We start from the raw sequence: 55,508 nt of genomic DNA, 5'->3' as shown, positions 1-55,508 counted from the left end.
GCCCTTGGCCGCCGGCCGCGGGGGCAGGTCCAGCGGCCGGCGCTGCACCTCGTGGTACGGGATGGTCGCGAGCAGGTGCGCGATCATGTTGATGCGCGCGGCCCGCTTGTCCTCACTCTCGACCACGTACCACGGCGCCTCGGGGATGTCGGTGTGCACGAACATGTCGTCCTTGGCGCGGGAGTAGTCCTCCCAGCGGCTGATCGACTCGAGGTCCATCGGTGAGAGCTTCCACCGGCGCATCGGGTCCTCGAGCCGCGACCGGAACCGGCGTTCCTGCTCCGCGTCGCTGACCGAGAACCAGTACTTGCGCAGCAGGATGCCGTCCTCGACCAGCATCCGCTCGAAGATCGGCGACTGGCTGAGGAAGCGCTGGTACTCCTCCTTCGTGCAGAAGCCCATGACCCGCTCGACCCCGGCGCGGTTGTACCAGCTCCGGTCGAACAGCACGATCTCGCCGGCGGCCGGCAGGTGCTCGACGTAGCGCTGGAAGTACCACTGCCCGCGCTGGCGCTCCGTGGGCGCCGGCAGGGCGGCGATGCGCGCGATGCGCGGGTTCAGGTACTGCGTGACCCGCTTGATCGTGCTGCCCTTGCCGGCCGCGTCGCGCCCCTCGAAGACCACGACGACGCGGGCGCCCTCGAGGCGGACCCACTCCTGCAGCTTCACCAGCTCCGCCTGGAGGCGGAACAGCTCCTTCTCGTAGATCTTCTTCGGCAGCCGTGCCACCTGATCTTCGGACCCCGCCTTGCCGCTCTTCTTCGCCACCGTGACCCCTCCCTGCATGAAACCTATGCCTCCTCGACCTCTGGCGCGGCGAACTGGCTGTTGTACAGATCGAAGTACGCGCCGCGCCGTTCCAGCAGTTCGGCGTGCGAGCCCTGCTCGACGATGGCGCCGTCGCGCATGACGAGGATCAGGTCGGCATCGCGGATCGTCGACAGACGGTGCGCGATGACGAAGCTGGTCCGGTCGCTGCGCAGCGCCGCCATGGCGTGCTGGACGAGCACCTCGGTGCGGGTGTCGACCGACGACGTCGCCTCGTCGAGGATGAGGATGGACGGGTCGGCGAGGAAGGCCCGCGCGATGGTGAGCAGCTGCTTCTCACCGGCGCTGATGTTGTCGCCCTCCTCGTCGATGACGGTGTCGTAGCCGTCGGGCAGCGAGTGCACGAAACGGTCGACGTAGGTCGCCTCGGCGGCCGAGCGGATCTGCTCCTCCGACGCCGTGGGGTCGCCGTAGGCGAGGTTCTCGCGGATCGTGCCGCCGAACAGCCAGGTGTCCTGCAGCACCATGCCGATGTTCGAGCGCAGCTCGTCGCGGCTCAGCTCGGCGATGTCGCGGCCGTCGATGGTGATGTGCCCACCCTGCAGCTCGTAGAACCGCATGATCAGGTTGACCAGCGTGGTCTTGCCCGCGCCGGTCGGCCCCACGATGGCCACCGTTCGGCCCGGCTCGGCCACCAGCGAGAGGTCCTCGATCAGCGGCTGGTCCGGGTCGTAGCTGAACGTGACGTGCTCGAACTCGACCCGCCCGCGCGGCTGGTCGTCCAGCGTCGCCGGGGTGGCCGGGTCGGGCACCTGTTCCGGCTCGTCGAGCAGCTCGAACACCCGCTCCGCCGACGCGACACCGGACTGCAGCAGGTTCGCCATCGACGCCAGCTGGGTGAGCGGCTGGGTGAACTGGCGGGTGTACTGGACGAACGCCTGCACCTCGCCGAGGCTCAGCGAGCCCGACGCCACCCGCAGGCCGCCGACCACGGCGACGGCGACGTAGTTGAGGTTCCCGAGGAAGAACATCGCCGGCATGATCAACCCGGACACGAACTGGGCGCCGAAGCTCGCCTGGTACAGCTCCTCGTTCTTGGCGCCGAAGGACTGTTCCACCTCGCGCTGCCGGCCGAACACCTTCACCAGCGCGTGCCCGGTGTAGGCCTCCTCGATCTGCCCGTTCAGCGCGCCGGTGTGCGCCCACTGCGCCACGAACTGCTTCTGCGACCGCTTCGCGATCAGCGCCGTCACGACCATCGACAGCGGGATCGTCACCAGCGCGATCAACGCCAGCAGCGGCGAGATCCACACCATCATGGCGAGCACGCCGATGACGGTGAGCAGCGAGTTCAGCAGCTGGCTCATGGTCTGCTGCAGGCTCTGCGACACATTGTCGATGTCGTTGGTGACGCGGCTCAGCACGTCGCCGCGGGAGTTGGCGTCGAAGTACCGCAGCGGCAGCCGGTGGATCTTGTCCTCGACGTCGGAGCGCAGCCGGAACACGGTGCGCTGCACGATCGTGTTGAGCAGGTACGCCTGCAGCCACATGAACAGCGACGCACCCACGTACAGCGCCAGCACGCCCAGCAGCACCGAACGCAGCGCACTGAAGTCGACGCCCTGACCTGGTACGACGTCCATGTGCGCGAGCATGTCGGCGAAGGTGTCCTGGTCGCCGGCACGCAGGTTCTCGACCGCCTGTTCCTTGGTGACGTCCGCCGGCAGCTGCCGGCCGATGACGCCCTCGAAGATCAGGTCGGTGCCGTGCCCGAGCAGCCGGGGGCCGATGGCGTTGAGCGCCACGCTGACCACGGCCAGCACGATCACCAGCGCCACGCCGGCGCGCTCCGGGGTCAGCCGGCCGAGCAGCCGCTTGGCCGACGGACCGAAGTTCAGCGCCTTCTGCGGTGGTCCGGCCATGGCCGCCATGCCGGGCGGGCCGCCACCGGGACGGCCGCCGCCGGGGCCTGCGGGCCGCGCGGGCGTGGCCGTCGTCGTGGGCCTGGACGCGCTCATGCGGCCTCCTCCGCGGTCAGCTGGGACTCGACGATCTCGGCGTAGGTCGGGCAGGTCTCGAGTAGCTCGTCGTGTGTGCCGAGCCCGACGACGGCGCCGTCGTCGAGCACCACGATCTGGTCGGCGTCGATGACGGTGGAGATCCGCTGCGCGACGATGACCACCGCGGCGTCCGTGGTGTGCGGTCGCAGCGCCGCCCGCAGCCGGGCGTCGGTGGCGAGGTCGAGCGCCGAGAACGAGTCGTCGAACAGGTAGATGCCGGGTTGACGGACCAGCGCCCGGGCGATCGCCAGCCGCTGGCGCTGCCCGCCGGACACGTTCGTGCCACCCTGCGCGATCGGCGTCTCCAGGCCCTCGGACATGTCGGCGACGAAGTCGGCGGCCTGCGCGATCCGCAACGCCTCCCACAGCTCGTCGTCAGTGGCGTCGGGGTTGCCGTAGCGCAGGTTGCTGGCGACCGTGCCGGAGAACAGGTACGCCTTCTGCGGCACCAGGCCGATCCGCTCGCGCAGCACCTCCGGGTCGAGCCGGCGGACGTCGACGCCACCGGCCAGCACCTGGCCGGCCGTCGCGTCGATGAGCCGCGGCACCAGGTTGACCAGCGTGGTCTTGCCGGAGCCCGTGCTGCCGACGACGGCGGTGGTGGTGCCCGGCTCGACGGTGAAGGAGATGTCGCGCAGCACCGGCGACTCGGCGCCCGGGTAGGCGAACTCGGCGTCGCGCAGCTCCAGCGAGATGCTCCGCGGCAGCGACGTCACCGGCTCGGCCGGCGGCACGACCGACGACTCGGTGTCGAGCACCTCGCCGATGCGCTCCGCGCACACGGTCGCACGCGGCACCATGACCAGCATGAACGTCGCCATCATGACCGACATCAGGATCTGGATGAGGTAGGTCAGGAACGCCGTCAGCGAGCCGATCTGCATCTGGCCGTCGTCCACCCGACCGGCGCCGAACCACAGCACCGCCACGCTGGACACGTTGAAGATCAGCATGACCCACGGGAACATCAGCGCCATCAGCCGGCCGACGTACAGAGAGGTCTCGGTGAGCGCGGTGTTGGCGACGGCGAACCGGCTCTGCTCCCAGCGCTCGCGGACGAACGCGCGGACCACCCGGATGCCGGTGATCTGCTCGCGCATGACCCGGTTGACGCTGTCGATGCGCTCCTGCATGCGCCGGAACCCGGGCACCATGCGGCGCACGATCAGCGCGATGCCGAGGACCAGCGCCGGGACGCAGATCAGCAGCAGCCAGGCCAGCCCCACGTCCTCGCGCAGCGCCATGATGACGCCGCCCGTGGCCATGATCGGCGCCGTGACCAGCAGCGTGCACGACATCAGCACCAGCATCTGGACCTGCTGGACGTCGTTGGTGTTGCGGGTGATCAGCGACGGCGCGCCGAACCGGCCGACCTCGCGCGCGGAGAACTCGCCGACGCGGTGGAAGATGGCGGCCCGCACGTCGCGGCCGAACGCCATGGCCGTCTTCGCGCCGAAGTACACCGCGCCGACCGTGCAGGTGATCTGCAGCAGCGTCGCCGCCAGCATCCAGCCGCCGGTGCGCATGATGTACGCGGTGTCGCCGCGGGCGATGCCGTTGTCGATGATGTCGGCGTTCAGGCTGGGCAGGTAGAGCGAGGCCAGCGTGCCGATGAACTGCAGCACGACGACTGCGGTCAACCATCGCCGGTACGGACGCAGGTACGTCCGCAGCAGAGTGATGAGCATGGAACGGCTCCGAACTGGAGGAACGGAAATCTGACGTGGTGCTTCGTGTGCCCGAGTCGGAGGGGTCAGGGCGACGGGTCGCCCGCTTCGAGACTGACGCCGTGCAGCAGCAGGTCGACGACCTCGGCCGGCGTCATCGGCTCGTGGTCGTTGATGAGCGGGTGGAAGCCGGCGAAAGACAGGATGCGCAGCCGCCGCGCCACCTCGGACGGCGGGAACCGCAGCCGGTCACGGTCGGGCTCGAGCAGGTCCTCGACGATGGCCGTGATGCCGGCGTGCCGCGGCGTCACCTGGCGGCCGTCGTCGCCCGGCGGCCGCCGGAAGCCGATGGCCGCCATCAGCTGGAAGACGCTGGTCAGCCGCTCGTGCAGGATCTCCGCGACAACCAGCAGCCGGTCGGCCAGCGGCAGGTCGGTACCGACGGCGGCCAGCCGCCGCTCGGTCTCGCCGGGGTCGACGGCCGCCTCGACGACCTGCCGCAACAGCGACTCCTTGTCGTCGAAGACCCGGAAGATGGTGCCCTCGGCGATGCCGGCCGCCTCGGCGATCTGCCGGGTGCTGACGTCGAAGCCGTGCTGACGCAGCAACGGCAGGGTGGCGTCGATGATCGCCGCACGTCGCTGATCGGGCGACATGGGCGTTGCGCGAGCCCGGCGCGTCTCTGTGGCCACGGCACGATGGTAAGTGAGTGAGGACTCACTCACAACCGCTTTTCGACGGGTTCGCTCAGCGCTGACAGACGGGCGTACGCTCGAGAGAGAAGGACCGCTGACGAGGAGGTCAGCATGGGTGCGCTATTCGCGATCCTCACCGTTGTGGTGATCCTCGGCCTCGTCTGGTACGGCGCGAGCGCCCGCGTCGTCCGTCAGTTCGAGCGTGGCGTCGTGTTCCGGTTCGGCAAGGTGCACGGGTCGCCGCGCGGGCCCGGATTCGCGTGGATCGCTCCGTTCGTCGACCAGATGCGCAAGGTCAACGTGCAGATCATCACGCTGCCGATCCCGGCGCAGGACGGCATCACCCGCGACAACGTCACGGTGCGCGTCGACGCCGTCGTCTACTTCCGGGTGCACGACCCCGTCGAGGCCGTCGTCGAGGTGCAGGACTACGAGTTCGCCGTGTCGCAGGTGGCGCAGACGTCACTGCGCTCGATCATCGGCAAGAGCGAGCTGGACGATCTGCTGTCCAACCGCGAGGCTCTGAACCAGGGCCTCGAGCTGATGATCGACAGCCCGGCCGTCGGCTGGGGCATCGAGATCGACCGGGTCGAGATCAAGGACGTCGCGCTGCCTGAGGCGATGAAGCGCTCGATGTCACGACAGGCCGAGGCGGAGCGGGAGCGGCGGTCGCGGGTCATCACCGCCGACGGTGAACTCCAGGCGTCGCACAAGCTCGCCTCGGCCGCCTCCACCATGGCGGAGACCCCGGCGGCGCTGCAGCTTCGACTGTTGCAGACCATCGTCGAGGTCGCCGCGGAGAAGAACTCGACGGTCGTGCTGCCGTTCCCGGTCGAGCTGCTGCGCTTCCTGGAGCATGCGACCGAACAGCCACCGGCCGCCGCCCGGCCGGCCACCCCGCCGGCCGCCCCGCCGGCCACCCCGCCGGCTGTCCCGCCCGCGGCGGGGGCGGCCCCACCCGCGGCTGAGGCCATCCCGCCAGCGGCGGAGCCCGTCCCGCCGGCGGCGGAGCCCGTCCCGCCGGCGGCGGAGGCCGTCCCGCCGGCGGCGGAGCGCGTCCCGCCGGCGGCGGAGGCGAACGGCGTCCGGCCGGTGCCGGAACAGCCGCCGCCCCCGACGTCGTGATGCTAAGGTCTGCGGCATGTACGCGACCGTGCTCGGCATGTGGTGGCCCGCCTCCTAGGCGGCCCATTCCCTTCGCGTACCCCACGCAAGCGACCGCCTCACCGAGGCGGTCGTTGTCGTGTCCGGCACCGTCCCGCCCCGGTCGAGGCTCGACCGGAAGGAACGTCCATGCTCGACGACCTGCTCGACGATCCCGCGCCCCCGCCGTTCGCGCTGCTCGCCCGCTCCGGCCGGCCCGGCGTCGAACTGCTGCTCGGTGACCTCGTCGACGTCGACCGGCTCGCGGAGATCCCGCTGCCCGACGACGCCAGCCCGGCGACGCTGGCGCTGATCCCGTACCGACAGCTGTCCGAGCGCGGCTTCGAGTGCCACGACGACGGCGCGCCGTTGCGCTGCCTGCGGGTGCGGTCGCGGGTCGCGTTGGACCGTTCGGAGGTCCTGGCCGCGGTGGGCGGCGACGTCGACGTCGCGCCCGGCGGGTTCGACGTCGCCGACGACGAGTACGCGGACATCGTCGGCCGGGTCATCCGCGACGAGATCGGCCGCGGCGCCGGCGCCAACTTCGTCATCCGGCGCGACTACCTGGCCCGGCTCACCGGATCGGTGCCCCAGGCGGCGCTGCGGCTGTTCGGCCGGCTGCTCACCGGCGAACCGGGCGCGTACTGGACGTTCGTCGTGCACGCCGGCGACGTGACGATGGTCGGCGCGACGCCCGAGCGGCACGTCAGCGTCGACGACGGCACCGTCGTGATGAACCCGATCAGCGGCACGTACCGGGTTCCGGCCGGCGGCACGACCACCGACGACCTGCTGCGGTTCCTCGCCGACCCGAAGGAGACCGAGGAACTGTTCATGGTGGTCGACGAGGAGCTGAAGATGATGAGCGCCGTGTGCGAGGACGGCGGACGCGTGCTCGGGCCCTACCTCAACGAGATGAGCCACCTCATCCACACCGAGTACCTGCTCGAGGGCACGACGCGGATGGACGTGCGCGACGTGCTGCGCGAGACGATGTTCGCCCCGACGGTGACGGGGTCGCCGCTGGAGAACGCGGCTCGGGTGATCACCCGCTATGAGGTGGGTGGGCGGGGGTACTACGCGGGCGTGGCAGCGCTGATCGAGGGCACCGGCGACCGGCTCAGCGTCGACGCGCCGATCCTCATCCGCACCGCCTACCTGGAGCCCGACGGGACGGTGCGGGTACCGGTCGGCGCGACCCTCGTGCGGCACTCGGTCGCCGGCCACGAAGTCGCCGAGACGCACGCGAAGGCGGCCGGGGTGCTGACGGCGCTCGGGGTGCGCGAGGCGGCCGTAGCGTCGTTCGCGGACGACCGCCCCGCGCTCACGGACGACCGTCCCGCGCTCGCGGACAACCGTCCCACGCTCACGGACGACCGCCCGTCCTTCGCGGACCATCCCGAGGTCGCTGCCGCGCTGACCGTGCGCAACCGCACGCTGGCGCCGTTCTGGCTGCGGCCGCAGGGCCAGGACGAGCGGCCCGCGCTGGCCGGGCGGTCGGTGCTGATCGTCGACGCCGAGGACCGGTGGACGGCGATGCTGGCGCATCTGCTGCGCCGGCTCGGGATGCGGGCGGAGGTCCGGCGTTGGTCCGAGGTCGGCCCGGCGACCGGCGACGCGTACGACCTGCTGCTGGCCGGCCCCGGCCCCGGCGACCCGCGCGACGTCGCCGACCCGCGCATCGCCCGGCTGCACGACGTCGTCCGGGCTCGGCTGGCCGCGCAGCGCCCCCTGCTCGCCGTCTGCCTGAGTCACCAGGTGCTGGCCGGGCTGGTCGGGCTGCCGCTCGGGCTACTGCCGCAGCCGTACCAGGGCACGCAGCGGCCGGTGCCGTTGTTCGGCCGCGAGACCCGGGTCGGGTTCTACAACACCTACGCGGCCCGGCTGGCCGACGGCGCCGTCCTGCCGCCCGGCGTCGAGGCCGCGGCGCAGCCGGAGACCGGTGAGGTGTTCGCGCTGCGCGGCGCCGGGTTCGCGTCGGTGCAGTTCCATCTGGAGTCGATCCTGTCCACCGAGGGGATCGACCTGCTGGCGGAGCTGGTGACGGGCGTGCTCAGCCCGGATGCGCGTCCAGCCGTCGCTGCACCTCGTCGGCGCTGAGGTCCTCGGCCGGTCGCGAGACGATCCACTGGATGCCGAACGGGTCGCGGAGCCGGCCCTGGCGCATACCGTACGGCTGGTCGTCGATCGGGAAGACGACGGTCGCCCCGGCCCGCTCCAGGGCGGCTCCGAGGGCGTCCGGGTCGGCGACCTCGAGCGTGAACAGGGCGCCGGCGGCCGGATCGTGCGCGTCGGCGTCCTTGATCGACAGCAGGCCGGCGCCGAGCCGGAACTCGGCGTAGACCACCTTGCCGCCGGGCCCGGCGTACCGGACGCCGGGCTCGGCGCCGAGCGCGCGGCGGTAGAAGTCGAGGGCACGGTCGGCCCCGTCGACGACGAGCTTCGGGGTCACGGTCATCGCGTTCATGCGACCATCGTGGCCCGATGCGGCGGCCGCGCGCTTGGAGAAATCGGTCAGCCCGGGCGCTTCAGGTATCGGTGCCCGGTAGGGCTGGTCCATCGCGTCGATCCGCCGGGGCGTCGCTCGGCGCTCCAGCGGCCGAGGTGCTTGATCAGGTGGTGGGTCTCGCAGAGCGCCTGGAGGTTCGCGCGACTGGTGGGGCCGCCGGCGGCGAACGGGACGATGTGGTCGATGTCGGCGGCTCGGGCCGATCGGTGGCAGCCGGGCATGCGGCACGTGCGGTCGCGGGCGGTGATGAACCGGGCCAGTGCCCTGCTCGGCCGGTACCTCGTCCTGCCGAGGTCGAGGAGCTGCCCCGTGGCGGGGTCGGCACGCAGCCACGTCCACACGCCCTCGGCAGCGAGCGCCCGGGCGACGTGAGCGGGGATGGGCCCGTAGCCCTCCAGCTCGCCCGGCTCGTCGCTCAGCCCCGTCAGCGTCGTGAACGGGACGGTGACGTGCACGCTGACGGACCGCCGCCGTGTGGACCGCGCAGCAGGACGGCCGACCCCACCCGCACCGGCACGCGGCGCGCGCTGGCGTGGGCCACCCGCACCGGCACGCGGTGCGGCGCCAGCGGACTCGCCGCCCGCGCCGGCACGCAGAGCGGACCCGCGCGGGCCACTCGCGTCGGCGCGCGGTGCGGCACCGGTGGACTCGCCGCCCGCGCCGGCCATGGGTGGCGCGGCCGCCGCGGTGGTGGTCGCGGTGGTGGTCGCGGCCGTGGTCGCCGCTGCGGTGGTCGCGGTCGTGGTCGCCGCTGCGGTGGTCGCGGTCGTGGTCGCCGCGGTGGTGGTCGCCGCGGTGGTTGCTCCTGCCGGCGGCCCGCCAGGCCAGCCACCGCCGCCCCGATCCAACTGGCCCGCCCCCGCGGTGCCGGTCGCGATGCCAGGAGAGGCGGCCGAGGTCGCGCGAGCCCGCGCCTGGCCCCTGGCGCGGTCCACGCCTGCGGCATGACCCGCACCGCCGACGCCCGCACCGCGGCCGTCGGGACGGTGGGCGTCGGCAGCGTGGGCGACCGGATGGTCGGCGTCGGCAGCGTGGGCGACCGGATGGTCGGTGTCGGCAGCGTGGGCGACCAAGGTGCGGCCCGCACCGCCACCCGCAGCACCACCGCCCGCAGCACCACCGCCCGCAGCACCACCGCCCGCAGCACCGCCGCCCGCAGCACCACCGCCCGCAGCACCGCCACCCGCAACATCGGCGCAGGCAGCCAGGGCGGCCCACGCGAGCTCCGCCAGCGCGTCGGCGCGCCGATGGTCGTGGGGCCGGACGGGCAACCCCGCCGCCGCGTCGGCGCGTTTGGCGTCGGCCGCGGCCGAGTTCAACGCCGTGTGCAGCGCCGTGGCGTCCTCGGCCGGCAGCAACGCCTCGAGGAACGCCATGCCGTCCGATGCCGGCGTGACCGCGACGTAGCGGCCGTCGCGGGCGACGCGGTTGCGTTCAGCGGTCTCGACCGGCGCCAGCTGATGCAGCCGCCGCTTGATCAGCTTGCGCAGCGCCACCGCATCGATGAACGGCGCCTCGGGAAGGACGTCGGCCTCGACCAGCTCACGCACCGCGGGGTCCTGGCCGCCCAGCTCGTCGGTGATGACGCGCGCCCGGCGCAGGTCGATCAACCCCGCCGACAACGCGGCGTGGGTGCTGGCGAAGTCGTCGACCAACTGGACGGAGTGGCCGACCAGGTTCTCGGCCTGCTTGACCGTGCGCTGGCACCGCCCCGCCACCTCGACCGCGGTGACGGTGACCGGATGGACCGACCGGCAGGTGGACTCGGCGGGTCGCAGCTCATGACGCGTGGTCAGCTCGGCGAGCACGTCGGCCTCGCCGGCGGCAACCCAGGCCGCCAGCCGCGCCCACCCGGCGGCCGCCTCGACGAGGTCGTACGCACCGGCCGAGCCGGCGTCGAACGCGGCCAGGACGGCGGCCAGCTCAGGACCCGTCGGCGTGCGCTCCGCATCGGCGGGCAGCACCCGGGCCGACCGCTCCAGGAACCCCGGCTCGACGGAGTCGGCGAGCAGATCGGCCGGCTCGAGCCGCACCCAGTCGAAGGTGTCCGGATGCCACACCACGAGCGGCCCCGCCGCCGGACGAGCGCCCGGCGGCGTAGCAGCTAGTAGCACTTTATCGAACATGCGAACAACCCTACCGGCTCCGCCGAGCAAGATCAATTCGAGACGGAGGGGGCAGGCGTCAGCCCAGCGGCACGTGGTTGTGCTCGGCGGCCGAGCGCGGGACGTAGCGGCCGGGAGTGAGGCCGGTGAGCGCGCGGAAGTCGTTGACGAGGTGGGCCTGGTCGAAGTAGCCGTGCCGGGCCGCGACCTCCGCCCAGTCGGGCGCGGGGCCGCCCGGCGTCGTCACGGCTCGAAGCACCCGCTGCAGCCGCCGGACCCGGCCGAACTGCTTCGGCGACAACCCGACGGCGGCGCGGAAGCGACGCTGCAGGGTCGACGCGGACGCGCCGATCCGCTCGGCCACCACGCCAACAGCGGCACCGCGGTCGAGGGCGGCGACGGCGTAGACGACGGCACCGTCGGGGCCCGGCAGGCCGGCCGCCCGCAACCGCGCGAGCAGCACGCGCTCCAGCGCGTCCAGCCGCTCCCCCGGCGTCGCCGCCACGAGCACCCGCTCGCGTACGGCGCCGCCGTCGGCGCCCCAGAGGTCGGCGAGCGGGGTGACCGGGTCGGTGAGCGCGGCCGCCGGGACGTCGCCGAAGGCCACGACGCCGCCCGGCCGGAACACGACGCCCGCGGTGGCGGCCTGGTCGGCGGTGTCGACGCCGATGGGACGGGCCAGCGGGGCGCACAGGCCGGCCCCGCCCACCCCGCCAGGACGGCTGAGGTCGTCGCCGTCGTACCAGTTCAGACGGTCGGCGGCGAGGTTGACGACCAGCTGCGCCGCGCCGGTGGGCAGGGTCCGGTCGCGGCCGGGCGGCAGCGGTTGGTCGAGGTACCAGAGGTGCTCGACGAACGGCGCCAGCTCGGCGCGGGGCCGCCGGAGGAGCACGTCAGTCGTGCCGGCCGGTGACCGCCAGCCGGGCGCCCAGCCCGATCATCGCGACGCCGCCGACGGCGCTGAAGTGACCCATCCGCCCCGGCGAGCGGGCGAACCAGTCGCGTGCGGTGCCGGCACCGAGCGCCCAGCAGCTGTCCATGAGGAACGCCATCACCGTGAACACGGCCCCGAACAGCAGCATCTGCACGGTCGGGTGCGCGCCGGCCGGATCGATGAACTGCGGGAGGACGGCCGCGAAGAACACGATGACCTTGGGGTTCGTCAGGCCGACGACGAACGCCTCGCGCGCGGCACGGCGGGCGCTGGTGAGACGGACCGCCCCTGCCGCCGCGTCGGCGAAGGACCGCCGGTGCCGGATCGCCTGCACGCCCAGATAGACGAGGTAGGCGGCGCCGACGAACTTGATGACGGTGAAGACGACGATGGATCGCTCGACGACCGCGCCCAGGCCGAACGCCACGGCGAGCACCTGCAGGAACGCGCCCACGGCGTTGCCCGAGGCCGACGCGATGCCGCCGCGCCGGCCGAGTACCAACGCCCGGCCGACGGTGAACAGCACGCTCGGGCCGGGGACCGCGATGAGAACGAACGAGCTGACGACGAAGGCCAGCAGGTGTGTCGTCGAGATCATCGCGATACCCCGTCCCGGAGGTGGGCGTGCGACCGCATCAGCGCGCGGCGGTGCCCTCGGTGTAGTCGTCGTCGCTGGACTTCACCCAGGACATCAGCTGGCGCAGCTCGCGGCCGGTGGCCTCGATCGGGTGCGCCTCGCCCTCGGCCCGCAGCCGCTTGAACTCCGGCGCGCCGGCGTCCTGGTCGGCGATGAAGCCGGCCGCCCACGACCCGTCCTGGATGGCCGTCAGCGCGTCCTTCATGCGCTCCTTCACCGAGGCGTCGATGACCTTGGGGCCGGTGGTGTAGTCGCCGTACTCGGCGGTGTCGGAGACACTCCAGCGCTGCTTGGCGATGCCGCCCTCGTACATGAGGTCGACGATCAGCTTGAGCTCGTGGAGCACCTCGAAGTACGCGACCTCCGGCTGGTAGCCGGCCTCGGTCATGACCTCGAAACCGCTCTGGACCAGGCGGGACACGCCGCCGCAGAGCACCGTCTGCTCACCGAACAGGTCGGTCTCGGTCTCCTCGGCGAACGTCGTCCTGATACCGCCGGCACGCAGGCCGCCGATGCCCTTGGCGTACGCGAGCGCGAGCGCCCACGCCGAGCCGCTGGCGTCCTGCTCGACGGCGACCAGCACCGGCACGCCGCGGCCGTCGGCGAACTCGCGCCGCACCAAATGACCCGGGCCCTTCGGCGCGACCATGGCGACGTCGACGTTGGCCGGCGGCTTGATGTAGCCGAACCGGATGTTGAAGCCATGGCCGAAGAACAGCGCGTCGCCGTCCTGCAGGTTCGGCTCGATGTCGTTGGTGTAGATGTGCCGCTGCACGTGGTCGGGCGCCAGGATCATGATGAGGTCGGCCTCCGCGGCCGCCTCGGCCGGCGTCACGACCCGCAGCCCCTCGGCCTCGGCCTTGGCGCGGCTCTTCGAGCCCTCCTGCAGGCCGACGCGGACGTCCACGCCGGAGTCGCGCAGGCTCAGCGCGTGCGCGTGGCCCTGGCTTCCATAGCCGATGACGGCGACGACCCGCCCCTGGATGACCGAGAGGTCGGCGTCGTCGTCGTAGTACATCTCTGCCACGAGGGCTTCTCCTTCTGTCTTGCCTTCAGAAACCTGAACGGATTATGCGACTCGGTCGACCGGCCGCAGCGCGCGGTCGGTGATGGACCGCGATCCGCGCCCCACCGCCACCACACCGGACTGCACGAGCTCGCGGATGCCGTACGGTTCCAGCACCTTGAGCAGCGCGCTCAACTTGTCCGACGAGCCGGTCGCCTCGATGGTCACCGCATCGGCGGCGACGTCGACGACCTTGGCGCGGAACAGCTCGACCGTCTGCAGCACGTGCGGGCGGGTCTCGTTGTCCGTGCGCACCTTGACCAGGACCAGCTCGCGCTGGACCGACTGGCCGGGGTCGAGCTCGACGATCTTGAGGACGTTGACCAGCTTGTTGAGCTGCTTGGTGACCTGCTCGAGCGGCGAGTCCTCGACGTCGACGACGACCGTCATGCGGGAGACCGCCGGGTGCTCCGTCGGCCCGACCGCGAGCGAGTCGATGTTGAAGCCGCGGCGCGAGAACAGGGCGGCGATGCGCGCGAGCACACCGGGCTTGTTCTCGACCAGCACCGACAGCGTGTGCTTGCTCATCTCAGACTTCCTTCCGAAGCGCGGGGCTTGCCGCCGGCTCAGTCATCGCTTCTATCCCATTCCGGCGCCATGCCCCGGGCGATCTGGATCTCGTCGTTGCTGGTGCCGGCCGCGACCATCGGCCAGACCATGGCGTCGCGGTGGACGCCGAAGTCGACCACGACCGGCCGGTCGTCGACGGCCATCGCCTTCTCGATGGTGGCGTCGACGTCCTCGGCGGTGTCGCAGCGCAGCCCGACGCAGCCGTAGGCCTCGGCCAGCTTGGCGAAGTCGGGGATGCGGCGGCTGCCGAGGTCGGTGTTGGAGTAGCGGCCGTCGTAGAAGAGCGTCTGCCACTGCCGGACCATGCCGAGGCTCTCGTTGTTGATGACCGCGACCTTGATCGGGATGCCCTCGATGGCGCAGGTGGCCAGCTCCTGGTTGGTCATCTGGAAGCAGCCGTCGCCGTCGATGGCCCACACCGTGGTGTCGGGCCGGCCGGCCTTCGCGCCCATGGCTGCCGGGACGGCGTAGCCCATGGTGCCGGCGCCGCCGGAGTTCAGCCAGGTGTTCGGGTTCTCGTAGGAGATGTACTGCGAGGCCCACATCTGGTGCTGGCCGACGCCGGCGACGTAGATGGCGTCGGACCCGACGAGCCGCCCGAGCCTTTCGATGACGTACTGCGGCATGAGCTCGCCGTTGTCGGCCGGTGTGTAGCCCAGCGGGTAGTTGTCGCGCCACTGGTCCAGTTGTCGCCACCAGCCGGTGAGGTCGGTCTGGTTGCCGGCGGCGAACTCGGCCTCGATGGCCGGGATCAGCTCGTTGATGACCTCCTTGCAGTCGCCCACGATGGGGACGTCGGCGACGCGGTTCTTGGAGATCTCGGCGGGGTCGATGTCGGCGTGGATGACCGCGGCGTTCGGCGCGAACGACGACAGCTTGCCGGTGACGCGGTCGTCGAACCGGGCGCCCAGGGCGATCAGCAGGTCGGCCTTCTGCAACGACGTGACCGCCGCGACGCCGCCGTGCATGCCGGGCATGCCGAGGTGCTGCCGGTGGCTGTCGGGGAACGCGCCGCGTGCCGTCAGCGTGGTGACGACGGGGAAGCCCGTCAGTCTCGCCAACTCCGACAGCTCTTTCCATGCCCGCGCGCGGAGCACGCCGCCGCCGACGTAGAGGACCGGGCGCTTGGCCGCGGCCATCAGCCGGGCCGCCTCGCGGACCTGCTTGGCGTGCGGACGGGTCACCGGGCGGTAGCCGGGGAGGTCCAGCTCGACCGGCCAGCGGAACGTCGTCATGGCCTGCATGGCGTCCTTGGCGACGTCGACGAGGACCGGCCCCGGCCGCCCCGTGGTCGCGATGTGGAACGCCTCGGCGATGGTCCGCGGGATCTCCGCGGGGTCGGTGACCAGGTAGTTGTGCTTCGTGATGGGCATCGTGATGCCGCGGATGTCGGCTTCCTGGAACGCGTCGGTGCCGATGGCCGCCGTCGCCACCTGACCGGTGACCGCGACCATCGGGACGGAGTCCATGTGCGCGTCGGCGATGGGCGTGACCAGGTTCGTCGCCCCCGGTCCCGACGTGGCCATGCAGACGCCCGGCTTGCCCGTCGCCAGCGCGTAGCCCTCGGCCGCGTGGCCGGCGCCCTGCTCGTGCCGGACCAGGATGTGCCGAATCTGCTGGGAGTCGAACATCGGGTCATAGGCCGGGAGAATGGCGCCACCGGGAATGCCGAATACGGTGTCGACGCCGGCCGCCTCGAGCGAGCGGATGAGGCTGGCGGCGCCCGTCATCGTCGTCCCGTTGTCCCTGGTGGGCTGTCCCTGCGGCATGGCCGGACCCTTCTGCTGTGTGGTCGTGTGTCCGTTTCGGGCGGTCCCGTGCAACAAAAAACCCCTCCGCCCTGGTGGGCTGACGAGGGGTAGCGCGTCGGCTGAGTTCGCCTGACGCGCTAATGAAGTACGAGAATGCCGAAACGCACGAATGCACGGTCCCTCACCCGGAGGGCGTGCGTCAAGGCAGATCCCTGGATGTCTCACCATCCGGTACGACCGTCCACATCTCGGGCGCGGACCCCTCACCGCACCCTGGTCCGCCGGGCTCGCCTTCGGCCGCGAACCAGCAGCACCCGGCAGCGCTCCGGCGCCTGCGGGCCGAGGCTCGTACCGAGGACGGCCGCGGCCCGGTCGGCGGCATCGGCCACCTCGTCCAGATCCGCGCCGGGGTCCAGCGCGGCCCGCAGCTCCACCACGACCTCCTTCCGGTCGCGCCAGACGCGGCCGCCCCGGGCGGTCACGGCCGGCGCCTCGTCCAAGGCGGCGGCGGCCGCGTCGACCAGGGCACCGGACTCGACCTCGAGCGCTCCCTCCCGGCCGGTGCCGGACAGCTTCAGCCTCGAAAGGCTCCGGCGGCGTGCGTGCGCCAGCAGCCACACCAGCCCGAGCACCACCAGCACCAACCCGAGCAGCCCGACCGCCCACGGCCACCAGCTCTCCCCGGTGCGATCGAGCAGCGCCGACGCGTCCAGGCGGTCCACGGCATCCGGGATCCAGTCGCGCTCCCAGGCCACGGCCGCGCCGCCGAGCACCAGCAGCACCAGCCCGGTCAGCAGTACGGCGGCCCGCTCGACGCCCGCCGCGGCCCGGCTCACCGCTCCTCCTTCCGCCGCGCGCCCACACGGACCCGCGGCACCTGGTCCAGCCGGGCCAGCCGCGTGGTCACGTTCTCCCGCACCTCGGCGGGAGTCTCCGGTTCGCCGTCCGTGACCACCCGGACCGCCACGCCGCGGGGCCGTGCCCGCGCGCTCGCGTCGAGCACACCGCCGTGACCCGCCGCACTGTCGACCGTCAGCTCCTCGACGGCGCCCCGGGTGGCGAACACCCCGGTGCGCGCCGAGACGGGCAGCGACCGCCGCGGCCGTGGCCACAGGGCGGCCACGATCAGCGCGAGGCCGGCGACCGCGACGGCGATCCCGGCGGGGACCATCCAGCTCTGCGGCTCCAGGCCGTCCAGCCGCTCCAGCAGCGGCTCGACCAGCCGCTGCCCGTCGATGACGCCGCCCTGGACCAGCGCGTCGTAGATCGCCGCCGCGCCCAGGCCGACCAGGAGCAACGCGACCAGCAGTCCGGCCTTGCGGGCCACCCCGGGCGCCACCGGCCGGGACGCCCCGGGCAGCGGCTCGGCCTCCGGAGCCGGGCGATACGGCGCGACCGCCGCCACCCGCACGTCCACGCGGTCGACGGTGAACCCGGTGAGCCCGCCGACGTCGCGAGCGACGGCGTCGCGAACCGCCCCGGCGAGATCCGGCAGCACTCGACCGCCGTCCGCGCCGACCGTCACCTCGACCCGCACGTGCCGGCCGACCACCCGGGCCGACGCGTGCGGCAGCCGCTGGCCGCCGAGGCGCTCCCACACCGTGGCCTGTCCCGTGCGGCCGGCAACGGTCGCGGCGGCCCGCTCGGCGATGCGCCGGAACACCCGGTCGTGGACGACCAGCCGGCCGCGGGCGCCCGCGTCCGCCACCTCTGCCTGCGTGCTCATGTCACTCCCGGTTCCGCCCGCGCAGGACCGCGGTCACGTCGAGCTCGCCGGACACCTGACCGGCGACGGCGGCGCCGGCCAGCCCCAGCAGGACCGCGACGACGAACCCCCAGAAGCCGCCCGCCGCCGCGGCGACGCCGAGCAGCAGCCCGGCGAACAGGCCGATGGTCACCGTGTTCATGCGACACCTCCGACGTCGTTGCGGGCCGGGCGCGGCTCCTCGGGTCCGGCGACGTCCTCGACCACGACGTGCACCCCGCCGTGGACCAGGGGCGACACGGCGCGCCGGACGGCGTACGCCGTCGCCGGGACCGGACGGTCCCAGCGGAGCACCACGTGCACCTCGGCGTTGCCGCGGTCGTCGATCCGGACGCCGGGCACCCGCCGGCCGGCCAGGTGCGTCGCGATCTCACCGAAGAGGCCGCCGTAGAGCCCCGCCACGCCGGGCACGGCCGCGGCGGCCGTCGCGACCGCCTCGGCCGGGTCCGGCTCGGCCGGGTGCTCCTCGGCCGGGTGCTCCTCGGCCGGGCCAGGCTCGGGCCGCGGCGATTCGACCGGGATCATTCGACCCGGCTCTCGCGCTGCTCGCCGTCGTCCTCGCCCTCGACGTAGACGTCGTTGACGGTGACGTTGACCTCGGTCACCTCGAGTCCGGTCATCCGTTCCACCGCCGCGATCACGTTGCGCCGGATCCCCGTCGACAGGTCGACCACGGACACCCCGTAGTCGGCGACGATGTCGACGTCGATGGCCGCCTGGCGTTCGCCCACCTCGACCGAGACGCCCTGCTGCAGGTTCGTGCGCGAGCCGGGGATCCGTTCCCGGATCGCGCCGACCATCCGGGCCGCTCCGCCGCCGAGGTCGTGCACGCCGGAGACCTCCCGCGCGGAGATGCCGGCGATCTTCGAGACCACGCCGTCGGCGATGGTGGTCCGGCCCTGCTCCGTCATCAGCGGGCCCGGGGGGCGCTCTCGCCCGGACTCGCGTTCCCGCGCCGGCGCCGCCGCGCCACCGCTCCCCGTCGTCGACACGTTCGGCCGGTCCGCCGTCATCATGGGCCTCCCCCCAGTCACTGCCCGCACTGCGCGGCTGACAGTGGTTAGACACACGATCGGGGCCCGACGTCACGCATACTTCGGGACATTCCGGTCATTAGGCTCTCGTGGCCTATCGGTCCGGGGGCGCTGAGCAGCTGGACGATCTGGTCCTGGCCCGGCGCGCCGGGCTCGGGGACCGGGTCGCCTTCGGGGTCATCGCGCGCCGGCACGGCCCGGCGATGTACCGGCTCGCCCGCCGCACGGTCCTCGACGACGGCGATGCCGAGGAAGCGGTGCAGGACGCGCTGCTGGCGGCCTGGTGGCACCTGAGCGACTTCCGCGGCGCCGCGGCGCTACGCAGCTGGTTGCTGCGGCTCACCCTCAACAAGGCCCACAACGTGCGGCGCAAGCGCCGCCCGGTGCCGCGGGAGGCGGGCGAGCACGAGACGGAGGCCGGCATCGGCAGCGATCCGGCGCACGACATCATCGAGAACGAACTGGTGGCAGCGCTGGGCGCCGCTCTGGCCGGGCTCCCCGAGCCGCAGCGGGTGGCGTGGCTGCTCCGCGAGGTGGACCAGCTCAGTTACGAGGAGATCGCCGCGGTCATGGACACCTCACGCGATGTCGTCCGCGGACTGCTGCACCGCGCGCGGCACCGGCTGGCGGAGCGGCTGGCGCCCTGGCGGTGACCCGGGGCCTTCGGTGCCACCACCCTGCCCGCGCGGCCGGCGGTCCCGGCGGCGCCGCAGCTCGACTCCGGCCCTCCCACCGACGGCCGCCGCCACCGTCACGGGCAGGAAGAACGGATGTACCAGGAACAGCACCGCGCCGACCACCATGCCCGCCTTGGCGTACCGCATGTACCGCCCTCGCGCGGGGGCGCTCACCGGCGTCCGGTTCTCGATCCAGACCGCCACCGGCAGGCCGACGACCAGGAACCCGGCCAGCCAGATCGGCGTCGCGTACAGCAGCACCACGAGCAGCCAGTTGACGAGGTCGGCGCCACCCGAGAGCAGGAGGAACGCCAGCACGGTCAGCACCAGCGCCAGGAACGACGCACCGGCCGCAGCGACGCCCTCGGCGGGGGACAACCCCTCGGCGTCGTCGACGGCGGCCACCGGGCTCACCTCACACGGGGTCGTAGTCGAAGGCGGGGAGGCCGTCGAGGCTGGTCGCGTTCTTCCTGCGCCGGTACTCGCGCCGCCCCTCGTCGCCCTTGCGCTCCATGTGCGGCGGCAGCAGGTCGCGCTCGCCGACGTGGTCCATGAGCGGGACACCGTAGCCGCAGGAGTCCGACACCCGCTGCACGTCGACGACGATGACGGCGCGGGCGCCGCGGCGCTCGGGGAACAGCTCGGCCAGTGACGCGAACTCGTCGTCGTAGAGCGTGACGAAGCGGCCGGTGCCGTGCAGCCGGACGATGTTCGGCGGGCCGGTGAACGCACAGAACATCAGCGTGATGCGGCCGTTCTCGCGCAGATGGGCGATGGTCTCGGCGCCGCTGGCGGTGTAGTCGAGATAGGCGACCGTGTGCTCGTCGAGCACCACGAACGACCCGCCGATGCCCTTCGGCGACACGTTGACGTGACCGTCCGGCCCGGCCGGCGCCGTCGCGACGAAGAACAGGTGCTGCGCCTCGATGAAGGCGCGGAGCCGGCCATTGATCGATTCATGAACCTTGCCCACGGTCGCACCTTACCGAGGTGACCGTGAACCCGCTGCGACGCCGATCACAGGGCGTCCAGCGTCACTGTTCGGCGACGGCTCAGGCGGAGCGTTCGAGCACGAACCAGATGCCCACCGCGGGCTCGGCGCCGTCGTTGCGGTACGAGTGCGGGGTGGTGGAGTCGAACGAGACGGAGTCGCCGGCGCGCAGGTGGTGCTCCTCGAACCCGAGCGTCAGCACCAGCTCGCCGCTCAGGACGTGCCCGTACTCCGTCCCCGAGTGCCGCATGAGCAGCCCCGCGCTCGACGCCGACGAGCCGCCCGGCTGGTAGGTGATGCGCAGGAAGTCGGTGTGCAGGTCGGGGACCTGGCCGAGCAGCTCCCAGGTCACGCCGGAGTCGAGCGTCAGCACCTCGCGCTCCGCCGCGCGGACGACCGGGCCGATGCGCCGGCGGGCGGCGCCGAGCACCTGCAGCGCGCTGATCGTCTCGGGGACGGACGGAGGCGGCGCCTCGGCCGGCGTCGCCTCCGCCACCTCCCCCGTCGGAGGTCCTCCGTCCACTCCGTCGCCGACCGGCGCGAAGATGTCCTCGACCGAGATCCCGAGCGCGGTCGTGATGGCGTACAGCGTGCTCACCGACGGCTGGCTCTTGTCGGTCTCGATCTGCGAGATCAGGCTGGCCGACACCCCGATCTCGCGGGCCAGCGCGCGAGCGCTGACGCCTTTGCGCAGCCGTTCCTGGCGGATGCGCTCGCCGATCGGGGGTACGGCCGACGGACTCACGCGGCCGCCACACTGTTCACCATGACTGAGCATTCTAGCGGGTTGACGTCCGCGCCTGGCTCCGCTTCACTCAGAAGATAAGTGTCACTGCACACGAAGTGGGGTGCCGACGCGATGCCGATTCGCACCTACGGACCGAACGCGGTCGACTGGGAAGAGCGCATCGACCTCGACCGGCTGCGCCGCGAACGGCTCGACCGGCTGCGCGCCGCACTCGACCGCTCCGACCTCGGCGCGCTGCTGGCCTTCGACTTCGCCAACATCCGATACATGACGTCGACGCACATCGGGACGTGGGCGATCGACAAGCTGATCCGGTTCGCGCTGCTCCCCCGCGGCGGCGAGCCGGTGGTGTGGGACTTCGGCTCGGCGGCCCGGCATCACCAGCTGTACAACCCGTGGCTCGACGGCGCCAACCGCGCCCGTGCGGGCATCTCGACGCTGCGCGGCGCGTTCCACCCCGGCGCGGGCATCGCCGACGACGTCGCCGGCAAGATCGCCCGGGTCCTCGACGAGCACGGCCTGCGGGACGCGCCGGTCGGCATCGACGTCGCCGAGATGCCGGTGCTCGCGGCCCTGCAGGCGCACCGCCTCGACGTCGTCGACGGCCAGCAGGTGTTCCTCGAGGCGCGCCGCATCAAGACGGCCGACGAGATCGCGCTGCTGGCGCACGCCGCCTCCATGGTCGACGCCGCCTACGACGAGCTGTACGGGTTCCTGCGGCCGGGCGTGCGCGAGAACGAGTGCGTCGGCGTCGTCAGCAAGGTCCTCTACGACCTCGGCAGCGAGTACGTCGAGGGCGTGAACGCGATCTCCGGCGAACGCTGCTCACCGCACCCGCACGTCTACAGCGACCGCATCGTCCGGCCCGGAGACCCCGCGTTCTTCGACATCCTGCACAGCTACAACGGCTACCGCACCTGCTACTACCGCACGTTCGCCGTCGGCAGCGCGTCGCCGGCCCAGCGCGACGCGTACACCCGCTGCCGCGAGTTCATCGACAACGCCATCGCCGCGGTCCGGCCGGGCGCGACGACGGCCGACATCGTGTCGCTGTGGCCGCGGGCGGACGAGTTCGGCTTCCCGGACGAGGAGGCGGCGTTCGCGCTGCAGTACGGCCACGGCGTCGGGCTGTCGATCTGGGAGAAGCCGATCTTCTCGCGGCTGGTGTCGCTGGACCACCCGGAGGTGCTCGAGGAGGGCATGGTCTTCGCGCTCGAGACGTACTGGCCGGCCGCCGACGGCTGGTCCGCCGCGCGCATCGAGGAGGAGGTCGTGGTGACGGCCGACGGCTGCGAGGTGATCACCAAGTTCCCGGCCGAGGAGCTGCTGGTCGCGGGTCGCAAGTACTGGACCGTCGGCGGCGAGCTGAACTCGCTGCGCGAGTCGCAGTCGCACCTCAACACCGGCGCCAGGGTCGCCCCATGACGGAGACCACGGCGGTGACCGACCTGCTCGCCCTGCACGAGACCATGGCGGTCATCCGCCGCACGGAGAAGGCGGCACACGACCTCTTCATGTCCGGCCTGGTCAAGGGGACGACGCACCTGGCCGCCGGGCACGAGGCGGTCGCGGTCGGGGCGCGCGCGGCGCTGCGCGACGGCGACTACGCGTTCGCCACCTACCGCGGCCACCACCACGCCATCGCCTGGGGCGCGACGCCCGAGGAGTGCCTGGCCGAGCTCATGCAGCGCTCGACCGGGCTGAACAAGGGCAAGGGCGGGTCCATGCACCTGACGAAGGCCGCGACGGGCATGCTCGGCTCGTACGCCATCGTCGGCGCGCATCTGCCGATGGCCGCCGGCGCCGCGTGGTCGGCCCGGCTGCGCGGGACCGACCAGGTCGCGGTCGCGTTCTTCGGCGACGGCGCCACGAACATCGGCGCGTTCCACGAGGCGTTGAACCTCGCGGCGGTGTGGCGGCTGCCGGTGCTGTTCGTCTGCGAGAACAACTTCTACATGGAGTACACCCCGATCGGCTCGGTGACGGCGGCCGAGCAGCCGGCGGCCGGCCGGGCCCCGTCGTACGGCCTCCCGGCCGAGGTCGTCGACGGCAACGACGTGGTGGCGGTACGGAACGCCGTCGCCCGCGCGGCAGAGCGGGCCCGCGCGGGCGACGGGCCCACCGTCCTGGAGGCGCGGACGTACCGGCACTACGGCCACAGCCGGACCGATCCGGCGACATACCGCCCCGAGGGCGAGCTGGAGCGCTGGCTCGAACGCGACCCGCTGACGGTGTCCTCCATCCGGCTGCGCTCGGCCGGCACCCGCGACGTCGAGATCCAGGCCGCCGAGGACCGCGCGGCCGCCGTGGTCGACGCCGCCGTCGCGACCGCCAGGGCCGGACCTCCGGCCGACCTCCGCGAGGCGTTCACCGACGTGTGGGCGGACGGAGGTGCCGCATGGCGGACCACGTCGTGACCTACCGCGAGTCGGTGGCCGAGGGCATCGCCCGCGAGATGCGCCGCGACCCGTCCGTCGTGTGTCTGGGCGAGGACATCGGCGCGGCCGGCGGCGTCTTCAAGACCACCGTCGGCCTGTTCGAGGAGTTCGGCCCGGAGCGGGTCTGGGACACCCCGATCTCCGAGCAGGCCATCGTCGGCGCCGCCATGGGGGCGGCGATGACCGGCATGCGCCCGGTCGCCGAGATCATGTTCAGCGACTTCCTGGCCTGCTGCTGGGACTACCTCGCCAACGAGATCCCGAAGGTCCGCTACATGACCGGCGGGCAGGTGACGGTCCCGCTGGTGATCCGGACGGCGAACGGCGGCGGGCTGGGCTTCGGCGCACAGCACTCGCAGGCGGTCGAGAACTGGGTGTTCACCGTCCCCGGCCTGAAGATCGCCGCACCGTCGACACCGTCCGACGTGGTCGGGCTGCTGGCCAGCGCGATCCGCAGCGACGATCCCGTCGTGTTCTTCGAGCACAAGGGGTTGCTGGCCGGCAAGGGGGCGCCGGCGCCCGACGGCCACGTCGTGCCGTTCGGCGAGGCGGCCGTGCGACGCGAGGGCGGCGACGTCACGCTGGTGGCGCTCGCGTCGACGGTGCCGCTCGCGCTGGCCGCGGCCGACCGGCTGGCCGCCGAGGGCGTCGCCGCCGAGGTGCTGGACCTGCGCACGCTGATCCCCCTGGACGTCGCGGCCGTGCTGCGTTCGCTGGAGCGGACGTCGCGCCTGGTCGTCGTCGAGGAGAACCCCTACCAGGGCGGCTGGGGCGGAACCATCGTCTCCGTGGTCGCCGACGAAGGATTCGAGCTGCTGGACGCGCCGGTCAAGCGGGTGGCGGGTGCCAACGTGCCGCTGCCGTTCGCCGACGCGCTGGAGGACCAGGTGATCCCCACCGTGGACAAGGTGGCCGACGCCGTGCGGAGCCTCGCGACCTACTGACCCTACGACCGGCCACACCCGACACCGAGCTGCCGCCATCGCGACGAAGGGATGGTCCCTTGAGCACCCGACTCCTGCTCCGCAACGGCCACGTGATCAGCATGGATCCCGACATCGGCGACCTCGCCGGCGCCGACGTGCTGATCGAGGACGGCGCGATCGTCGCCGTCCGGCCGAACCTCTCAGACGAGGTCGCCGACGCCGAGGTCATCGACGCGACCGGACGCATCGTCGTCCCCGGTTTCGTCGACACCCACCGGCACACCTGGGAGACGGCGATCCGCACGTCCGCGCCGAACGCGACGCTGGACGACTACTTCGTCGAGATCCTCGACACGTTCGCCCCGCTCTACCGGCCCGACGACGTGTACGCGAGCAACCTGGCCGGCGCGCTGGAGTGCCTGAACGCCGGCATCACGACGCTCGTCGACTGGTCGCACATCAACAACACCGCCGAGCACCCCGACGCCGCGATCGCCGGGCTGCTGGAGTCGGGTCTGCGGGCCCAGTACGCGTACGGCTCGGCGAACACGTCGCTGGCGAAGTACTGGTTCAACAGCGCCGAGGTGATCCCGGGCGACGACGTCCGGCGCATCCGCGGCACGTACTTCTCCGGCGACGACGGCCTGCTCACCATGGGGCTGGCGACCCGCGGGCCGGGGTTCTGCCAGGACGACGTCGTGCGGGCCGAGTGGGCGCTGGCCCGCGAGGTCGGCATCCCGATCACCGTGCACGTCGCGATGGGCCGGCTGGCCGGCCGGTTCGCCATGGTCGAGCAGCTGGACCGGCTCGGCCTGCTCGGGCCGGACACCACCTACGTCCACTGCTGCTACTTCAGCGACCACGAGTGGCGGCGGGTCGCCGACACCGGCGGCACCATCTCGATCGCCGCGCAGGTCGAGCTGCAGATGGGCCACGGCTGGCCGCCGGTGGCGAAGAGTTACCAGTTCGGCCTGCCGCCGAGCCTGTCCATCGACGTCGTCACGACCGTGCCGGGTGACATGTTCACGCAGATGCGCGCGGCGTTCGGTGGTGAGCGGGCACGCGTCAACGCCACGTCCTGGACGGCCGACACCGCCGTGCCGGAGACGATGCCGACGGCCCGGCAGATGCTGGAGATGGCGACGATCAACGGGGCGCGGGTGGCCGGGCTGGACGACCGGACCGGCTCACTGACGCCGGGCAAGCGGGCCGACGTGGTGCTGATCGACGCGACGGCGTTGAACGTCGCCCCGGTCATCGACCCCGTCGCCGCTGTCGTGCTGGCCGCCGACGTGTCGAACGTCGAGACGGTCATCGTCGACGGCGTGGTCCGCAAGCGCGACGGCAGGCTGATCGCCGACGCCGCCCGGGCCCGCGGCCTGGTCGAGGCGGCCCGCGACCGGCTGGTCGCCGCGGCCGAGCAGCAGCGGCAGGCGGCCGCCGTATGAGCGTCCGGCACCTGATCCGCCGGGGCGCGCAGGCCGGCTTCGAGGCACCGGCGGGCTGGGCCGCCGGCGCCACCGGCTACCGGCGCTGGACCGTGGTGGGCGAGCAGGGGGGCGCCGTCCACACCGGGTTCGGTGTCTGCGAGCTCGACCCCGGCGGATCGGTGCCGGCGCACGTCCACTCGTTCGAGGAGACCTTCCACCTGCTCTCCGGGGCGGCCGTCCTGACGACACCGGACGGGTCGTACCGGCTGTCCGAGGGTGACTACGGGGTGCTGCCGGTCGCGCTGCCGCACGCGTGGCGGGGCGACGGCGACCGCCCGGCGCGGTGGGCGGAGATGCAGGGGCCGCAGCCGCGCGACGCGTTCGACGGCGACACCTTCCTGGTGCCGCCGCTGGACGACACGAGGCACATCGACGCCATCGATGTTCGAGACCCGCGCTCCTACCGGTTCGGCACCATCCGGCCGGGCCACATGGATCCGGCCAGGCAGTCGCAGGACCTGCTCGCGGTCTCGGCCAGCATGCGCACCGCACTGCTCGTCTACGGCGGCATCAACGTCAAGCAGATGGTCGACAGCGACCTCGGCGCCGTCCTGACCACGATGTTCATGGTGCAATACGATCCCGACGGCGCGACCACCCCGCACGACCACCCGTTCGAGGAGACGTACCTCATCCTCGAGGGCACGGTCGAGGCGTCCTTCGACGGCACGACCTACGTGCTCGAGGCCGGCGACGTCGCCTGGGCCGGGGTGGGCTGCCCGCACGCGTTCCGCAACGCCGGCGGCGGCACGCTGCGCTGGCTCGAGACGCAGGCGCCGGCGCCGCCGCCGCGGTACTCGTACCGGTTCGCGCGCGACTGGAACCATCTGCGCGACGTCCTGGGAGGTCCGGCGTGAGCGACGCGAAGACCATCGTGATCGTCGGCGGCACGTCCGGCATCGGGCTGGAGCTGGCCCGGCGCCGGGTGGCCGCGGGCGACGACGTCGTCATCACCGGCCGCGACGGCGACCGGTGCGACACGGTGGCGGCGGACATCGGGGCGCGCTGCCGCGGCGTCGCCGTCGAGCTGTCCGACCCGGACGCCATCGCCGCGGCGGTGTCCGACGTCGGCACCGTCGACCACCTCGTCGTCGCCGCCATCGACCGCGACCAGAACACCGCCGCCGACTACGACGTCGGCCGCGCGTTGCGGCTGGTGACGCTGAAGCTGGTCGGGTACACCGAGGTGGTGCACGCGCTGCTGCCGCGCATGGCGCCCGACGGCGCCGTCGTGCTGTTCGGCGGGCTGGCGAAGGACCGGCCGTACCCGGGGTCGACGACGGTGTCGACGATCAACGGCGGCGTCGTGGGCCTGGTGCACACGCTGGCCGTCGAGCTGGCGCCACTGCGGGTCAACGCCGTCCACCCGGGCATCGTCGGCGACAGCCCGTTCTGGCAGGGGAAGCCGCTCGACGCGGTCGTCGCGCGGACGCCGATCGGCCGGCTGGCGACCATGGCCGACGTCGCCGACGCGGTCGACTTCCTGCTGCGCAACCCGGCGATGAACGGCGTGAACCTCAACGTCGACGGGGGTTGGCTGCTGACGTGAGCGAGGCGGTCGGGGTGATCGGCGCCGGGCGGATGGGCGCGGCGATGACGGCGCGGCTGCGGTCGGCCGGTCGCGAGGTCGTGCTGTGGAACCGGACGGTGGCGCGGGCGTCCGGGGTGTCGGCGGCGACCGGAGCACGGGTCGCGGGCACGGCGCGCGAGGCGGCCGCCGCGGGCCCCGTCGTGCTGGTCTCGCTGGCCGACGACGCCGCCTGCCGGGCCGCGTACGAGGGGCCGGACGGCGTCGCCGCGGGCGCCGGGCCGGGAACGGTCGTCGCCGACACCAGCACCGTCGCGCCGCGGACGTCGGCCGAGCTGGCGGAGCTGGTCGCCGCCGGTGGCGGAGCGATGCTGGACACGCCGGTCTCCGGCAGCGTTCCGGTGGTCGAGCGCGGCGAGCTGACCGTCATAGCCGGCGGCTCCGTGGGTGACCTCGAGCGGGCCCGGCCGGTCCTCGACCTGCTGGCCCGGCAGATCTTCCACGTCGGCGGCCACGGCGCCGGCGCGACCATGAAGCTGGCCGTCAACGCGCTGGTGCACGCGATCAACCAGGCGGTGTCCGAGGCGCTGGTGCTGGCCGAGCGGTCCGGGGTCGCGCGCGAGACGGCGTACGAGGTGTTCGCGAACAGCGTCGCCGCCGGCCCGTTCGTCCAGTACAAGAGGGCCGCGTTCGAGCGGCCCGAGGAGACGCCGGTCGCGTTCTCGCTGGATCTCGTCGGCAAGGACCTCGACCTCATCCTCGACCTCGCGGCCGCGTCCGGCACCTCGATGCCGCAGGCCGTCGCCAACCGCCGGGCCGTCGCCGACGCCGTCGACGCCGGCCTGGGCGACGAGGACATGAGCGTGCTCGCCCGGTACCTGCGCGGGCGCACCTGAGCCGTCCGCGGCTGAGGGCTACGCCGCCGCGTGCGCCCGCGCGCTGGGCGTCGTCCGTCCGACGATGGCCGGCGCCTCGTGCACGAGGGTGTCGTCGGTCAGCGCCTCGATCATGAACAGCGCGAAGTCGGTCCGCCGGGTGAGGTTGCTCTCGAGCACCGGGTCGCCGACGTGGCGGCTCCACACGGGCAGGCCCTGGCTCTCGCCCTCCTCCAGATCGCTCCCGCGGACGACGGTCCAGCGGCGGTCGCTGGCGAAGATGCGCCGGCACGCCTCGACCTGGTCGTCGATCTCGACGGCGCGCAGCAGCTTCCCCACGCGGGCGGCGATGCGCAGCGCCGTCCGGAACCGCCACGAGTAGAGGTCCTGCCCGTCGCGGGTGATGTGCCAGCCGCACGAGAAGACCAGCCGCGCGTCCGGCTCGGCGAGGTCGAGCACCGCCTGCGCCGTCCCCGACGAGTACTGCCGGACGCCCCACGGGACGAGCACGCTCAGCACGCCGTCGCAGCCGGCGACCGCCTCGCGGATCACCTCCCGGTCGTTCGTCGGCCCCGGCACGATGGTGATGCGGTCGGCCACGGCGGCCAGCTTCGGCACGCTCTTCTCGCGGCAGACGCCGACCACCTCGTAGCCGCGGTCCAGCGCGTGGCGCACCAGGTACTGCCCCAGCTTCCCCGACGCCCCGACGACGCAGACCTTCCTGATCCCGCCCGTCCCCATGTGCCGCTCCCTCCGCTACTTACACTGTAAGTAACGCTAGACTTACGCCGTAAGTACGTCAAGCGAGGAGGACGCACCGATGCCCGACCGCCGGGCCAGCAGGGTCCCGCTCACCCGGGAGCGCGTGGTCGCGGCGGCGATGGCGCTGGCCGACGAGAAGGGCCAGGCGGGCGCGAGCATGCGGGCCATCGCCGCCCGGCTGGGCGTCGAGGCGATGTCGCTCTACAACCACGTCGCCGGCCGCGACGACATCCTCGACGGCATGGTCGACGCGGTGTTCGCCGAGATCGAGCTCCCGGCGCCGGACGACGCGGACTGGAAGGCGGCCATGCGCGACCGCGCCGCGTCAGCGCGCGCGGCCTTGCGGCGGCACCCGTGGGCCGTCGGCCTGATGGACTCGCGGGGCCACCCCGGCCCGGCGACGCTGCGGCATCACGACGCCATGCTGGGCGCGCTGCGCACCGGCGGGTTCTCCATCCCGCTGGCGGCGCACGCCGTCTCCGTCATCGACAGCTATCTCTACGGGTTCGTGCTGCAGGAACTGAGCATGCCGCTCGGCGCTGCCGGCGATCTCGACGAGGTCGCCGGCGACATTCTCTCCGGCCTGCCCGGCGACGCGTATCCGCACCTCACCGAGATGATCAACGCGCACATCATGCGGCCCGGCTACGACTACGGCCGTGAGTTCCCGTTCGGTCTGGCCCTGATCCTCGACGGGTTGACGCCCGACGAGGACCAGGGCGCGCCGGCGCGTTAGTCGCAGACCGCGCCGTTGGCGGCCGAGCCGACCAGCTTGGCGTACTTCGCCAGCACGCCGCGCTGGTGCTTCGGCGCCGGCGGCGTCCAGGCCGCGCGGCGGCGGGCCAGCTCGTCCTCGTCGACCAGCAGCTCGAGGGTGCGGGCGGAGAGGTCGAGCCGGATGCGGTCGCCGTTCTGGACGAACGCGATGGGCCCGCCGTCGACCGCCTCGGGGGCGACGTGGCCGATGCACGGCCCCGTCGTGCCGCCGGAGAAGCGGCCGTCGGTGACCAGCAGCACGTCCTTGCCCAGGCCGGCGCCCTTGATGGCGCCGGTGACGGCGAGCATCTCGCGCATGCCGGGGCCGCCCTTGGGGCCCTCGTAGCGGATGACGATGACGTCGTTCTTGTTCAGGTCGCCGGCGGCAACCGCATTCATAGCACCGCTCTCACCGTCGAACACCTTCGCGGTGCCCTCGAAGACGGCGGTATCGAAGCCGGCCGACTTGACGACGGCGCCCTCGGGCGCAAGTGAGCCGCGCAGCACGGTGAGGCCGCCGGTCTGGTGGATCGGGTCGCCCATGGCGTGGATGATCTTGCCGTCGACGTCCGGCGGCGCGATGTCGGCGAGGTTCTCGGCCAGCGTCTTCCCCGTGACGGTGAGCGCGTCGCCGTGCATGAGACCGGCGTCGAGCAGCGCCTTCATGATGACCGGCACGCCACCGACGCGGTCGACGTCGGTCATGACGTACTGACCGAACGGCTTGACGTCGGCGAGGTGCGGGACGCGGTCGCCGATGCGGTTGAAGTCGTCCAGCTCGAGCTTGACGCCGGCCTCGTGCGCGATGGCCATGAGGTGCAGGACGGCGTTCGTGGAGCCGCCGACCGCCATGACGACGGCGATGGCGTTCTCGAACGCCTCCTTCGTCAGGATGTCGCGGGTCGTGATGCCGCGGCGCAGCAGCTCGACGACGGCCTCGCCGGACTTGCGCGCGTAGCCGTCGCGACGCCGGTCGACGGCGGGCGGCGCGGCGCTGCCCGGCAGCGACATGCCCAGCGCCTCGGCGGCGCTGGCCATGGTGTTGGCGGTGTACATGCCGCCGCAGGCGCCCTCGCCCGGGCAGATGGCCCGCTCGATCTCGTCGACCTCCTCGCGGGTGATGAGCCCGCGGGCGCACGCGCCGACCGCCTCGAACGCGTCGATGATGGTGACGTCGCGGTCGCCCACCCGGCCCGGCAGGATCGACCCCGCGTACAGGAACGTCGCCGCGACGTCGAGACGCGCGGCCGCCATCAGCATGGCCGGCGCGGACTTGTCGCAGCCGGCCAGCAGCACCGCGCCGTCCAGCCGCTCCGCCCCGAACACCGTCTCGACGGAGTCGGCGATGACCTCGCGCGACACCAGCGAGTAGTGCATGCCCTCGTGGCCCATCGAGATGCCGTCGGACACCGAGATGGTGCCGAACTCCATGGGGAAGCCGCCGCCGGCGTGTACCCCTTCCTTCGAGGCCTTGGCGAGGCGGTCGAGGGACAGGTTGCAGGGGGTGATCTCGTTCCAGGACGAGGCGACCCCGATCTGCGGCTTCTCCCAGTCGTCGTCGGTCATGCCGACCGCGCGCAGCATCCCGCGGGCGGCGGCGCGTTCGAGACCGTCGGTGACCGCCCGGGAGTGTGGCTTCAGATCGGGCTTCGAGGGTGTCACGGTCATGCGCCCACGCTAGTCCCGTCGTCCGGCAGGAAAGGCGCGAGGTCCGAGATCCGGACACGATTCATTTCACGGCGCCGGCGGTCAGGCCGGCGATCACCTGGCGCTGCAGCGCCACGAAGACGACGATGGGCACGAGCATGACGATCGTGGCACCGGCGATCGCTCCCGTCACGTTGAAGCCGAACTGCGACCGGAACCCGGCCAGCGCGAGCTGCACGTTCTGGTGCTCCTGCGAGATGAGGAACAGGTTGGCGAAGAAGAACTCGTTCCAGATCTGCACGAAGGAGACGACCCCCACCGTGGCCAGCGCCGGTCGGGTCAGCGGCAGGACCACCCGGAACACCGTGGTGAAGTACCCGGCGCCGTCCATCGCCGCCGCCTCCTCCAGTTCGCGCGGCGTGGCCAGGAGATAGGACCGGAGAACGACGAACGTGAACGGGAACTGCAGGGCGGCGTAGAAGATCACCATGCCGACGCGAGAGTCGAACAGTCCCAGCTCGCGCATGATGAAGAACTCCGGCGTCGCCAGGCCCACGACCGGTATCGCCAGGGCCAGGGAGAATCCCGCCACGAGCGTCCCGCGGCCCCGGAACCCGTAGCGGGCCAGCGGGTAGGCCGCGAGAAACGCCGCCGCGATGGCGCCGGCCGAGCCGAGCGTCGCGTAGAGCAGCGTGTTGAGCAGGTAGCGATGCAGCTCGATCTGGGTGAAGGCGTCGATGTAGCCCTGCAGCGTCACCGGGTCCGGCAGCACGCCGGCACCGGTGAAGATCTGCGTCCCGGTCTTGAGGCTGGACACCATCACCCAGACCGTGGGCGTCAGCGCGAGCAGCGCGACCAGGGTGAGGAACGCATAGGCCAGCGGCGCCGATCGCCGCGAGATGCGTGGGCGCGCGGCGCTCATCGGCCCTCACCCACCCGGAACAGCCGGCGCACCGCCACGATCAGCACCACGCCGACCACGAGGATCGTCGAGCCGACCGCATTCGCGTAGCCCCACTCGCCGTTGAGGTAGGCGCGGTAGGCGTACAGCGCCAGCGTCGCGGTGGCGTCGTCCGGCCCGCCAGCGGTGAGGATGAACACGACGTCGAACATGCCGATGTCGACCAGCAGCCGAATGAGAATGACGGTGCCGATGACGTTGCGCAGCAGCGGCAGCGTGATGTGCACGGCCTGGCGCCAGGCCGACGCGCCGTCGATCTGAGCCGCTTCGTAGACCTCGTCGGGGATCGCCGCGATCTCGGCCATCACGAGGATCATGACGAACCCGACGACGAACACGAAGGTGCCCGCGACCGCCCACCGGGCGGTCGCGGTGTCGAAGAGCCAGTCCCGGTCGCCGGGCAGGCCGAGTGCCGCGAGGGCGTTGTTGAGCAGGCCGGCTCGGGCGTTGTAGAACATCGAGAAGACCAGCGCGTACGCGGCGCCGGAGATCACGAACGGCACGAAGATGATCGCCCGGAACGCCTTCCATCCCCGCGGCCGCAGCGCCAGCACCATGCCCGCCGCCACACCGAGCGGCACCTGCACCGCGACCGCGGCGGCCGCGTAGAACAGCGTGTTGCCGAGAGCGGAGAAGAAGACCGGGTCGTCGAGCATCCGCCGGTAGTTCTCCAGTCCGGTCCAGGCCAGGTCCAGGCCGCCCCATCGGCTGAACGCGGTGACGACCAGGACGCCGAGAGGCACCAGGAAGAACGTGGCGAACAGCGCGGCGCCGGGCAGCAGCGAGACCGCCACCGCCCGGCGTGCTCCGCGCGGGATCGGCGTAGCGCCCACCTCACCCGCCCGCCTGCGCCCGGGCGTCGGCCGCGAGCCGGTCGAGGAACTGCTCCGTCGGCATCGAGCCGTCGACGTAGGCGGGCCACAGGTTCCGCCAGGCGACGCCGAAGCCGGCCGGGCCGTGGACGCGCACGTGCGGGTACTGGTGCGTGACCTCGGCCGCCTCCTCGGCGAGCCCGGTGACCAGCGGCTCGAGTCCGGCGGCGGCCATGGCGGCCGGGTCGACGGCGACCGGCGGGCTGGCGCCGGTCGCGACCGCCTGGGCGAGCACCTCGTCCTGCGACGACACGAACCGCACGAACTCCCGGACCGCCTCGAGGGCGCGTTCGTCCGTCGTGCCGGACACCCAGCCGGCGCCGGAGACGACGATCACCCCGCGTTCTCCCTCGGTCCAGCCCGGAGCCGGCGCGTACCCGGTCTTCTCGTAGAGGCCGGGGCTCGCCGCGTCACCGGTCAGATTGGTCTTGACGAACCACGGCCCGTTGGCGATCGTCGCCGCCTGTTCGGAGAGAAAGGCGGCGGCGGCGTTCTGGAACTCGCCGGAGAAGGCGTCGGCGTTGACGTAGCCGTCGACGTGCCAGGAGCGCAACCGCTCGGTCGCCGCCACCACCGCGGGATCGTCGGCCCAGCCGTCCGCCGCGGCGATGCCGTCGGTGAGGAAGTCCTCGCCGCCGCCGGTGCCGATGAGATGCACCCACATCAGCATCGTGGCCCAGTCGCCGTCCAGCGCCAGCGCTGTCACCCCGTCGGCCCGCAGCCGCTGCGCCAACTGCTCGAACCCGTCCCACGTCGAGGGGAAGGCGTCGTAGCCCGCGCGCTCGAGCAGCTCGGCGTTGTAGAAGACGCCGATGGCGTCGCGCTGTTGCGGGATCGCCCAGACCTGGTCGTCCGGACCGCGCAGTGCGTCGAACACCTGGTCGTGGAAGGTTCCGGCCCACTCCTCGTCCGCGGCGAGGTCAGGCGCGAAGTCGTGCAGCCGTCCGGTCTCCTGCAGCGCCCGGATCTCGCCGGAGTTCAGCTGGAACAGGTCGGGCAGGTCCTCGGCCATCGCCAGTCGCTGGTAGTACTGCAGCCGGTCGTCACTCGAACCGGCGTTGGGGTTCTCCAGCGTCTCGATCCGGTACGTCCCGGCGTAGCGCTCGTTGAACCGCTGAGCGGCCTCGTAGTTGTACTGCAGGAACGGGTCGGTCGGGCTCTGCTGGCAGGTGCCGCAGGTGATCACCACCTCGCCGGAGGCGGAGTCGGAGGACTCCGCTCCCCCGCCGCAGCCGGCCAGGATCACCAGGGCCGCCGCGGTGCCGGCGAGCAGGGAAGTGCCTCGATGGTGCATGACGTCATCTCCTTCGATGAACGATGAACTCACGGGGCGCGGTCAGTAGCCGGCGATCGACGGCCAGTGCCGCTCGATCCCGGCCCGGTCCAGCTCGCCGGCGAACGCCGCGAACAGCGCCCGATCAGCGCGCACGGCCCGCGGCGCGACCTTCCGCTGAGCGCAGAACGCCACCAGGTGAGCGGCCACCTCGCCGACGTTCCACTCCACGAGCGGCATCCGGTAGGCGCCGTTGGTGATGTGGGTGGTGCCGATGTTCTTGGCGCCGGGCAGCAGGTTGTCGACCCGTACGGGGAGCAGCGCGCCCAGCGGCAACTCGAACGGGCAGCAGCCGATGTCGATGTACGGGTCGCCGCCGGTCGACGGATGCAGGTCGATGCGGTACATCCCGATGCCGACGCTGTCCTGGTGGCGGACCGCGCCGGCCGCGCCACGCACCGCCAGCGAGAGCTCCTGCTCGACGATCGTGTGCTCGGCCCTGATCCGGCGCGACTCCCGGATGTACGGCGTCTTCGCCAACCCGTCCGCGGTGTCGCCGACGACGTCCCCGCGCAACCGCAGCCCCGGCCAGCCGGTTCCGCCGTCCGGGCGCGGCGCCTGCGTCTGCAGCCAGTACAGCAGCGACCGGCTCAGCCGCCGGGCCGCGGCGGCGTGCTCCGCGGCATCCGGAACGCCGAACACGGGGCCGCCCCAGTAGTCCATCTGCGGCCAGTTCACCAGCGTGACGTCGCTGGGATAGGCACCGGGCCGGAAGTGCCCGCGCGCCGCGATGCGCCGGAACGTCCACAGGTTGCGGTCCAGCGACCGCACCCGCTGGTCGTTGTAGTCCGGTCCGATCGTCGCCGGGTCGTCGTCCGGATTGGGCCAGAACCGGTGCTGGACGCGCTGCCGCGTCTTCGGGTGCGGGGCGTCGAAGGACAGCTGACCCTTCGGCCAGTCGACCGCCCGCGCGGCCGCGACCTCGTCGTACCCCTCCGGCCGGTCGATCGTGTGGTCCTCGCCGGGACGATGATCCAGGGCGAAGCAGACCGACACCGGCTGCATGTTCAGCGGATCGGCGACGTCGGACGCATGCGGCTCACCGGTCTCGGCGGCGGCCTCCGACCCGGTGACGTGCTCGACGCCGGCCAGCGGGAGCACGTCGCCCGTCTCGGTGGCGTCGATCACCCAGTCGGCCCGGACCACCGTGGTGCCGCCGGTGCGCCGATCGAACAGGGTGACGGCCTCGACGCGGTCGCCGTCGACGTGCGCCTCGAGCGGCTCGTGCTCGAGCAGCACCCGCACGCCGCCCGACCCGCGCCACGGCGCCAGCAGCGATTCGAGGACGGCGACGGTGACCCGCGGCTCGTGGCACAGACCGGACACCTTCGCACCGCCGGGGTTGAGCGCGCGGTCGTCCCGGGCCGCCTCGGTGAGCGGGTAGTGCCGGCGGTAGTAGGCGCGGACGGCGTCGCGGTACTGGCGATAGCCGGCCGTGCAGCCGAACTGCTCGATCCACACGTGCTCGTCGGGTGGCACGGCCTGCGCGGTGAGCACGCCGCCGAGCCAGTCGGTCGGTTCCGTCAACGTCACCGTCAGACCTCGGCGGGCGGCGGTCAGCGCGGCCGCAACCCCGCCCATGCCGCCGCCGACCACGAGGACATGTGTCTCGACTTCGTTCATGCTCATATGAGAGCAGCTCCATGAGCTTGATTAACATGGCTGCAATGGGCAGCTCTGTGTCTGAGATTGATGACCGCGCACGACGCATGCGCATCGCGCACGCCACCGCGCGCGAGATCGTCCAGCCGGGCGGCTCCCGCATCGGACCTCGGCACCAGCACGAGGTCCACCTGGTCCTCATCCACTCCGGAGCCATCGAGCTGACCGTCGACACCCAGCCGCCACGCCGGGTTCCCGCGGGACAGCTGTGTCTGCTGTTGCCCGGGCACACCAACGAGATGGCCGTCGACCCCGCGGCCGACAGCCGCCAGACCCTGGTGCGTGGCCGGCTCGAGAACGTCACCGAGCAGATGCGCGGCTGGCTGGAGTCGCTGCGCCCCACGCGGCCGCTCTCCTCGGCGCTGACCTACCTCGCCCGCGAGGCCGTCGTCACCGAGCAGACCCGGCTCACGGCCGAGGGCGCGTTGCTCGACGCCCTGGCCACGGCGCTGCTCTGGCGGTTCGTCGCCGAGTTCCGCAACCTGCCGGCCGCGCTGCCCGCGCCGATCGAGGCCGCACGGCTCTACATCCACACGCACGTCGCCGATCCGATCGTGCTCGACGACATCGCCCGCGCGGCCTCGGTCACGCCCGCACACCTGATCCGGCTGTTCCGGGCACACATGAACACCACGCCGGTGCGCTACCTGTGGGATCGGCGCATCTCGCTGGGCGTCGAACTGCTCACCTCCACCGGCCTGCCGGTGGGTTCGGTCGCCGCCCGGTGCGGTTTCCGGACCAGCTTCCACTTCGCCCGCAAGATCAAGGACGTCACCGGGCTGCCGCCGTCGGCGCTGCGCGAGTCACGCTGGCAGGCATGACCACGGCCGGGGCCGATACTGGCCCCATGCGACGGCGTTCGGAACTGCGCTGGCCGGGGCTGCGATCGGTGTACTGCTGGCATCCGCCCACCGGCGGCGTCACCGGCGGCGTCACCGTCAGCGGCCGGCAGCAGATCGGCGTCTCGTTCGCCGAGCACCACGGCGTCGTCACCGAGTCCGGCGGCCGCCGCGACCGGTTCGACATCCGGCCCGGCGACGTGTTCGCGAACGGGTGGTCGCGGGTCTACTGGAGCGAGGTCACCCGGCACGACGAGCTGGTCGAGATCTATCCGGACGACGACCTGCTGCGGGCCGCGGCGGGGTCGTCGCGGACGCCGGAGATCGAGCCGCTGCGCGGGGTGCGCGACGCCGTCGTGCTCGGGACGGCGTCGATCCTCAAGCAGGCCCACCTCGGGCTGGCGTACGTCGACGGCCTGCGGGCTGGTGCCCTCGCGCACCGGCTGGCCGAGCACGTCGTCGGGCACTACGCGGGCATCGTGCTGTCGCGGCGGGCCGACGCGGGTGCCGGGCGGCTGGACCACGTCCTGCTCGACCGCGTCGCCGACGTCGTCGAGGCGCGGCTGGGCGACCCGCTCACCGTCGACGACCTCGCCGCCGCCGCGACCCTCAGCCCGTTCCACTTCGCACGCTCCTTCAAGGCCTCGACCGGGCTGGCGCCGCACGAGTACGTCACGTCGCGGCGTATGGAGCGGGCCAAGTCGCTGCTGCTGAGCAGCCGGTTGAGTGTGCCGGAGGTCGCCTACGCGGTCGGGCTGACCAACGTCAGCCACTTCCGCCGGGTGTTCCGCCGGCACACCGGCCTCCTGCCGTCGCAGCTGAGAACCGCAGGATCGGACCCTCCGCCCCCGGCCGGTCGGTGGCCAGGCTTGGCGTCATGACCGATTCGGTGACCTCGCTGCTGCACGCCGTCGACACCCTGGACTGGGACGGCGTGCTGGCCGTCCTCGCCGACGAGGTGCGGCTGGACTACACGTCGTTGTGGGGTGGCTCGGCGGAGACCGTGCCCGCGCCGGAGGTGGTGGCGCGCTGGCGTGGGCTGCTGCCCGGCTTCGACGCGACGCAGCACCTGACCGGACCGGTGCTGGCTGCCCCGGACGGACGCCGCACCACCACCGTCCGCGCCTACCACCTCCTCGTCGAGGGCGACCGTCGCGACACCTGGATGGTCGCCGGCTGGTACGACCTCCGGGTCGCCGCCGGCCGGATCGCCGGGATCACGCTGCACGCCACGTACGAAGAGGGCGACCGCGCGCTGACGGAGATCGCGGCGGCGCGGTGCGCGGCCGGAGCCGGCGGGCGGGTGGCTTGAGCTCGGCCGCCGGCCCCGCCCCCGTCGCCCCCGTCGCCGTCGTCACCGGTGGCAACCGTGGCATCGGGCTCGAGGTGTGCCGCCAACTGGCGGCCCGCGGCCACACCGTCGTCCTGACGGCGCGCTCCTCCGACGCGGCCCGGTCGGCTGCTGCCGGGCTGCCGGGCGCCGTCGTCCCGTTCCGCCTCGACGTCACCCGTCCCGAGGACGCCGCCGCGCTGGCGGGGTTCCTGCGCGACGAGTTCGGGCGGCTGGACGTTCTCGTCAACAACGCCGCGATCCACTACGACACCTGGCAGCGCGCCGCCACCGCCGACCTCGACGTCGTCCGCGAGGCCGCCGAGACCAACGTCTACGGCCCCTGGCGGCTGGCGACGGCACTGCTGCCGCTGCTGCGGGCCGGCGCTCACCCGCGGATCGTGAACGTGTCGAGCGAGGGCGGGTCGCTGGCGAGCATGGGTGGCGGCACGCCCGCCTACAGCATGACGAAGGCGGCGCTCAACGCCGTGACGCGCATGCTGGCGGCGGAGCTGCGGCGCGACGGGATCCTGGTCAACTCGATCTGCCCCGGCTGGGTGGCCACCGACATGGGCGGCCCCGGCGGCCGCCCCGTGGCCGACGGCGCCGCCGGCATCGTCTGGGCCGCGACCCTCCCGGACGACGGTCCGACCGGCGGCTTCTTCCGCGACCGCCGCCCCGTCCCCTGGTGACGCGGCCCTGGTGACGCTCCCCTGACCCGGTCCTTGGCGACCCCTCCCTGACCCGGTCCTTGGCGACCCTGCCCTGTCCCGTCGTCAGTGACCCTCCTTGGCGACCGGCGCGCCGCCCCCACCACTCCTGCCGACCGACCCGGTCGTGCGGCCGGGCACTGCCGACTTCACCGGGCGTTCACGTCGGCGCCCGACGACCTGGGTACGGTGCGCCCCATGACCGTTTCGCCCCGACCGTCCCGTCGTTCGTTCGTCACCGGCACGCTCGCCGGCCTGGGCCTCGCCGCGGCCACCGGGATTCCAGCGGCGTCGGCCGCGTCCCGGCCGCCGCGCGTTCTCGTCGCCACGAACGAGCCGTGGGGCACGTACCACCTGCGGCCGCTGCTGCCGGAGATCGCGCGCCGCGGCTGGGACGTCCGGCAGCTGGTCCCGGACCTGTCGCAGATCGTGCCCGGCGAGACCGTCCCCGTCGTCACGCCGGACGACGACCCGGCCGCCGACCTGCTCGTCGTGACCGGTGCGACCGACTGGCCGGCCGACTGCGCCGCCGCGTTCGGCCGGCAGACCCCGCTGGCCGCGACGTCGCTCGCGTATCTCAACGCCGCCGAGGCGCCGCGGGCGCACGAGTTCGAGCGGCGGCTGCGGCTGGTCACGTCCTCGTCGGCGGCGGAGGGACGGTCGTTCGCCGGGCACCTCGGCACCCGCCGGCGGGTCCGCGTCGTCGGGTCGCCGCAGACCGACACCCTGCCCACGCCCGCGCCGGAGCCGGACACCGTCCTCGTCCTCACCAGCGTCACCTACCCCGACCAGACCGGCGGCGCCGCGCCCGGCACCCAGTTGCTGCTCGACGCCGCGGCAGCGCTCGAGGCGGCTGGGAAGCACATCCTGGTCGGCCTGCACCCGCGGGAGAACCCGCAGCTGTGGAGCCGCTACGAGATCAGCGCGGTCCCGTCGCTGCAGGCCTCGGCACGGGCCGAGGTCGCGATCGGGATCCCGGGGACGGTCTTCCCGCTCATCGCCGCGGCCGGCGTCCCCGTCGTCGGGTGCGTCGATCCGCGCCTGGTCGTGCCCGACTATCTGCTGGCCGTCTGCTCGTCGCTGATCGACACCGCTGCCGAAGCACTGCCCGCCGTCGAGACCGCCACGTTGCCGGCCGGCCTCGAGGACGTCGTCGGCCCGGTCGGCGGTTCCGCCGCACGGTTGCTCGACGCCTGGGGCCGGGCCGCTCGTCCGCGCCGCGGCTGAGGCTGTGGCGCCCGGCCTCGTCGCCGGGGTCAGGTGACGAGGTCAGGCGACGCCGACGGTCAGGATGATCAGCGAGTCCTCGTCGGCGAGGAGGTCGTGACGCTCCGGCGGCGCGTCGACCAGCTGGCCCGCGGCGACGGTGATGCTGCGCTCGCGCGTGCGCAGCGTGACGTGGCCCTGCAGGCACTGCACCGTCGCGTCGCCGGGACTCTGGTGTTCGTTCATGCGCGTCCCTGCGGTGAGCGCGATGAGGGTCTGGCGCAGCCGTGCGCCGCTGTGCAGGGTCCGCGACGCTCGTCCGGCGGACGAGAGCCGCGCCTCGTCGAGCTGGCCGGCGCCCATCGTCAGCAACGTCATGTCGTCCGCGGTACCCACTGAGTCGCCGGGGAAACGGCGTTTGTGGGCGTGTGTGCCGGTCATGGGCCCTCCCGTCGGTCAGGTCGCCGCCTTGGTGCTGGCGACGATCACCTCGACGCCGGCCGCGCGGAACCGCTCGACCTCGCCGGTCGACGCGCCGTCGTCGGTGACCAGCGTCCACGACGCCGGCATGCGGGCCCACGCGTGGAACGGACGCCGGCCGAGCTTGCTGGCGTCGGCCAGCACGTACACCTGCTCGGCGCGTGTCATCATCATCTCCTTGAGCCGGGTCTGCTCGAGATTGGCCTCGCAGATTCCGTTCTCGACGGTGACGGCGTCGGCGCCGAGGAACGCACGGTCGGCCGTGATGCGTTCGAGCGCGGCCTCGGCGAACGGCCCGACCAGTCCCTGGCTGATGTGGCGCAACCGCCCGCCCAGGCACAGCACATCGACGCCGTCGGCGTCGGCCAGCTCGTTGAGCACGGTGAGCCCGATGGTGACGACGGTGAGCTGGTCGCGTTCGCGCAGCTCGCGGGCGAGTTGTCCGGTGGTGGTGCCGGCATCGAGAAGGACGGTCTCGCCGGGCCCGATCTGCTCGGCCGCCCACGCCGCGATGGCCTGCTTCTGCCGAAACCCCTCGCGCGCCCGCTGGCCCAGCGACGCCTCGAACGCGAGACCGTGCGCCATGGCGCCGCCGTAGGTGCGGGCGAGCTGGCCCTGCGACGTCAGCAGCGCGAGGTCGCGGCGGATGGTCGACTCGGTGACGCCGAAGTGCAGCGCCAGCTGGCCGACCCCGGCCCGGCCGTCGGTCCACGCCATGTCGACGATGGCCCGGCGGCGGTCGCGTGCGGTCAGCCGGTCGTTCATCCCCACCTCGCTCGCTAGGGGCTCGGCGCGAGCGCGGCCGCCTGGCGCAGAGCCTCGATCATGCTACCGGCGTCGGCCCGCCCGGTGCCCGCGATGTCGAACGCGGTGCCGTGGTCGACCGACGTCCGGATGACCGGCAGCCCGACGCTGATGTTCACGCCCGACTCGAGCCCGAGCACCTTCACCGGTCCGTGCCCCTGGTCGTGGTACATCGCGACGATGAGGTCGTAGTCGCCGCGGCCGGCCAGGAAGAACGCGGTGTCGGCGGGCAGCGGGCCCTGGACGTCGATGCCGTCGGCGCGGCACCGCTCGACCGCCGGGACGATCTTCTCCGCCTCTTCGCCGCGGCCGAACAGCCCGTTCTCGCCGGCGTGCGGGTTGATGCCGCACACGCCGAGCCGCGGGCGGGCCAGCCCGGAGTCGCGCAGCGTGGCGTCGCCGCGCCGGATGGTCCGCTCGACCAGCGCGTCGTCGATCCGCTCGATGGCGTCGACCAGCCCGATGTGCGTGGTGACGTGGATGACCTTCACCGTCGGCGTCGACAGCATCATGGACACCTCCTCGACCCCGCACAGCTCGGCCAGCAGTTCGGTGTGCCCGGGGTACGGGTGACCGCCGGCGTGCAGCGCCTCCTTGTTCAGCGGCGCCGTGCAGATGGCCTGGACCCGCCCGGCGACCGCCAGCTCGCTGGCCACCTTGACGTAGTGGTACGCGGCGTCGCCGGCGACCGCCGACAGCTCGCCGTACGGGAGGTCGGCCGGCAGCAGCCCGAGGTCGATGACGTCGATCGTGCCCGCCTCGAACGCGGCCTCCTCCGGCCCGTCGACCACCCGCAGTTCGACGTCGACGCCGGTGATGCGGACGGCGTCGAGCAACCGCTGGAGATCGCCGACGACCACCGGCCGGCACAGCGACCGCACCTCTGGGTCGGCGAGCGCCCGCACGACGACCTCGGGGCCGACGCCGGCGCCGTCGCCCATGGTGACGGCGACCAGTGGTGTCTTCATGTGTCCTCCTCGTGCGGGCTGTGCTCGGCATGCAGCTGCCATGGGGTGCTGGGGAGCCGCTGGACGATGCGCGCCAGCGTGTGCGGGTCGCCGAAGGCACCGGGTTTGGTGACGACGACCCTTCCCCCGGGCGCGGTGCTGACGACGACGCCGTCGTCCCACGCCTCGCGAACGCGCAGCTCGCCGACCCCGATGGCGGCGAGGACGGCGCGCGCGGTCTCGCCGCCGGTGAGCACCAGCGCCGGATGTTCGCGTGCCGCCGGCTCGACGACCCGTGCCAGCGCCGCGACGACGTCGGGCGACCGTGCCGCCCCGCCGGCCTCGGTCAGGTGGACGGCGGCGGTGCGGCCGGCCGTGCGTTCGGCGACCTCGGCCGCGGTGGCGGCGTGGTCGTCGAGGTGATCGGGGCCGAGCTCGACGACGGTGGGGACGAGCTCGGCCAGCCGCGCCAGCTGGTCGCGCGCGGCCTGGGCCGCCGTGCCGACGACGAACAGGATCGGCGCGGCCGACGACGGAGCGGGCGACGCGCCCGGCGCCGGCGGAGCGGGCGACGCGCCCGGCACCGGCGGGACGGGCGCGCAGTGCGCCTGCGCCGCCGCAGAACCGTCCTTGAGGGCTGCCGGCGCCGCCGCGGCGTGGGCACGAGCAAGCGCGTGCGCGAGCCCCGCCGACCCGGCCCACCGCACCGACGCCCCGGCCGCACCGATGCGCGTGCCCGCCGCGACGCCCGCCGCGACGAGCCGGTCGAGGTCGGCGTCGGTCTCGGCGTCGCAGACCGCCACCCGGTCGGCGTCAGCCGCGGCCAGCAGTGCCGCCGCCAGCTCGTCCACGCCGCCGCGCACCACGGGCAGCTCGACCACCGACACCGGCAGCGGCGCCAGCGCCTCGGCCACCGTCGATGGCGCGGGGCGCGGTTCGGCGGCCCAGGCTGCGGACCGTTCGAGCGGCACGCCGTCGACCAGGACCGCTCCCCCGACGACGGTCCGGCCGAGCGCGGGCAACGCCGACGCGACGACGAGCAGGCCGCCAGGCTCGCGCAGGGCGGTCAGCTCAGCGGCCAGCGGTCCGCGCAGCGTGGAGTCGATCTTCTTGACCACGACGCCCTCGGGCGGCAGCTGGTCGAGTGCCGTCCGGCATCGTTCGGCGGCGAGCTCAGGACTGACATAGCGTGAGTCGGTGTCGACGGCCACCACGCCGGCAGCGAGCGATGCGCGCACCGAACGCAAGGTACGCAGGTCGACGATGCGCGGAGTGCGCAACAGGAACGCCGCCGCAGCCTCGGCCGCACCGGTCAGGTCGTCCGCGATCAGTAGCACGGGAACATCCATGGCACACACTCCTTCCTGCATCGATACGAAATCTTACGCTGCGCCGAGGGAGTCCGTCCGGCCCTTCCCGGCCTGAATGAACGCTACGTTACTTGCGCGTTTCGCGCAAAGGTGCAAGTGTGATCCGCACAACTTCGCGGACCCCCGGAGGTGACGATGAACGGCAGCGCACGACAGCGCCGCGGCCTCAGCCGCCGCGACCTGCTGCGGGCCGGCTTCGCGGCCGGCGCCGGCATCGCGCTCGGCCCGGCGCTCGCGGCCTGTGCCGGCCCAACCGGCACATCCGGTGCCGGCGCTCTGACGCTGGCGCTGAACCGGTCGCTGGTCAGCCTGGACAACAAGCTCAACCAGTTCGACGCGCACGTCACCGTCCAGCGGGCGGTGCGACAGGCTCTCACCCGCATCGGCGACGGCCTGCGGGCCGAGCCGGTGCTGGCCGAGAGTTTCGAGCTCGCCTCGCCGACGGCCTGGCGGGTGCGGCTGCGCCCCGAGGCGGTGTACTCCGACGGCACACCGGTCACGGTCGCCGACGTCGCCACGGCGCTCGAGATGTACCAGCAGGTCGAGGCCTCGTTCGTCGGCAACCAGTTCCCCGAGTGGCCGACGGTGCGCCAGCTCGACGACCGCACGTTCGACCTCGTCACGCGGCGGCCACTGGTCGGCCTCGACTCCCTCATGAGCAACATCCTGATCACTCCGGCGGGCGCCAACCTGCCGGAAGAGTTGTCCGACGGCGTCGGCAGCGGGCCCTACGTGGTCACCCAGGCCAACCGCGGCACCGGCGACTACACGCTGGTGGCCAACCCCGACTACTGGGGTCCGGCGCCAGGCGTCGAGCAGGTGCGCATCCGGTTCCTGCCCGAGGAGACCAGCCGGGTCCTGGCGCTGCGCAGTGGCGAGGTCGACGTCATCGACTCCATCTCGCCCGATTCCGCCGAGCAGCTCGACGGCCTGCCGGGCATCAGCCTGCTGCAGGCCCAGGGCACCCGCCTGGTGCAGCTGTTCTACAACTTCCGCAAGCCGCCGGAGCACCCGCTGTCGAAGGCGTCGGTGCGCCAGGCGCTCAGCCTGGCCATCGACGGCGAGAGCATCGTGCGCGACGTCCTGCTCGACAGCGTCACGCCCACCGACGGCGTCGTCCCGCTGAGCCTGGACGGCGCGGTCGAGGTCGGCCGGTTCGAGTTCGACCCGCGCAAGGCCCGGCAGATGCTCGACGCCGAGGGCGTCGACGACCTCGAGCTCACGGTCATCTGGGAGTCCGGCGAGTTCGCCTCCGACGCATACGTCATGGAGGCCATCGCGCAGATGCTCGGCGACATCGGCGTGCGGGTACACCTGCGCCAGTTCGAGCCGGGCGGCGATCTCCCCACCTGGCGGCAGGGCCGCGGCGGCGACTTCGACATCATCGGCAACGGCTACGGCAACCAGACCGGCCTGGCGCTCACCAGCCTCAAGGGCCTGTTCGGCGGCACCCCTGAGATGGAGAAGACCGGCGACGCCTTCATGGGCTTCGTCTACGACGACATCGCCGGCGGCATCGGGGCGGCGGCCGCCGAAACCGACGACCAGCGCCGCGCGGTGCTGCTCGAAGGCGTCCAGCAGTCGATCTGGGACCTCTGGCCGGCCATGTGGGCGTTCACGCAGGACGTCCTGCTCGCCCACCGCGACACCGTGAGCGACCTCGATCTGCTCCCCATCAACTCCTACGACCTCGCCGCCGTGCGGCTCGAGGAGGGGTGACCATGGCGCGATATCTGGCGATGCGCGTGGCGCAGAGCCTGTTCACCGTGTTCCTCATCGTCTCGACGGTGTTCGTGCTGGTCCGCCTCGCTCCGGGCGACCCGGCCGCGGCCATCGGCGGGCCCACGGCGACCACGGAGGACCTGCAGGCCATCCGCGAGGAGCTCGGCCTCGTCGGCTCCATCCCGCACCAGTACTGGCACTTCATCACCGGGCTGGTGCAGGGCGACCTCGGCTTGTCGTACTCGTTCCGGCAGCCCGCGCTCGAGGTCGTGCTCGACCGGCTGCCCTACACCATCACGCTGGCCGGCGCGGCCATCCTGCTGACGGCGCTCATCGCCATCCCGCTGGGCATCTTCACCGCCCGCCGGGCCAACAGCAGCTGGGACGTCGGCGCCAACATCGGCACCATCGCCGGGCAGTCGATGCCGGAGTTCTGGACCGGCATCATGCTGCTCACCCTGCTCTCCGTGGTGGTGCCGATCTTCCCGGCGTCCGGGTTCACGTCGTGGTCCGGGCTGGTGCTGCCGGCGGTCACCATCGCCCTGCTGCAGATCGCGCTGATCTCCCGGCTCGTGCACCGCGAGATGGCCGGCAACCTCGCCGCGCCGTTCGTCACGGTGGCCCGCTCGCGTGGAGTCGCGGAGCGCGCGCTGACGTGGCGCTACGCGTTCGCCAACTCGTCCATCCCGGTGGTCACGGCGCTCGGCACCCGGTTCGCGGCCATGCTCAACGGCGTCGTCGTGGTCGAGGTGGTGTTCGCCTGGCCCGGCATCGGCTCGCTGGTGGTGCGGGCGCTGGAAACCCGCGACTACCCGCTCATCCAGGCGACCGTGCTGGTGACCAGCCTGCTGGCCATCGGCGTCCAGTTGCTCGTCGATCTCCTGTACCCGCTGTTCGATCCGCGGGTGCGCGTCGGAAAGGCGGTGTCGCGATGACCACGCAGACGCAGGCCGCCCGGCCGAGTGCCGTCACGGCCGACCGGCTCAAGTCCTCGGCCGCGGCGTTGCGCCGCCGGGCCAGCCGGCTCAAGATCGTGCTCGGCGCGGTGCTGGCCGGCATCGTCGTCGTGCCGATCCTGCTGGCCAACGTGCTGCCGCTGCCCGACCCACTCGAGCAGGACCTCTCCCAGCGCCGGCTGCCGCCGCTCACCGACGGCCACCTGTTCGGCACCGACCAGCTCGGCCGCGACCTGCTGTCGCGCGTCCTGCACGGCGGCCAGGTGTCACTGACCATCGGCGTGCTGGCGGTGCTGGTGTCCGGCGTGGTCGGCGTCATCGCCGGTGCGGCCGCGGGCTACTACGGCCGCCGGGTCGACGCCGTCGTGTCGCGGCTGCTCGAAGCCCAGATGTCGGTGCCGCTGCTGCTCCTGCTGCTGCTCGTGGTGGCGCTGTTCGGGCCGTCCATCACCGTCATCACGCTGGTCATCGCCTTCGCGCAGTGGCCCGAGCCGGCCCGGCTCACCCGGGCGATGGTGCTGGTCGAGCGCGAGAAACCGTACGTCGCGGCGGCGCGGGTGCTCGGTCTGCGGCGCGCGGCTGTGCTGATGCGCCATGTGGTCCCGAACATCATCAACCAGGTGGTCGTGGTCATGCTGCTGCTTCTGGCGCAGGCGGTGCTGCTCGAGAGCGCGCTGAGCTTCCTCGGTGCCGGAGTCGAGCGGCCGCACCCGACGTGGGGCCGCATCATCTCCGACGGCCAGGGCTACATCACCACCTCGTGGTGGCTGGTGACACTGACGGGCCTGGTCATCGTGCTGCTGGTCGTCGGGGTCAACCTTCTCGGCGACGGGCTGCGCGACCGCGTGTCCCGCTCGCGGGCGGCGAAGGGAGAGTCGCGATGACGCTGCTCGACGTCCAGGACCTTCAGGTCGAGCTGATGACGACCGGTGGGGTGGTCCGCGCGGTCGACGGTGTCTCGTTCACCGTCGGCCGGTCCGAGACCGTCACGCTGATCGGCGAGTCCGGCAGTGGCAAGTCGACCACCGCCATGGCCGTGCAGGCGCTGCTGCCACGCAACCTCGCCGTCGTGTCCGGGCGCTGCCTCATCGACGGCGTCGACGTCGTGGCCCGGCCGAAGGAAGCGGCGAAACTGCGCGGGCGGACCGTCGCGATGATCCCGCAGGACCCCATGACGGCGCTCAGCCCGGTGTCGACCATCGGCCGGCAGCTCGGCGAGGTGCTCGGCCGCAAGGACCCCTCGTCGTCCCGGGCCGCGCGGCAGAACCAGGCCGCCGAGCTGCTCGACTCCGTCCGCATCACCGATCCCCGGCACCGGCTCGACGCCTACCCGCACCAGCTCTCCGGCGGCATGATGCAGCGGGTGCTCATAGCGATGGCCCTGGCCATCGACCCGCACCTGCTGGTCGCCGACGAGCCCACCAGCGCCCTCGACGTCACGGTGCAGGCCGGCATCCTCGACCTGCTGATGGACCTGCAGGACCGCACGTCCGCCGGCATCCTCATGATCACCCACGACATCGGCGTGGCTCGGCTGGTCAGCGACCGCGTCCACGTCATGCGCGACGGCCGGTTCGTCGAGAGCGGCGAGGTCGAGGCGGTCGTCGGCGCGCCGCAGCAGGACTACACCCGCCGGCTGCTCGACGCCGTGCCGCGGCTGGGCGCCTGGGAAGGAGAATGAGATGAGCAGCATGAGCGATCCGCTTCTCTCCGTGCGCGACCTCGCCGTCGAGTTCACCACCCACGGCCACCACAACCGGGTCGTCGACGGCGTCGGCTTCGACCTCGCGGCCGGCCGCACGCTGGCCGTCGTCGGCGAGTCCGGCTGCGGGAAGTCCACGCTGGCCCGGGCGCTGGTGCGGTTGGAGACGCCGGCCGCCGGCTCGATCCGCTACGCGGGGCGCGACCTCGCGACGCTGACCGAGAAGGAGCTGCGTCCGCTCCGCGGCGACATCCAGATGATCTTCCAGGACCCGTACGGCTCCCTCGACCCGCACCTCACCGCGGCCGGCATCGTCGCCGAACCGCTGCGGCTGCGCGGCGTCGGCGACCGCGGCGAGCGCCGTCGCCAGGCCGTCGAGCTGCTCGAACGCGTCGGCCTGAAACCCGAGCACGCCGACCGCCGGCCGCCCGAGTTCTCCGGCGGGCAACGCCAGCGCATCGGCATCGCCCGGGCGCTGGCCAGCCGGCCGAAGATCCTCATCTGCGACGAAGCCACCAGCGCCCTCGACGTCTCGGTGCAGGCGCAGGTGCTCGACCTCCTGCGTGAGCTGCAGGAACAGGAGGGCATCGCGTACCTGTTCATCTCGCACAACCTCGGCGTGGTGCGCGAGATCAGCCAGGAGGTCGCGGTCATGTCCCAGGGCCGGTTCGTCGAGCACGGCCCGACCGACGAGGTGCTGAGCCGGCCGCAGCACGACTACACCCGCCGGCTGCGCCGCGCCGCCCTCGACCCCGCGCTCATCACCGGCCGCAAGCCGCGGCTGTTCGCACCCGCGACCACCGCAGGAGCCGCCTCGTGACCATCCCCCGCGCCGTCCTGGGCACCATGACGTTCGGCGACACCGTCGACCGCAACACGGCGGCCGGCCTGCTCGACCTCGCCCGCGACGCCGGGGTCACCGAGATCGACACCGCCAACGGCTACGCCGGCGGCGCCACCGAGGAGATGCTCGGCGACCTGCTGGCGCAGCGACCAGGGCTGTTCACCGTCGCGACGAAGGCCGGCATCCCGCACCCCGACGCCGGCGACGCGCCGCCGCTGTCGCCGCGGGCGCTCCGGGCCAGCCTCGAAGGCAGCCTCCGCCGGCTCCGGCTCGACCACGTCGACCTGTTCTACCTGCACCAGCCCGACCCCGCCACGCCGCTGGCCGACACCGTCGCCGAGGTCGCGGCGCTGGCGGCGGACGGCTTGATCGGCCGGGTGGGCGTGTCCAACTACGCCGCCTGGCAGATCGCCGAGCTGCGCGGGCTGTTCGCGGCCGCCGGCTTGCCCGGCCCGGTCGTCGCGCAGCAGCTCTACAACCTCGTCGCCCGCCGCATCGACGACGAGTACGTCGGGTTCGCACTGGCCAGCGGCATCGAGACCATGGTCTACAACCCGCTCGGCGGCGGGCTGCTGTCGGGCCGCTACACCTTCGAGACCGCGCCCGACGAAGGCCGGTTCGCCACGTCGCGGCTCTCCCCGATGTACCGCGAGCGCTACTGGGACCCGCGCATGTTCGAGGCGGTCGGTGCGCTGTCGGCCATCGCGGCCGACACCGGGGTGGCGCTGCCGGAGCTGGCACTGCGCTGGCTGGCGTCACGGCCGGTGGTCGGGTCGGTGCTGCTGGGCGCCTCGAAGCCGGGGCACCTGACGGCGAACCTCGCGGCGCTGGCTCGTGGGCCGCTCCCCGCCGACATCGTCGAACGCTGCGACGATGTGGGCCGCCGGCTGCGCGGCCCGATGCCCGCCTACAACCGCTGAGAGTCTGGAGTACCGCCTGTGACCACCTCCGCCGCGTTCGACGCCGTCGAGCGCATCCGCCGCCGCGAGCGCTCCATCGGCTACTGGATCGCCACCGACAACCCCATCGGCACCGAGCGCATCGCCCGGCTCGGCTACGACTACGTCGGCGTCGACGCCCAGCACGGCCTCATCGACTACAAGGGCTGGCTGGCGGCGCTGCTGGCGATCGAGGCGGGCGGGCACAGCGCGGGCGTGATCCGGGTACCGGCCAACGACCTCACCTCCATCGGGCAGGCTCTCGACGCCGGCGCGCACGGCGTCATCGTCCCGCTGGTCGACACCGCGGAGCAGGCGGCCGCGGCGGTCCGGGCCTGCCGCTACCCGCCGCAGGGCGGCCGCAGCTACGGCCCCATGCGGGCCGGCCTGCGCATCGGGCCGGCGCCGGCCGAGGCCAACGCGCACGTGCTCTGCGTCGTCATGATCGAGACCCTGACCGCGCTGGAGAATGTCGAGGCCATCGCGGCGACGCCCGGCCTCGACGGCGTCTACGTCGGGCCGTCCGACCTCACGCTCGCGCTCGGCGGCGCGTCGTCCACCGATCCGGCGGTCGCCGATCAGCTCGACGACGCGGCCGGCCGGGTCGCCGCGGCCGCGTCGGCACAGGGCGTCGCGGCCGGCATCCACTGCCCCGACGGCGCGACCGCGCAGCGGCGGCTGGGGCAGGGGTTCACGTTCGCGACGGTCAGCTCCGACCTCGTGCACCTCGAGCAGGCCGCGGCGGCGCACCTGGCGGCGGCGCGGGGCTGACCTTCCATGGAGTCGATCGACGACGCGCTGGTCACCGGGCGGCGCGGACTGCGCACCCGGCCCGGAACGCTGCTGCTCGGCCCCACCGGCGCGCGGCTCTGGGCCGACTACCTGGAGCAGCGGCCCGGCTTCGCCGGCGCGATCGACCTCGTGCACAAGCTCAACATCCCGCTGCTGTTCACCGTGACCGGCGCCGACCTGCCGGAACCGTGGGAGGCCCACTGGCGGCCGAGCCGGCTGACGGTGTCGGCCGTCTCGGTTCATGGCGTCGAGTTCGCCGAGGACAAGTTCGTCACCTGGGACGACTGCGCGGTGTCGAGGCAGGTGTGGACCAACCGGAGCGCCGATCCGGTGACGCTGCGGCTCGAGACCGACCGGTCCTGGATCGGCGCCGACGGGTTCGGCGCGCGGGCGGTCGAGAGGCACGGGTTCACGGTGCTCGCGCTGGTGCGGTCGTCGGAGCCGGCGCTGTGGGACGGCGTCACGGTCGGCCCCGGTGAACGGTTCGAGGTGGTCGTCGCGGCGGCGCTCGGGCTCGCGGCGACGGAGAGCCGCGACGACCTGGCGCGCCGGCTCGACGGCGTGCTGGCCGACGCGGAAGACGGGCGCGACGGGCGCCCGGCTGTCGTCGGCAGTACCCCGGGCGAGGTGTCACCCAACCCCGTCATTCATCGGCAGGAGCAGAGCTACCAGCGGTGGTTCGACCTCGTCCCGTCGTTCAGCTGCAGCGATCCGGTGCTGACCCGCACGTGGGCTTACCGCTGGTTCCTGCTGCGGCACAACCTCGCCGTCCCCGGCGTCGGCGGGCTACCCGACGCGCTGTTCTACGAGGGCCGCGCGCACAAGATGACGAAGACGCCGTGGGAGCCGGTCGGCTGGGAGTTCAGCAAGCTCATCCCGCTGTCCAGCCCGATGCACCTGCTCGAGGCGCGCTGGCACCCCGACCCGTCGCTCGGCGCCGGGCTCTGGCGCACGCTGCGTGCCGCTCAGGGCGACGACGGCCTGTTCCGCAGCCGCACGGTCGCCGACGAGTTCCACGCCTACGCCAACTTCCTTGGCTGGGCCAGCTACCAGTACGCCCTGGTGCACCGCGACGCCGACGGCGTGGCGGCGATGCGCGACTCACTGGCGGCACAGGTGCGTGGCGAACGGCGCAAGCTCGCCACCGGCGGCGACGAACTGCCGATCGAGACCGAGCACATCCTGACCGGCAAGGAGTACCAGCCCAGCTACTGGGCCTTCCACGACTACCCCGCCGACCCCCGCGATCGGTCCGGGTACACCCCGCTGAAGCGGGTCGACCGCGCGATCTACCACTACCGCAACGCCCGCGGGGTCGCGGCTCTGAGCCGACTGCTCGATGTCGGCGGAGACGCCGAGTTCGACGCACTCGCCGATGCCGTGGCGGCCGACGTGCTGGCGAAGCAGTGGGACGCCGGCACCGGGTTCTTCTACGACCTGCACCATGGCACCGACCAGAAGGCCATGGTCCGCAACGTCGTCGGGTTCTATCCGTACTGGGCCGGCATCGTCGGCGACGAGCACCTGCCCGGTCTCGAGGAGGCACTGCGGCTGTTCGGCACGGGAGCCCCGCTGCCGTCCACCGCGCCCGGCTCCCCCGTCTACAGCCCTGCCGGCGACTGGCGCGGCGTGTTCGTCAAGGGCCGCAACGGCTGCTCCTGGAACGGCCCGACCTGGCCCTACACGAACAGCGTGGTCATCGACGGCCTCGGTGCGACCAGCCGGCGGTTCGGGCATCGCTACGACGCCGAGTTCGGCCGGCTGCTGCGCTCGTACGCGCTGCTGCACTTCCAGCAGCGCGACGGCCGCACCCCATACCTCGTCGAGCATTACAACAGCGAGACCGGCGAGCCGATCAGCGACGAGGTCGACTACCTGCACTCCTACGTCATCGACCTGCTGGTCCGGTACGTCGCCGGGCTGGAGGCCGGGCCCGACGCCGTCACCGTCGACCCGCTCGACATCGGGCTGACGTGGTTCGCGCTGAGCGGCGTGCGGGTCGCCGGGCGCACCGTCGACGTCGCGTTCGACCGCGAGCACGGGCTGCGGGTCAGTGTCGACGGCGTCCAGGTCGCCGCGGCGTCCGGGCTCGCCCCGCTCACCGTCCCGCTGAGCTGACGCCCGGCGTCTCAGCACCGCCGCGCGTCAGCACGGCCGTGCGTCGGCACCGCCGCGCGTCAGCACGGCCGTGCGTCGGCCGCGCCTCGGCCCCGCCGCGCCTCGCCGTGGTCAGGCGAGTGTCGCGGCGCGGACGCAGAGCACGTCGGGCAGGTGCCGGATCAGCTCGGTCCACGTCTCGCCCTCGTCGGCGCTGGCGTAGACCGAGCCGTCACGGGTCCCGAAGTACACGCCGGCCGCGCCGTCGGCGTCGTCCACGCACATCGCGTCGCGCAGCACGACCCCGTAGAAGCCGCCGGGCAGCCCGTCCGCCGACCGCGACCAGCTGCCGCCGCCGTCGTCGGTCCGCCAGACCTGCAGCTGCCGCTCCGGCGGCGTGCGCTCGCCGTCGGCGATCAGCGGCGCCACCCATGCGGTCGAGCCGCGCCGCGGATGGGCGACGATCGGGAAGCCGAAGTCGGCCGGCAGCCCACCGTCGATCGGCTGCCACGTCGCGCCGCCGTCGCCGGAGCGGTAGACGCCGCCGTGGTTCTGCGCGTACAAGCGGTCCGGGTCGGCCGCGTCGCGCGACACCTTGTGGACGCACTGCCCGTACTCCGGCGGCTCGCCGGGCAGGTAGTCGGTGCGGATACCGGTGTTCGACGGCGACCAGCTGGCGGCGCCGTCGTCGGTGACGTAGACGCCGCCGGTCGACATCGCGACGAGCACGCGCCGGTCGTCGGCCGGGTGCGGCAGGACGGTGTGAATGGCCTGGCCCCCGAACCCGGGTTCCCAGGTGGGCCGGTGCGGGTGGTTCCACAGCGACTCGACCAGCCCGAACGTCTCGCCGCCGTCGTCGGAGCGCCAGAGCGCCGACGGTTGCGAACCGGCCCAGACGACGCCCGGCCGGGCCTCGGTGTCCGGCCGCAGCTGCCACACCGCCTCGACGGACGCGCCGGCCTCGGCCGGGAACCGGATGCCGCTGCCGTCGGCCGCCTCGGTCCACGTCGCACCGAGGTCGTCGGACCATGAGACGCCCGGCCCCCAGTGCGAGCTGCTCGCGCCGACCAGCAGCCGGGTGCGCCCACCGCGCGTGTCGACGGCGCACGCGGCGACCGAGTGCATCAGGAAGTGCGGCCCGTCGACCGACCACGTCCGGCGGTCGGCGCTGCGCAGCAGCCAGAGGCCCTTCTTCGTGCCGACGGCGAGCAGGACGTCAGTCATCGCGATCGCCTCCCGCCGGCCAGATTACGCCGGTTCTCAGGCTCCGGGGCCGACGACGACGTTCGCGAGCGGCTCGCCGGCCGCGAGCCGCGTCAGCTGCGACTGCACCAGCCGCCTGGCCCGCGGCAGGAACGCCGACGACAGGCCGCCGACGTGCGGCGAGATCAGCGCGCCGGGCAGCGTCCACAGCGGGTGTCCGGGCGGCAGCGGCTCCGGGTCGGTGACGTCGACGGCGGCGCGGATGCGGCCCGTCCCGACCTCGGCGACCAGCGCGTCGGTGTCGACGATCGGCCCGCGGGCGACGTTGACCAGCACCGCGCCGTCGCGCATCCGGCCCAGGAAGCCCGCGTCGACCATGCCGCGCGTCTCGTCGGTCAGCGGCAGGATGAGGATGACCACGTCGGCCCGGCCGAGCAGCTCCGGCAGCGCGTCGAAGCCGGCGACGCCCTCGCGCGCCGTGCGGGCGACCTTGAGCACGTCGCACTCGAACGGCTGCAGCCGCGCCTCGATCGCCCGGCCGATCGCGCCGTATCCGACGATGAGCACCGTCCGGTCGGCCAGCGAGTCGTACCAGCCCTGCAGCCACTCGCCCGTCGGCGCGGCCCGGACGAACGCGGGGATGCCGCGCAGCGTCGCCAGCGTCAGTGTGACCGCGAGCTCGGCGGTGCTGGCGTCGTGCACGCCGCGCGCGTTGCAGAGCGTGAGCCCGTCGCGCACGTGGGGCAGGACGTGCTCGTAGCCCGCGGTGAGCGTCTGGAGGGCACGCAGCTTGGGCAACCGCTCGATGAGGTCGACGGCGGCCGGCGAGAAGCCGTACGGGATGACGTAGTACTCGATCCGGTCCAGCACGTCCTGCGACGGGATGTCCGTCGTGTCGGCACTGGTCAACATGTCGGGTCCCGTGCTCGTGGTGAGTTCGCCGGCCCAGACGTGCACGTCGAGCCCGGGCGGCAGCGCCAATGAGTCGGCGGGGAACGGGATGAGGACGTCCACCATGGTCCTCGAACCTACCGCTGCGTGCGTGACACGATGGGGCGGTGTCCATCCGGCGGATGATCGTGGTGGTCGCGGCGCTGGCCGTGGCGGGCGCGTCCTGCTCGGAGTCGGGGTCGGACGAGGGCTCGTCGCCGTCCCCCTCCTCGTCCGCGTCCTCGTCACCGTCGCCGTCGCTGACACC

56 protein-coding genes (2 of these 56 cut by a window edge) are annotated in these 55,508 nt (G+C 72.7%); 25 read left to right on the top strand and 31 right to left on the bottom strand.

Going from position 1 to position 55,508, the window contains the following annotated elements; translation table 11 throughout:
* From ppk2 to DZA62_RS29095, 4 genes are all read right to left on the bottom strand, one after another.
* Positions 1-786: the 5' portion of a polyphosphate kinase 2 gene (ppk2, locus tag DZA62_RS29110; protein ID WP_116952452.1), read on the bottom strand. The gene continues 63 nt to the left of window position 1, outside the view; only the first 786 of its 849 coding nucleotides appear in the window; the start codon lies at positions 784-786; its stop codon lies off the left edge, out of view.
* Positions 787-791: 5 nt separating this feature from the next.
* Positions 792-2,786: an ABC transporter ATP-binding protein gene (locus DZA62_RS29105; protein ID WP_116952451.1), complete on the bottom strand. Its 1,995-nt coding sequence runs from the start codon at positions 2,784-2,786 to the stop codon at positions 792-794.
* Positions 2,783-4,516 (bottom strand): ABC transporter ATP-binding protein, encoded by a 1,734-nt coding sequence (locus tag DZA62_RS29100; protein WP_116952450.1) that lies wholly within the window; start codon positions 4,514-4,516, stop codon positions 2,783-2,785. The genes DZA62_RS29105 and DZA62_RS29100 overlap by 4 nt, the downstream gene beginning before the upstream one ends.
* 65 nt (positions 4,517-4,581) lie before the next feature.
* Positions 4,582-5,187, bottom strand: a complete 606-nt coding sequence (locus DZA62_RS29095) for a TetR/AcrR family transcriptional regulator (protein ID WP_157987976.1) — start codon at positions 5,185-5,187, stop codon at positions 4,582-4,584.
* A gap of 114 nt (positions 5,188-5,301) precedes the next feature.
* Between DZA62_RS29095 and DZA62_RS29090 the strand changes: the two genes are divergently transcribed.
* Together DZA62_RS29090 and DZA62_RS29085 are read left to right on the top strand one after the other, a co-directional pair.
* On the top strand, positions 5,302-6,315 hold the full coding sequence (locus DZA62_RS29090) for a slipin family protein (protein ID WP_116952448.1): 1,014 nt from the start codon (positions 5,302-5,304) through the stop codon (positions 6,313-6,315).
* Positions 6,316-6,483: 168 nt separating this feature from the next.
* Entirely contained in the window at positions 6,484-8,433 is a 1,950-nt protein-coding gene (locus DZA62_RS29085; RefSeq protein WP_116952447.1) for an anthranilate synthase family protein, read from the top strand.
* On the opposite strand, the gene DZA62_RS29080 is transcribed toward DZA62_RS29085, so the two are convergent.
* The 12 genes from DZA62_RS29080 to DZA62_RS29025 all read right to left on the bottom strand — a co-directional run bounded on the left by DZA62_RS29080 (position 8,387) and on the right by DZA62_RS29025 (position 18,683).
* Complete coding sequence (locus tag DZA62_RS29080; protein WP_116952446.1) at positions 8,387-8,800, bottom strand: VOC family protein; 414 nt, start codon at positions 8,798-8,800, stop codon at positions 8,387-8,389. The genes DZA62_RS29085 and DZA62_RS29080 overlap by 47 nt on opposite strands.
* A 47-nt stretch (positions 8,801-8,847) precedes the next feature.
* Positions 8,848-10,968: an HNH endonuclease signature motif containing protein gene (locus tag DZA62_RS29075; protein WP_116952445.1), complete on the bottom strand. Its 2,121-nt coding sequence runs from the start codon at positions 10,966-10,968 to the stop codon at positions 8,848-8,850.
* Positions 10,969-11,026: 58 nt separating this feature from the next.
* Positions 11,027-11,839 (bottom strand): helix-turn-helix domain-containing protein, encoded by an 813-nt coding sequence (locus DZA62_RS29070; protein ID WP_116952444.1) that lies wholly within the window; start codon positions 11,837-11,839, stop codon positions 11,027-11,029.
* A gap of 1 nt (position 11,840) precedes the next feature.
* The gene (locus tag DZA62_RS29065; RefSeq protein ID WP_116952443.1) at positions 11,841-12,479 is read right to left on the bottom strand and encodes a LysE family translocator; all 639 of its coding nucleotides are present in this window, start codon (positions 12,477-12,479) and stop codon (positions 11,841-11,843) included.
* A 37-nt stretch (positions 12,480-12,516) separates the two neighbouring features.
* Positions 12,517-13,545 (bottom strand): ketol-acid reductoisomerase, encoded by a 1,029-nt coding sequence (gene ilvC, locus DZA62_RS29060; RefSeq protein WP_116952442.1) that lies wholly within the window; start codon positions 13,543-13,545, stop codon positions 12,517-12,519.
* A gap of 42 nt (positions 13,546-13,587) precedes the next feature.
* On the bottom strand, positions 13,588-14,112 hold the full coding sequence (gene ilvN, locus DZA62_RS29055) for an acetolactate synthase small subunit (protein ID WP_116952441.1): 525 nt from the start codon (positions 14,110-14,112) through the stop codon (positions 13,588-13,590).
* Positions 14,113-14,150: 38 nt separating this feature from the next.
* Positions 14,151-15,923 carry an acetolactate synthase large subunit gene (locus DZA62_RS29050; RefSeq protein WP_116952440.1) on the bottom strand — a complete coding sequence of 591 codons (1,773 nt, stop codon included), beginning with the start codon at positions 15,921-15,923 and terminating at the stop codon, positions 14,151-14,153.
* 245 nt (positions 15,924-16,168) lie between these two features.
* On the bottom strand, positions 16,169-16,741 hold the full coding sequence (locus DZA62_RS29045; RefSeq protein ID WP_116952439.1) for a hypothetical protein: 573 nt from the start codon (positions 16,739-16,741) through the stop codon (positions 16,169-16,171).
* Positions 16,738-17,631 carry a DUF6286 domain-containing Asp23/Gls24 family envelope stress response protein gene (locus DZA62_RS29040; protein WP_116952438.1) on the bottom strand — a complete coding sequence of 298 codons (894 nt, stop codon included), beginning with the start codon at positions 17,629-17,631 and terminating at the stop codon, positions 16,738-16,740. The genes DZA62_RS29045 and DZA62_RS29040 overlap by 4 nt, the downstream gene beginning before the upstream one ends.
* A 1-nt stretch (position 17,632) precedes the next feature.
* Positions 17,633-17,812 (bottom strand): hypothetical protein, encoded by a 180-nt coding sequence (locus DZA62_RS29035; protein WP_116952437.1) that lies wholly within the window; start codon positions 17,810-17,812, stop codon positions 17,633-17,635.
* Positions 17,809-18,195, bottom strand: coding sequence for a hypothetical protein (locus DZA62_RS29030; protein WP_198664317.1), 387 nt, complete (start codon positions 18,193-18,195; stop codon positions 17,809-17,811). The genes DZA62_RS29035 and DZA62_RS29030 overlap by 4 nt, the downstream gene beginning before the upstream one ends.
* Complete coding sequence (locus DZA62_RS29025; protein ID WP_116952503.1) at positions 18,192-18,683, bottom strand: Asp23/Gls24 family envelope stress response protein; 492 nt, start codon at positions 18,681-18,683, stop codon at positions 18,192-18,194. The genes DZA62_RS29030 and DZA62_RS29025 overlap by 4 nt, the downstream gene beginning before the upstream one ends.
* Positions 18,684-18,793: 110 nt before the next feature.
* On the opposite strand from DZA62_RS29025, the gene DZA62_RS29020 reads away from it, so the two are divergent.
* A complete protein-coding gene (locus DZA62_RS29020; protein ID WP_116952436.1) occupies positions 18,794-19,357 on the top strand; it encodes an RNA polymerase sigma factor in 564 nt (187 codons plus the stop codon).
* On the opposite strand, the gene DZA62_RS29015 is transcribed toward DZA62_RS29020, so the two are convergent.
* The 3 genes from DZA62_RS29015 to DZA62_RS29005 all read right to left on the bottom strand — a co-directional run bounded on the left by DZA62_RS29015 (position 19,283) and on the right by DZA62_RS29005 (position 21,117).
* A complete protein-coding gene (locus tag DZA62_RS29015) occupies positions 19,283-19,786 on the bottom strand; it encodes a hypothetical protein (RefSeq protein WP_157987975.1) in 504 nt (167 codons plus the stop codon). The genes DZA62_RS29020 and DZA62_RS29015 overlap by 75 nt on opposite strands.
* Before the next feature lie 10 nt (positions 19,787-19,796).
* A complete protein-coding gene (locus tag DZA62_RS29010) occupies positions 19,797-20,354 on the bottom strand; it encodes a pyridoxamine 5'-phosphate oxidase family protein (protein ID WP_116952434.1) in 558 nt (185 codons plus the stop codon).
* 79 nt (positions 20,355-20,433) lie between these two features.
* Positions 20,434-21,117, bottom strand: coding sequence for a cupin domain-containing protein (locus DZA62_RS29005; protein WP_198664315.1), 684 nt, complete (start codon positions 21,115-21,117; stop codon positions 20,434-20,436).
* A gap of 114 nt (positions 21,118-21,231) precedes the next feature.
* Here DZA62_RS29005 and DZA62_RS29000 point away from each other — a divergent pair, with 114 nt between their 5' ends.
* The 7 genes from DZA62_RS29000 to DZA62_RS28970 are packed head-to-tail and all read left to right on the top strand — an operon-like array spanning position 21,232 to position 28,398.
* Positions 21,232-22,545 (top strand): M24 family metallopeptidase, encoded by a 1,314-nt coding sequence (locus DZA62_RS29000; RefSeq protein WP_116952502.1) that lies wholly within the window; start codon positions 21,232-21,234, stop codon positions 22,543-22,545.
* Positions 22,542-23,537 (top strand): thiamine pyrophosphate-dependent dehydrogenase E1 component subunit alpha, encoded by a 996-nt coding sequence (locus tag DZA62_RS28995; RefSeq protein WP_116952432.1) that lies wholly within the window; start codon positions 22,542-22,544, stop codon positions 23,535-23,537. Before DZA62_RS29000 ends, DZA62_RS28995 begins: the two co-directional genes overlap by 4 nt.
* The gene (locus DZA62_RS28990; RefSeq protein WP_116952431.1) at positions 23,519-24,502 is read left to right on the top strand and encodes an alpha-ketoacid dehydrogenase subunit beta; all 984 of its coding nucleotides are present in this window, start codon (positions 23,519-23,521) and stop codon (positions 24,500-24,502) included. Before DZA62_RS28995 ends, DZA62_RS28990 begins: the two co-directional genes overlap by 19 nt.
* 59 nt (positions 24,503-24,561) lie before the next feature.
* Complete coding sequence (locus DZA62_RS28985) at positions 24,562-25,932, top strand: amidohydrolase family protein (RefSeq protein WP_116952430.1); 1,371 nt, start codon at positions 24,562-24,564, stop codon at positions 25,930-25,932.
* Positions 25,929-26,831 carry a cupin domain-containing protein gene (locus DZA62_RS28980; RefSeq protein ID WP_116952429.1) on the top strand — a complete coding sequence of 301 codons (903 nt, stop codon included), beginning with the start codon at positions 25,929-25,931 and terminating at the stop codon, positions 26,829-26,831. Before DZA62_RS28985 ends, DZA62_RS28980 begins: the two co-directional genes overlap by 4 nt.
* Complete coding sequence (locus DZA62_RS28975) at positions 26,828-27,523, top strand: SDR family NAD(P)-dependent oxidoreductase (RefSeq protein ID WP_116952428.1); 696 nt, start codon at positions 26,828-26,830, stop codon at positions 27,521-27,523. The genes DZA62_RS28980 and DZA62_RS28975 overlap by 4 nt, the downstream gene beginning before the upstream one ends.
* Positions 27,520-28,398 carry an NAD(P)-dependent oxidoreductase gene (locus DZA62_RS28970; protein ID WP_198664314.1) on the top strand — a complete coding sequence of 293 codons (879 nt, stop codon included), beginning with the start codon at positions 27,520-27,522 and terminating at the stop codon, positions 28,396-28,398. The genes DZA62_RS28975 and DZA62_RS28970 overlap by 4 nt, the downstream gene beginning before the upstream one ends.
* A gap of 18 nt (positions 28,399-28,416) precedes the next feature.
* On the opposite strand, the gene DZA62_RS28965 is transcribed toward DZA62_RS28970, so the two are convergent.
* Positions 28,417-29,118: an NAD(P)-dependent oxidoreductase gene (locus DZA62_RS28965; RefSeq protein ID WP_116952427.1), complete on the bottom strand. Its 702-nt coding sequence runs from the start codon at positions 29,116-29,118 to the stop codon at positions 28,417-28,419.
* Positions 29,119-29,197: 79 nt separating this feature from the next.
* On the opposite strand from DZA62_RS28965, the gene DZA62_RS28960 reads away from it, so the two are divergent.
* A complete protein-coding gene (locus tag DZA62_RS28960) occupies positions 29,198-29,875 on the top strand; it encodes a TetR/AcrR family transcriptional regulator C-terminal domain-containing protein (RefSeq protein WP_198664313.1) in 678 nt (225 codons plus the stop codon).
* On the opposite strand, the gene ilvD is transcribed toward DZA62_RS28960, so the two are convergent.
* The 5 genes from ilvD to DZA62_RS28935 all read right to left on the bottom strand — a co-directional run bounded on the left by ilvD (position 29,872) and on the right by DZA62_RS28935 (position 36,331).
* A complete protein-coding gene (gene ilvD, locus DZA62_RS28955) occupies positions 29,872-31,563 on the bottom strand; it encodes a dihydroxy-acid dehydratase (protein ID WP_116952426.1) in 1,692 nt (563 codons plus the stop codon). The two genes, DZA62_RS28960 and ilvD, sit on opposite strands and share 4 nt — an antisense overlap.
* 61 nt (positions 31,564-31,624) lie before the next feature.
* Positions 31,625-32,464 carry a carbohydrate ABC transporter permease gene (locus DZA62_RS28950; protein ID WP_116952425.1) on the bottom strand — a complete coding sequence of 280 codons (840 nt, stop codon included), beginning with the start codon at positions 32,462-32,464 and terminating at the stop codon, positions 31,625-31,627.
* A complete protein-coding gene (locus tag DZA62_RS28945; protein WP_116952424.1) occupies positions 32,461-33,297 on the bottom strand; it encodes a carbohydrate ABC transporter permease in 837 nt (278 codons plus the stop codon). The genes DZA62_RS28950 and DZA62_RS28945 overlap by 4 nt, the downstream gene beginning before the upstream one ends.
* Before the next feature lie 40 nt (positions 33,298-33,337).
* Positions 33,338-34,669: an ABC transporter substrate-binding protein gene (locus tag DZA62_RS28940; RefSeq protein ID WP_116952423.1), complete on the bottom strand. Its 1,332-nt coding sequence runs from the start codon at positions 34,667-34,669 to the stop codon at positions 33,338-33,340.
* Positions 34,670-34,711: 42 nt separating this feature from the next.
* Positions 34,712-36,331, bottom strand: a complete 1,620-nt coding sequence (locus tag DZA62_RS28935) for an FAD-dependent oxidoreductase (RefSeq protein ID WP_116952499.1) — start codon at positions 36,329-36,331, stop codon at positions 34,712-34,714.
* 86 nt (positions 36,332-36,417) lie between these two features.
* Between DZA62_RS28935 and DZA62_RS28930 the strand changes: the two genes are divergently transcribed.
* The 5 genes from DZA62_RS28930 (at position 36,418) to DZA62_RS28910 (ending at position 40,476) form a co-directional block, all read left to right on the top strand.
* Complete coding sequence (locus tag DZA62_RS28930; RefSeq protein WP_198664312.1) at positions 36,418-37,191, top strand: helix-turn-helix transcriptional regulator; 774 nt, start codon at positions 36,418-36,420, stop codon at positions 37,189-37,191.
* Between the two features lie 26 nt (positions 37,192-37,217).
* Positions 37,218-38,090 (top strand): helix-turn-helix domain-containing protein, encoded by an 873-nt coding sequence (locus tag DZA62_RS28925; RefSeq protein ID WP_116952421.1) that lies wholly within the window; start codon positions 37,218-37,220, stop codon positions 38,088-38,090.
* A complete protein-coding gene (locus DZA62_RS28920) occupies positions 38,087-38,521 on the top strand; it encodes a nuclear transport factor 2 family protein (RefSeq protein WP_116952420.1) in 435 nt (144 codons plus the stop codon). The genes DZA62_RS28925 and DZA62_RS28920 overlap by 4 nt, the downstream gene beginning before the upstream one ends.
* Positions 38,518-39,231, top strand: coding sequence for an SDR family NAD(P)-dependent oxidoreductase (locus DZA62_RS28915; RefSeq protein ID WP_116952498.1), 714 nt, complete (start codon positions 38,518-38,520; stop codon positions 39,229-39,231). The genes DZA62_RS28920 and DZA62_RS28915 overlap by 4 nt, the downstream gene beginning before the upstream one ends.
* A gap of 216 nt (positions 39,232-39,447) precedes the next feature.
* Complete coding sequence (locus DZA62_RS28910; protein ID WP_116952419.1) at positions 39,448-40,476, top strand: hypothetical protein; 1,029 nt, start codon at positions 39,448-39,450, stop codon at positions 40,474-40,476.
* 42 nt (positions 40,477-40,518) lie between these two features.
* Here the strand turns inward: DZA62_RS28910 and DZA62_RS28905 are convergent, their stop codons facing one another.
* The 4 genes from DZA62_RS28905 to DZA62_RS28890 form a co-directional block, all read right to left on the bottom strand.
* The gene (locus tag DZA62_RS28905; RefSeq protein WP_116952418.1) at positions 40,519-40,833 is read right to left on the bottom strand and encodes a cupin domain-containing protein; all 315 of its coding nucleotides are present in this window, start codon (positions 40,831-40,833) and stop codon (positions 40,519-40,521) included.
* A gap of 78 nt (positions 40,834-40,911) precedes the next feature.
* Complete coding sequence (locus DZA62_RS28900; protein WP_198664311.1) at positions 40,912-41,700, bottom strand: DeoR/GlpR family DNA-binding transcription regulator; 789 nt, start codon at positions 41,698-41,700, stop codon at positions 40,912-40,914.
* A gap of 14 nt (positions 41,701-41,714) precedes the next feature.
* Complete coding sequence (pdxA, locus tag DZA62_RS28895) at positions 41,715-42,707, bottom strand: 4-hydroxythreonine-4-phosphate dehydrogenase PdxA (RefSeq protein WP_116952417.1); 993 nt, start codon at positions 42,705-42,707, stop codon at positions 41,715-41,717.
* Entirely contained in the window at positions 42,704-44,035 is a 1,332-nt protein-coding gene (locus DZA62_RS28890) for a four-carbon acid sugar kinase family protein (RefSeq protein WP_157987974.1), read from the bottom strand. The genes pdxA and DZA62_RS28890 overlap by 4 nt, the downstream gene beginning before the upstream one ends.
* Positions 44,036-44,191: 156 nt before the next feature.
* Between DZA62_RS28890 and DZA62_RS28885 the strand changes: the two genes are divergently transcribed.
* From DZA62_RS28885 to DZA62_RS28850, 8 genes are read left to right on the top strand one after another with little or no spacing between them, the layout of a single operon-like run.
* Positions 44,192-45,775 (top strand): ABC transporter substrate-binding protein, encoded by a 1,584-nt coding sequence (locus DZA62_RS28885; RefSeq protein WP_116952415.1) that lies wholly within the window; start codon positions 44,192-44,194, stop codon positions 45,773-45,775.
* A gap of 2 nt (positions 45,776-45,777) precedes the next feature.
* Positions 45,778-46,713, top strand: a complete 936-nt coding sequence (locus tag DZA62_RS28880; RefSeq protein ID WP_116952414.1) for an ABC transporter permease — start codon at positions 45,778-45,780, stop codon at positions 46,711-46,713.
* Entirely contained in the window at positions 46,710-47,618 is a 909-nt protein-coding gene (locus tag DZA62_RS28875; RefSeq protein WP_116952413.1) for an ABC transporter permease, read from the top strand. Before DZA62_RS28880 ends, DZA62_RS28875 begins: the two co-directional genes overlap by 4 nt.
* Positions 47,615-48,415, top strand: a complete 801-nt coding sequence (locus DZA62_RS28870; RefSeq protein WP_116952412.1) for an ABC transporter ATP-binding protein — start codon at positions 47,615-47,617, stop codon at positions 48,413-48,415. The genes DZA62_RS28875 and DZA62_RS28870 overlap by 4 nt, the downstream gene beginning before the upstream one ends.
* A gap of 10 nt (positions 48,416-48,425) precedes the next feature.
* On the top strand, positions 48,426-49,256 hold the full coding sequence (locus tag DZA62_RS28865) for an ATP-binding cassette domain-containing protein (RefSeq protein WP_116952496.1): 831 nt from the start codon (positions 48,426-48,428) through the stop codon (positions 49,254-49,256).
* A 26-nt stretch (positions 49,257-49,282) separates the two neighbouring features.
* Complete coding sequence (locus DZA62_RS28860) at positions 49,283-50,200, top strand: aldo/keto reductase (RefSeq protein WP_116952495.1); 918 nt, start codon at positions 49,283-49,285, stop codon at positions 50,198-50,200.
* A gap of 18 nt (positions 50,201-50,218) precedes the next feature.
* Positions 50,219-50,989 carry an HpcH/HpaI aldolase family protein gene (locus DZA62_RS28855; RefSeq protein WP_116952411.1) on the top strand — a complete coding sequence of 257 codons (771 nt, stop codon included), beginning with the start codon at positions 50,219-50,221 and terminating at the stop codon, positions 50,987-50,989.
* A gap of 6 nt (positions 50,990-50,995) precedes the next feature.
* Entirely contained in the window at positions 50,996-53,128 is a 2,133-nt protein-coding gene (locus tag DZA62_RS28850) for an MGH1-like glycoside hydrolase domain-containing protein (RefSeq protein ID WP_116952410.1), read from the top strand.
* A gap of 111 nt (positions 53,129-53,239) precedes the next feature.
* Here DZA62_RS28850 and DZA62_RS28845 read toward each other — a convergent pair whose 3' ends face one another.
* Together DZA62_RS28845 and DZA62_RS28840 are read right to left on the bottom strand one after the other, a co-directional pair.
* The gene (locus DZA62_RS28845; protein ID WP_116952409.1) at positions 53,240-54,331 is read right to left on the bottom strand and encodes a WD40/YVTN/BNR-like repeat-containing protein; all 1,092 of its coding nucleotides are present in this window, start codon (positions 54,329-54,331) and stop codon (positions 53,240-53,242) included.
* Positions 54,332-54,367: 36 nt separating this feature from the next.
* Positions 54,368-55,327, bottom strand: a complete 960-nt coding sequence (locus DZA62_RS28840) for a 2-hydroxyacid dehydrogenase (protein WP_116952408.1) — start codon at positions 55,325-55,327, stop codon at positions 54,368-54,370.
* Between the two features lie 41 nt (positions 55,328-55,368).
* Between DZA62_RS28840 and DZA62_RS28835 the strand changes: the two genes are divergently transcribed.
* Positions 55,369-55,508, top strand: the 5' portion of a protein-coding gene (locus DZA62_RS28835) for a PQQ-dependent sugar dehydrogenase (RefSeq protein WP_198664309.1). It continues 1,015 nt past the right edge of the window; 140 of the gene's 1,155 nt are visible here — the first part of the coding sequence; its start codon is at positions 55,369-55,371; its stop codon lies off the right edge, out of view.

Source organism: Jiangella endophytica (assembly GCF_003427025.1).
GTDB lineage: Bacteria > Actinomycetota > Actinomycetes > Jiangellales > Jiangellaceae > Jiangella > Jiangella endophytica.
The sequence above is the reverse complement of the archived record's forward strand: the minus strand, read 5'-3'. Positions and strand labels throughout refer to the sequence as shown.

Excerpts from the sequence above, each read along its gene's own strand:
- DZA62_RS29000 (WP_116952502.1), top strand. The coding sequence starts at position 21,232 with ATGCCGATTCGCACCTACGGACCGAACGCGGTCGACTGGGAAGAGCGC.
- DZA62_RS28920 (WP_116952420.1), top strand. The coding sequence starts at position 38,087 with ATGACCGATTCGGTGACCTCGCTGCTGCACGCCGTCGACACCCTGGAC.
- DZA62_RS28900 (WP_198664311.1), bottom strand. The coding sequence starts at position 41,700 with ATGAACGACCGGCTGACCGCACGCGACCGCCGCCGGGCCATCGTCGAC.
- DZA62_RS29040 (WP_116952438.1), bottom strand. The coding sequence starts at position 17,631 with ATGAGCACGCAGGCAGAGGTGGCGGACGCGGGCGCCCGCGGCCGGCTG.
- ilvN (WP_116952441.1), bottom strand. The coding sequence starts at position 14,112 with ATGAGCAAGCACACGCTGTCGGTGCTGGTCGAGAACAAGCCCGGTGTG.
- DZA62_RS29075 (WP_116952445.1), bottom strand. The coding sequence starts at position 10,968 with ATGTTCGATAAAGTGCTACTAGCTGCTACGCCGCCGGGCGCTCGTCCG.
- DZA62_RS28880 (WP_116952414.1), top strand. The coding sequence starts at position 45,778 with ATGGCGCGATATCTGGCGATGCGCGTGGCGCAGAGCCTGTTCACCGTG.
- DZA62_RS28930 (WP_198664312.1), top strand. The coding sequence starts at position 36,418 with ATGCGCATCGCGCACGCCACCGCGCGCGAGATCGTCCAGCCGGGCGGC.
- DZA62_RS28850 (WP_116952410.1), top strand. The coding sequence starts at position 50,996 with ATGGAGTCGATCGACGACGCGCTGGTCACCGGGCGGCGCGGACTGCGC.
- DZA62_RS28950 (WP_116952425.1), bottom strand. The coding sequence starts at position 32,464 with ATGAGCGCCGCGCGCCCACGCATCTCGCGGCGATCGGCGCCGCTGGCC.
- DZA62_RS29065 (WP_116952443.1), bottom strand. The coding sequence starts at position 12,479 with ATGATCTCGACGACACACCTGCTGGCCTTCGTCGTCAGCTCGTTCGTT.
- DZA62_RS29080 (WP_116952446.1), bottom strand. The coding sequence starts at position 8,800 with ATGAACGCGATGACCGTGACCCCGAAGCTCGTCGTCGACGGGGCCGAC.
- DZA62_RS28845 (WP_116952409.1), bottom strand. The coding sequence starts at position 54,331 with ATGACTGACGTCCTGCTCGCCGTCGGCACGAAGAAGGGCCTCTGGCTG.
- DZA62_RS28925 (WP_116952421.1), top strand. The coding sequence starts at position 37,218 with ATGCGACGGCGTTCGGAACTGCGCTGGCCGGGGCTGCGATCGGTGTAC.
- DZA62_RS29085 (WP_116952447.1), top strand. The coding sequence starts at position 6,484 with ATGCTCGACGACCTGCTCGACGATCCCGCGCCCCCGCCGTTCGCGCTG.
- DZA62_RS28965 (WP_116952427.1), bottom strand. The coding sequence starts at position 29,118 with ATGGGGACGGGCGGGATCAGGAAGGTCTGCGTCGTCGGGGCGTCGGGG.
- DZA62_RS28995 (WP_116952432.1), top strand. The coding sequence starts at position 22,542 with ATGACGGAGACCACGGCGGTGACCGACCTGCTCGCCCTGCACGAGACC.
- DZA62_RS28905 (WP_116952418.1), bottom strand. The coding sequence starts at position 40,833 with ATGACGTTGCTGACGATGGGCGCCGGCCAGCTCGACGAGGCGCGGCTC.
- DZA62_RS29050 (WP_116952440.1), bottom strand. The coding sequence starts at position 15,923 with ATGCCGCAGGGACAGCCCACCAGGGACAACGGGACGACGATGACGGGC.
- DZA62_RS28870 (WP_116952412.1), top strand. The coding sequence starts at position 47,615 with ATGACGCTGCTCGACGTCCAGGACCTTCAGGTCGAGCTGATGACGACC.
- DZA62_RS28840 (WP_116952408.1), bottom strand. The coding sequence starts at position 55,327 with ATGGTGGACGTCCTCATCCCGTTCCCCGCCGACTCATTGGCGCTGCCG.
- DZA62_RS28940 (WP_116952423.1), bottom strand. The coding sequence starts at position 34,669 with ATGCACCATCGAGGCACTTCCCTGCTCGCCGGCACCGCGGCGGCCCTG.
- DZA62_RS28990 (WP_116952431.1), top strand. The coding sequence starts at position 23,519 with ATGGCGGACCACGTCGTGACCTACCGCGAGTCGGTGGCCGAGGGCATC.
- pdxA (WP_116952417.1), bottom strand. The coding sequence starts at position 42,707 with ATGAAGACACCACTGGTCGCCGTCACCATGGGCGACGGCGCCGGCGTC.
- DZA62_RS28960 (WP_198664313.1), top strand. The coding sequence starts at position 29,198 with ATGCCCGACCGCCGGGCCAGCAGGGTCCCGCTCACCCGGGAGCGCGTG.
- DZA62_RS29100 (WP_116952450.1), bottom strand. The coding sequence starts at position 4,516 with ATGCTCATCACTCTGCTGCGGACGTACCTGCGTCCGTACCGGCGATGG.
- ilvD (WP_116952426.1), bottom strand. The coding sequence starts at position 31,563 with ATGACCGTGACACCCTCGAAGCCCGATCTGAAGCCACACTCCCGGGCG.
- DZA62_RS28860 (WP_116952495.1), top strand. The coding sequence starts at position 49,283 with ATGACGTTCGGCGACACCGTCGACCGCAACACGGCGGCCGGCCTGCTC.
- DZA62_RS28875 (WP_116952413.1), top strand. The coding sequence starts at position 46,710 with ATGACCACGCAGACGCAGGCCGCCCGGCCGAGTGCCGTCACGGCCGAC.
- DZA62_RS29035 (WP_116952437.1), bottom strand. The coding sequence starts at position 17,812 with ATGAACACGGTGACCATCGGCCTGTTCGCCGGGCTGCTGCTCGGCGTC.
- DZA62_RS29090 (WP_116952448.1), top strand. The coding sequence starts at position 5,302 with ATGGGTGCGCTATTCGCGATCCTCACCGTTGTGGTGATCCTCGGCCTC.
- DZA62_RS29025 (WP_116952503.1), bottom strand. The coding sequence starts at position 18,683 with ATGACGGCGGACCGGCCGAACGTGTCGACGACGGGGAGCGGTGGCGCG.
- DZA62_RS28910 (WP_116952419.1), top strand. The coding sequence starts at position 39,448 with ATGACCGTTTCGCCCCGACCGTCCCGTCGTTCGTTCGTCACCGGCACG.
- DZA62_RS28980 (WP_116952429.1), top strand. The coding sequence starts at position 25,929 with ATGAGCGTCCGGCACCTGATCCGCCGGGGCGCGCAGGCCGGCTTCGAG.
- DZA62_RS28890 (WP_157987974.1), bottom strand. The coding sequence starts at position 44,035 with ATGGATGTTCCCGTGCTACTGATCGCGGACGACCTGACCGGTGCGGCC.
- DZA62_RS28865 (WP_116952496.1), top strand. The coding sequence starts at position 48,426 with ATGAGCGATCCGCTTCTCTCCGTGCGCGACCTCGCCGTCGAGTTCACC.
- DZA62_RS29105 (WP_116952451.1), bottom strand. The coding sequence starts at position 2,786 with ATGAGCGCGTCCAGGCCCACGACGACGGCCACGCCCGCGCGGCCCGCA.
- DZA62_RS28885 (WP_116952415.1), top strand. The coding sequence starts at position 44,192 with ATGAACGGCAGCGCACGACAGCGCCGCGGCCTCAGCCGCCGCGACCTG.
- DZA62_RS29030 (WP_198664317.1), bottom strand. The coding sequence starts at position 18,195 with ATGATCCCGGTCGAATCGCCGCGGCCCGAGCCTGGCCCGGCCGAGGAG.
- DZA62_RS28935 (WP_116952499.1), bottom strand. The coding sequence starts at position 36,331 with ATGAACGAAGTCGAGACACATGTCCTCGTGGTCGGCGGCGGCATGGGC.